The 57671-nt window shown below is 73.2% G+C and carries 55 protein-coding genes and 1 riboswitch (2 of these 56 cut by a window edge); of the genes, 6 read left to right on the forward strand and 49 right to left on the reverse strand.

Features of this window, described 5'->3' with window-relative positions:
* The 5 genes from pnuC to rpe all read right to left on the reverse strand — a co-directional run.
* Window positions 1-218, reverse strand: the 5' portion of a protein-coding gene (gene pnuC, locus ABTW87_RS20450; protein WP_350652421.1) for a nicotinamide riboside transporter PnuC. It extends 472 nt beyond the left edge of the window; only the first 218 of its 690 coding nucleotides appear in the window; it begins with the start codon at window positions 216-218; the stop codon falls past the left edge of the window.
* Window positions 218-844: a riboflavin synthase gene (locus ABTW87_RS20455; protein WP_350652422.1), complete on the reverse strand. Its 627-nt coding sequence runs from the start codon at window positions 842-844 to the stop codon at window positions 218-220. The genes pnuC and ABTW87_RS20455 overlap by 1 nt, the downstream gene beginning before the upstream one ends.
* A gap of 1 nt (window position 845) precedes the next feature.
* Window positions 846-1907 carry a bifunctional diaminohydroxyphosphoribosylaminopyrimidine deaminase/5-amino-6-(5-phosphoribosylamino)uracil reductase RibD gene (ribD, locus tag ABTW87_RS20460; RefSeq protein ID WP_350652472.1) on the reverse strand — a complete coding sequence of 354 codons (1062 nt, stop codon included), beginning with the start codon at window positions 1905-1907 and terminating at the stop codon, window positions 846-848.
* Between the two features lie 158 nt (window positions 1908-2065).
* A riboswitch (FMN riboswitch) is annotated at window positions 2066-2239 on the reverse strand.
* A 56-nt stretch (window positions 2240-2295) separates the two neighbouring features.
* Window positions 2296-3276, reverse strand: coding sequence for a GGDEF domain-containing response regulator (locus ABTW87_RS20465; RefSeq protein WP_350652423.1), 981 nt, complete (start codon window positions 3274-3276; stop codon window positions 2296-2298).
* Window position 3277: 1 nt separating this feature from the next.
* Window positions 3278-3958 carry a ribulose-phosphate 3-epimerase gene (gene rpe / locus ABTW87_RS20470; protein WP_350652424.1) on the reverse strand — a complete coding sequence of 227 codons (681 nt, stop codon included), beginning with the start codon at window positions 3956-3958 and terminating at the stop codon, window positions 3278-3280.
* Window positions 3959-4215: 257 nt separating this feature from the next.
* Between rpe and ABTW87_RS20475 the strand changes: the two genes are divergently transcribed.
* Together ABTW87_RS20475 and ABTW87_RS20480 are read left to right on the forward strand one after the other, a co-directional pair.
* Entirely contained in the window at window positions 4216-5112 is an 897-nt protein-coding gene (locus tag ABTW87_RS20475) for a septum formation family protein (RefSeq protein WP_350652474.1), read from the forward strand.
* Window positions 5113-5192: 80 nt separating this feature from the next.
* A complete protein-coding gene (locus tag ABTW87_RS20480; protein WP_350652425.1) occupies window positions 5193-6080 on the forward strand; it encodes a septum formation family protein in 888 nt (295 codons plus the stop codon).
* 63 nt (window positions 6081-6143) lie between these two features.
* On the opposite strand, the gene ABTW87_RS20485 is transcribed toward ABTW87_RS20480, so the two are convergent.
* The 19 genes from ABTW87_RS20485 to pyrR all read right to left on the reverse strand — a co-directional run bounded on the left by ABTW87_RS20485 (window position 6144) and on the right by pyrR (window position 28371).
* The gene (locus ABTW87_RS20485) at window positions 6144-7673 is read right to left on the reverse strand and encodes an RsmB/NOP family class I SAM-dependent RNA methyltransferase (protein WP_502891621.1); all 1530 of its coding nucleotides are present in this window, start codon (window positions 7671-7673) and stop codon (window positions 6144-6146) included.
* The gene (gene fmt, locus ABTW87_RS20490; RefSeq protein ID WP_350652427.1) at window positions 7628-8554 is read right to left on the reverse strand and encodes a methionyl-tRNA formyltransferase; all 927 of its coding nucleotides are present in this window, start codon (window positions 8552-8554) and stop codon (window positions 7628-7630) included. Before fmt ends, ABTW87_RS20485 begins: the two co-directional genes overlap by 46 nt.
* 7 nt (window positions 8555-8561) lie before the next feature.
* Window positions 8562-9122, reverse strand: coding sequence for a peptide deformylase (gene def, locus ABTW87_RS20495; protein WP_350652428.1), 561 nt, complete (start codon window positions 9120-9122; stop codon window positions 8562-8564).
* Window positions 9123-9169: 47 nt separating this feature from the next.
* Window positions 9170-10435, reverse strand: coding sequence for a cytochrome P450 (locus tag ABTW87_RS20500; protein WP_350652429.1), 1266 nt, complete (start codon window positions 10433-10435; stop codon window positions 9170-9172).
* A gap of 124 nt (window positions 10436-10559) precedes the next feature.
* Window positions 10560-11543 carry an AAA family ATPase gene (locus tag ABTW87_RS20505; RefSeq protein ID WP_350652430.1) on the reverse strand — a complete coding sequence of 328 codons (984 nt, stop codon included), beginning with the start codon at window positions 11541-11543 and terminating at the stop codon, window positions 10560-10562.
* A 179-nt stretch (window positions 11544-11722) separates the two neighbouring features.
* Window positions 11723-13705 carry a primosomal protein N' gene (locus tag ABTW87_RS20510; RefSeq protein WP_350652475.1) on the reverse strand — a complete coding sequence of 661 codons (1983 nt, stop codon included), beginning with the start codon at window positions 13703-13705 and terminating at the stop codon, window positions 11723-11725.
* The gene (metK, locus tag ABTW87_RS20515) at window positions 13702-14895 is read right to left on the reverse strand and encodes a methionine adenosyltransferase (RefSeq protein WP_350652431.1); all 1194 of its coding nucleotides are present in this window, start codon (window positions 14893-14895) and stop codon (window positions 13702-13704) included. The genes ABTW87_RS20510 and metK overlap by 4 nt, the downstream gene beginning before the upstream one ends.
* 89 nt (window positions 14896-14984) lie before the next feature.
* Window positions 14985-16193: a bifunctional phosphopantothenoylcysteine decarboxylase/phosphopantothenate--cysteine ligase CoaBC gene (coaBC, locus tag ABTW87_RS20520; protein WP_350652432.1), complete on the reverse strand. Its 1209-nt coding sequence runs from the start codon at window positions 16191-16193 to the stop codon at window positions 14985-14987.
* A gap of 13 nt (window positions 16194-16206) precedes the next feature.
* Entirely contained in the window at window positions 16207-16473 is a 267-nt protein-coding gene (gene rpoZ, locus ABTW87_RS20525; protein WP_013285517.1) for a DNA-directed RNA polymerase subunit omega, read from the reverse strand.
* A 44-nt stretch (window positions 16474-16517) separates the two neighbouring features.
* Window positions 16518-17051, reverse strand: coding sequence for a nucleoside/nucleotide kinase family protein (locus ABTW87_RS20530; protein ID WP_350652433.1), 534 nt, complete (start codon window positions 17049-17051; stop codon window positions 16518-16520).
* A gap of 26 nt (window positions 17052-17077) precedes the next feature.
* Window positions 17078-17395, reverse strand: coding sequence for an integration host factor, actinobacterial type (mihF, locus tag ABTW87_RS20535; RefSeq protein ID WP_007458370.1), 318 nt, complete (start codon window positions 17393-17395; stop codon window positions 17078-17080).
* Between the two features lie 173 nt (window positions 17396-17568).
* Entirely contained in the window at window positions 17569-18408 is an 840-nt protein-coding gene (gene pyrF / locus ABTW87_RS20540; RefSeq protein WP_350652434.1) for an orotidine-5'-phosphate decarboxylase, read from the reverse strand.
* Between the two features lie 128 nt (window positions 18409-18536).
* On the reverse strand, window positions 18537-19811 hold the full coding sequence (locus tag ABTW87_RS20545) for an adenosylmethionine--8-amino-7-oxononanoate transaminase (RefSeq protein WP_350652435.1): 1275 nt from the start codon (window positions 19809-19811) through the stop codon (window positions 18537-18539).
* Window positions 19812-19841: 30 nt separating this feature from the next.
* Window positions 19842-20885: a quinone-dependent dihydroorotate dehydrogenase gene (locus ABTW87_RS20550; RefSeq protein ID WP_350652436.1), complete on the reverse strand. Its 1044-nt coding sequence runs from the start codon at window positions 20883-20885 to the stop codon at window positions 19842-19844.
* 112 nt (window positions 20886-20997) lie between these two features.
* Window positions 20998-24345, reverse strand: coding sequence for a carbamoyl-phosphate synthase large subunit (carB, locus tag ABTW87_RS20555; RefSeq protein WP_350652437.1), 3348 nt, complete (start codon window positions 24343-24345; stop codon window positions 20998-21000).
* Complete coding sequence (gene carA / locus ABTW87_RS20560) at window positions 24338-25483, reverse strand: glutamine-hydrolyzing carbamoyl-phosphate synthase small subunit (RefSeq protein ID WP_350652438.1); 1146 nt, start codon at window positions 25481-25483, stop codon at window positions 24338-24340. The genes carB and carA overlap by 8 nt, the downstream gene beginning before the upstream one ends.
* 55 nt (window positions 25484-25538) lie before the next feature.
* On the reverse strand, window positions 25539-26870 hold the full coding sequence (locus ABTW87_RS20565; protein WP_350652439.1) for a dihydroorotase: 1332 nt from the start codon (window positions 26868-26870) through the stop codon (window positions 25539-25541).
* Window positions 26867-27793: an aspartate carbamoyltransferase catalytic subunit gene (locus ABTW87_RS20570; protein WP_350652440.1), complete on the reverse strand. Its 927-nt coding sequence runs from the start codon at window positions 27791-27793 to the stop codon at window positions 26867-26869. The genes ABTW87_RS20565 and ABTW87_RS20570 overlap by 4 nt, the downstream gene beginning before the upstream one ends.
* The gene (pyrR, locus tag ABTW87_RS20575) at window positions 27790-28371 is read right to left on the reverse strand and encodes a bifunctional pyr operon transcriptional regulator/uracil phosphoribosyltransferase PyrR (RefSeq protein ID WP_350652441.1); all 582 of its coding nucleotides are present in this window, start codon (window positions 28369-28371) and stop codon (window positions 27790-27792) included. Before pyrR ends, ABTW87_RS20570 begins: the two co-directional genes overlap by 4 nt.
* Before the next feature lie 284 nt (window positions 28372-28655).
* On the opposite strand from pyrR, the gene bldD reads away from it, so the two are divergent.
* On the forward strand, window positions 28656-29144 hold the full coding sequence (gene bldD / locus ABTW87_RS20580) for a transcriptional regulator BldD (RefSeq protein WP_013285505.1): 489 nt from the start codon (window positions 28656-28658) through the stop codon (window positions 29142-29144).
* Window positions 29145-29231: 87 nt separating this feature from the next.
* Here bldD and nusB read toward each other — a convergent pair whose 3' ends face one another.
* From nusB to aroB, 4 genes are all read right to left on the reverse strand, one after another.
* Entirely contained in the window at window positions 29232-29642 is a 411-nt protein-coding gene (gene nusB / locus ABTW87_RS20585) for a transcription antitermination factor NusB (RefSeq protein ID WP_350652476.1), read from the reverse strand.
* A 23-nt stretch (window positions 29643-29665) separates the two neighbouring features.
* Complete coding sequence (gene efp / locus ABTW87_RS20590) at window positions 29666-30223, reverse strand: elongation factor P (protein ID WP_350652442.1); 558 nt, start codon at window positions 30221-30223, stop codon at window positions 29666-29668.
* Window positions 30224-30530: 307 nt separating this feature from the next.
* A complete protein-coding gene (gene aroQ, locus ABTW87_RS20595; protein ID WP_350652443.1) occupies window positions 30531-30965 on the reverse strand; it encodes a type II 3-dehydroquinate dehydratase in 435 nt (144 codons plus the stop codon).
* The gene (gene aroB / locus ABTW87_RS20600; RefSeq protein ID WP_350652444.1) at window positions 30962-32038 is read right to left on the reverse strand and encodes a 3-dehydroquinate synthase; all 1077 of its coding nucleotides are present in this window, start codon (window positions 32036-32038) and stop codon (window positions 30962-30964) included. Before aroB ends, aroQ begins: the two co-directional genes overlap by 4 nt.
* A 131-nt stretch (window positions 32039-32169) precedes the next feature.
* On the opposite strand from aroB, the gene ABTW87_RS20605 reads away from it, so the two are divergent.
* Window positions 32170-32688: a DUF2243 domain-containing protein gene (locus ABTW87_RS20605; protein ID WP_350652445.1), complete on the forward strand. Its 519-nt coding sequence runs from the start codon at window positions 32170-32172 to the stop codon at window positions 32686-32688.
* Window positions 32685-33473, forward strand: a complete 789-nt coding sequence (locus ABTW87_RS20610) for a cytochrome c oxidase assembly protein (protein ID WP_350652446.1) — start codon at window positions 32685-32687, stop codon at window positions 33471-33473. Before ABTW87_RS20605 ends, ABTW87_RS20610 begins: the two co-directional genes overlap by 4 nt.
* Here the strand turns inward: ABTW87_RS20610 and ABTW87_RS20615 are convergent.
* Together ABTW87_RS20615 and aroC are read right to left on the reverse strand one after the other, a co-directional pair.
* Window positions 33463-33978, reverse strand: a complete 516-nt coding sequence (locus ABTW87_RS20615; RefSeq protein ID WP_350652447.1) for a shikimate kinase — start codon at window positions 33976-33978, stop codon at window positions 33463-33465. The two genes, ABTW87_RS20610 and ABTW87_RS20615, sit on opposite strands and share 11 nt — an antisense overlap.
* Window positions 33975-35153, reverse strand: a complete 1179-nt coding sequence (gene aroC / locus ABTW87_RS20620; RefSeq protein ID WP_350652448.1) for a chorismate synthase — start codon at window positions 35151-35153, stop codon at window positions 33975-33977. The genes ABTW87_RS20615 and aroC overlap by 4 nt, the downstream gene beginning before the upstream one ends.
* A gap of 176 nt (window positions 35154-35329) precedes the next feature.
* Between aroC and ABTW87_RS20625 the strand changes: the two genes are divergently transcribed.
* Window positions 35330-36568, forward strand: a complete 1239-nt coding sequence (locus ABTW87_RS20625; RefSeq protein WP_350652449.1) for a cation:proton antiporter — start codon at window positions 35330-35332, stop codon at window positions 36566-36568.
* Window positions 36569-36584: 16 nt separating this feature from the next.
* Here ABTW87_RS20625 and ABTW87_RS20630 read toward each other — a convergent pair whose 3' ends face one another.
* The 19 genes from ABTW87_RS20630 to ABTW87_RS20720 form a co-directional block, all read right to left on the reverse strand.
* Window positions 36585-37241 carry a class I SAM-dependent methyltransferase gene (locus ABTW87_RS20630; protein ID WP_350652450.1) on the reverse strand — a complete coding sequence of 219 codons (657 nt, stop codon included), beginning with the start codon at window positions 37239-37241 and terminating at the stop codon, window positions 36585-36587.
* Window positions 37242-37365: 124 nt separating this feature from the next.
* Window positions 37366-38286 (reverse strand): glycosyltransferase, encoded by a 921-nt coding sequence (locus ABTW87_RS20635; RefSeq protein ID WP_350652451.1) that lies wholly within the window; start codon window positions 38284-38286, stop codon window positions 37366-37368.
* Window positions 38283-38849 carry a glycosyltransferase gene (locus ABTW87_RS20640; protein WP_350652477.1) on the reverse strand — a complete coding sequence of 189 codons (567 nt, stop codon included), beginning with the start codon at window positions 38847-38849 and terminating at the stop codon, window positions 38283-38285. The genes ABTW87_RS20635 and ABTW87_RS20640 overlap by 4 nt, the downstream gene beginning before the upstream one ends.
* 154 nt (window positions 38850-39003) lie before the next feature.
* Window positions 39004-39486 carry a UDP-N-acetylglucosamine--LPS N-acetylglucosamine transferase gene (locus ABTW87_RS20645; RefSeq protein WP_350652452.1) on the reverse strand — a complete coding sequence of 161 codons (483 nt, stop codon included), beginning with the start codon at window positions 39484-39486 and terminating at the stop codon, window positions 39004-39006.
* Between the two features lie 90 nt (window positions 39487-39576).
* Entirely contained in the window at window positions 39577-40839 is a 1263-nt protein-coding gene (locus ABTW87_RS20650) for a hypothetical protein (RefSeq protein ID WP_350652454.1), read from the reverse strand.
* Entirely contained in the window at window positions 40836-41738 is a 903-nt protein-coding gene (locus ABTW87_RS20655) for a sulfotransferase domain-containing protein (RefSeq protein WP_350652479.1), read from the reverse strand. Before ABTW87_RS20655 ends, ABTW87_RS20650 begins: the two co-directional genes overlap by 4 nt.
* A gap of 8 nt (window positions 41739-41746) precedes the next feature.
* Window positions 41747-43330: a lipopolysaccharide biosynthesis protein gene (locus ABTW87_RS20660; protein ID WP_350652455.1), complete on the reverse strand. Its 1584-nt coding sequence runs from the start codon at window positions 43328-43330 to the stop codon at window positions 41747-41749.
* Entirely contained in the window at window positions 43327-44685 is a 1359-nt protein-coding gene (locus ABTW87_RS20665; RefSeq protein ID WP_350652456.1) for an O-antigen ligase family protein, read from the reverse strand. Before ABTW87_RS20665 ends, ABTW87_RS20660 begins: the two co-directional genes overlap by 4 nt.
* 2 nt (window positions 44686-44687) lie before the next feature.
* Window positions 44688-46304, reverse strand: coding sequence for a lipopolysaccharide biosynthesis protein (locus tag ABTW87_RS20670; RefSeq protein WP_350652457.1), 1617 nt, complete (start codon window positions 46302-46304; stop codon window positions 44688-44690).
* A complete protein-coding gene (locus ABTW87_RS20675; RefSeq protein WP_350652459.1) occupies window positions 46297-46839 on the reverse strand; it encodes an acyltransferase in 543 nt (180 codons plus the stop codon). Before ABTW87_RS20675 ends, ABTW87_RS20670 begins: the two co-directional genes overlap by 8 nt.
* Window positions 46840-46932: 93 nt before the next feature.
* Entirely contained in the window at window positions 46933-48816 is a 1884-nt protein-coding gene (locus tag ABTW87_RS20680) for a hypothetical protein (RefSeq protein ID WP_502891622.1), read from the reverse strand.
* 269 nt (window positions 48817-49085) lie between these two features.
* Window positions 49086-50777, reverse strand: coding sequence for a glycoside hydrolase (locus ABTW87_RS20685; RefSeq protein ID WP_350652460.1), 1692 nt, complete (start codon window positions 50775-50777; stop codon window positions 49086-49088).
* 141 nt (window positions 50778-50918) lie between these two features.
* Window positions 50919-51743 (reverse strand): shikimate dehydrogenase, encoded by an 825-nt coding sequence (locus ABTW87_RS20690; RefSeq protein ID WP_350652461.1) that lies wholly within the window; start codon window positions 51741-51743, stop codon window positions 50919-50921.
* The gene (gene mltG / locus ABTW87_RS20695) at window positions 51743-52945 is read right to left on the reverse strand and encodes an endolytic transglycosylase MltG (RefSeq protein WP_350652462.1); all 1203 of its coding nucleotides are present in this window, start codon (window positions 52943-52945) and stop codon (window positions 51743-51745) included. Before mltG ends, ABTW87_RS20690 begins: the two co-directional genes overlap by 1 nt.
* On the reverse strand, window positions 52942-53403 hold the full coding sequence (gene ruvX, locus ABTW87_RS20700) for a Holliday junction resolvase RuvX (protein WP_350652463.1): 462 nt from the start codon (window positions 53401-53403) through the stop codon (window positions 52942-52944). The genes mltG and ruvX overlap by 4 nt, the downstream gene beginning before the upstream one ends.
* A 72-nt stretch (window positions 53404-53475) precedes the next feature.
* Entirely contained in the window at window positions 53476-56154 is a 2679-nt protein-coding gene (gene alaS, locus ABTW87_RS20705; RefSeq protein WP_350652464.1) for an alanine--tRNA ligase, read from the reverse strand.
* Window positions 56151-56456: a hypothetical protein gene (locus tag ABTW87_RS20710; protein WP_350652465.1), complete on the reverse strand. Its 306-nt coding sequence runs from the start codon at window positions 56454-56456 to the stop codon at window positions 56151-56153. The genes alaS and ABTW87_RS20710 overlap by 4 nt, the downstream gene beginning before the upstream one ends.
* A 28-nt stretch (window positions 56457-56484) precedes the next feature.
* On the reverse strand, window positions 56485-56946 hold the full coding sequence (locus ABTW87_RS20715; RefSeq protein ID WP_350652467.1) for a DUF948 domain-containing protein: 462 nt from the start codon (window positions 56944-56946) through the stop codon (window positions 56485-56487).
* 151 nt (window positions 56947-57097) lie between these two features.
* Window positions 57098-57671, reverse strand: partial view of a hypothetical protein gene (locus ABTW87_RS20720; RefSeq protein WP_350652482.1) — the 3' portion only. 122 nt of this gene lie beyond the right edge of the window; only the last 574 of its 696 coding nucleotides appear in the window; its start codon lies beyond the right edge, outside the window; its stop codon occupies window positions 57098-57100.

The following is a 57671-nucleotide window of genomic DNA, read 5'->3' on the forward strand; positions in this document are numbered from 1 at the left end:
TACAGGTCGTGCGCCTGCGGGGTGGCGAACGCGCCGCCGAGGAAGACGGTGAACAGCAGCGCGTTGCCGACCATGCCGACCGGCCAGGCCCACACGACGCGGCGCAGGCCGAGCAGCGCGGAGGCGAGCCCGAACACGTTGCCGACGATCTCGCGCACCAGCACGGGCGAGCCGGCGACGCTCACCTGGGCGTCCAGCAGCCAGCCGAGGGGACCCATCACGCCACCCCGCGCGGGGTGGCGCCGCCGGGCAGGTGCCCGCCGAGCAGACGCTCGACGTACTTGGCCAGGACGTCGACCTCGAGGTTGACCGGGTCACCGACCCGGCGGGACCCGAGCGTGGTGAGCTTCAGCGTGGTCGGGATCAGACCGACCGAGAACCAGTCGGCCCCGACTTCCGCGACGGTCAGCGACACCCCGTCGACGGTGATCGAGCCCTTCTCCACCACGTACCGGGTCAGGGCTTCGGGCAGGCGGAACCGGACGGTCTCCCACTGTGCGGCCGGTTCCCGGGCGACGACCTCGCCGACGCCGTCGACGTGGCCCTGCACCAGGTGGCCGCCGAGGCGGCTGCCGAGGGTGGCGGCCCGTTCGAGGTTGACCGGGTCGCCGGGCCGCAGCGCGCCGAGCGCGGAGCGGCGCAGCGTCTCCCCCATCACGTCGGCGGTGAAGCTCCCGTCGGCGGCGTCCACCACGGTCAGGCAGACGCCGTTGACCGCGATCGAGTCCCCGTGGCGGGCGTCGGAGGTGACCAGGGGACCGCGGATCGCGACCAGCGCGGAGTCGCCCGCGGTCTCGGTGACGCGGACGACCTCGCCCAACTCCTCGACGATGCCGGTGAACATGTCAGCCCTCCCTCTTCCGGGGCAGCGCGGTGATCCGCAGATCGGGACCGACCTGCGTAACGTCGACGATCTCGGCGTCGATGGCCTCGGCGATCGTGGTCACACCCGCGTCGACGAGCGCGGTCGGGCCGGCGCCGAGCAGCCGCGGCGCGACGTAGCCGACGATCTTGTCGACCAGCCCGGCGGCGAGGAACGCGCCGGCCAGCCGGGGCCCGCCCTCCAGCAGGGCGGCGCGCACCCCGCGGCCGTGCAGCGCGGCGAGCAGCGCGTGCAGGTCGACCCGGCCGTCCGGGCCGGCGCCGACCTCGGCCGCGGTGGCGATCCAGGTGGTGGCGGCGGCGTCGCGGACCCGCGCCCCGGCGGGGGTACGGCCCGCCGAGTCCACCACCACCCGCAGCGGCTGCCGGATCGCGAGGCTGCCGTCGCGCAGGTTCCGGGCGGTCAGGCGCGGGTCGTCGGCGAGCACCGTGCCCACCCCCGCGATCACGGCGTCGACGGTGCCGCGAAGCGCGTGCACGTCCATCCGGGCCGCCTCGGAGGTGATCCACATGCTGGTGCCGTCGGCGGCCGCCGACCGCCCGTCCAGCGTCGCCGCGTACTTCCAGATCACGTACGGCCAGCCCCGGCGCATCGAGATGAGCCAGGCGATGTTGCCCGCCTCCGCCTCGGCGGCGCGTACCCCGAGGTCGACCTGGACCCCGGCGGCGCGCAACGTGGCGGCACCGCCGGCCGCGACCGGGTTCGGGTCGGGCACCGCGATGACCACCCGGGCGACCCCGGCCTGGACCAGGGCGGTGCTGCAGGGGCCGGTGCGGCCCGTGTGGTCGCAGGGCTCCAGGGTGACGACGGCGGTCCCGCCCCGGGCCCGCTCGCCAGCCTGGGCGAGCGCCACGATCTCGGCGTGCGGCCCACCGGCGTACGCGTGGAAACCCTCGCCGACGACCCGCCCGCCCGGGTCGAGAAGCACGCAGCCGACGACCGGGTTGGGGCTGGTGGTGCCGAGACCTCGCGCGGCGAGCTCGATCGCGCGACGCATCGCCTCGTCGACGGAGACGCCGGCCATGCCCCTGCCCTTTCGCTCGCCGGTCGGCGCGCGGGCGGCGACGGGAGCGACGGCATCGGGCCGCGGGCGTGCGGCGGCGGAGATCCGGGGACGGCAGAGCCGACCCGGGTGGCCGTACGGCACGCCGAGGTGGCGGCCGGGCACGGCCCATCCGTCCCGCGCGCTGTCTCCCATCCGGACTGTCTGGGGGCGGGCGTGCCCGCACCCAACCGTCGGCCCCGGATTCTCACCAGGTCCACCGGGCGGACGAACCGCTCCCGGGTCGCGGGCTTACCACGGTCGGACCGTGGATCACCGCCGGTTCGGAATTACACCGAGTCCCGCCAGCGCGTGGTGGGTACTACCGGCAGTCTTGCACGCGTCGGGGCGTCTGTGGCACCCACGCGAGCTACTTCACATGACGATGGCTCGGGTCCGCGACGCCCCGACGCCGGTCCACCGCCACGTACGACCCCGGCTGGCTCTTCGCCACCGACTTCATCTCGGAGGCGATCGTCATCGCCTCCAGCGGGTTGGTGAGGCGCTTGTTGGCGTCCGAGACCGACACGCCGATGGAGAGCGTGACCAGTGCGGCGCGGCGCAGGTTGCCCCGCCGGTCCTTCACCTCCACGTAGCCGCGGGCGGCGTCCGGCGGGTCGTACAACGCGTCGGCGGCCGTCTCGAAGTCGGCCGAGACCCGCGAGGTGAGCGGCACGACCTGGTCCGGCGTGCAGACGAAGACGAAGTCGTCGCCGCCGACGTGACCGAGGAACGCCGGCGGAAGGCCCACCGAGACCACGGCCCGGTGCAGGCTGCGGGCCAGTGCCGAGATGAAGTCGTCGCCCCGGACGAAGCCGTAGACGTCGTTGACGCTCTTGAACCGGTCGATGTCGATGTAGCCGACCGCGTAGTCCGACCCGACCCGGATCCGGTCGGCGATCTCCCGGCGGATCCGGCTGTTGCCGGGCAGCCCGGTCAGCGGCGAGACCTCCCGGAACTCCTTGTTGCGGCGGAGCGTGGAGCTGACCCGGGCCACCAGCTCGGCGGTGTCGAAGGGCTTGACCAGGTAGTCGTCGGCCCCGGCGCTGAGGCCGTGCACCTTGTCCACGGTCAACCCCTTGGCGGTCAACATGATCACCGGCAACGCGGCGGTCATCGGGTCGGCCCGCAGCCGCCGGGTCAGCTCCAGGCCGTCGATGCGCGGCATCATCAGGTCGACCACGGCGAGGTCGGGACGCTCCCGCTCGATCACCTCGAGGGCCTCCTGACCGTCGCCGGCGTGGATCACCTGGTACCCGTGCAGCCGCAGGTTGAACTCGACGAACCGCGCGATGTCCTCATCGTCGTCGACGACGAGGATCACGTCCGGGCGGTCGCCGGCGGGCTCCACGTCAGGCCCCGGCCGCCGCGCGTTCCGCCATGGCCCGCAGCTTCCGGACCGCCTCGGCCGGGTCGTCCGCGCCGTAGACGGCGGTGCCGGCGACGAACGCGTCCGCGCCGGCCTCGGCCGCCTGGGCGATGGTGTCCGCCGCGATGCCGCCGTCGACCTCGATGCGTACCTCCAGGTGGCCGGCGTCGACGTGCCGGCGGGCCGTGCGCACCTTGTCCAGCAACTGGGGGATGAACCGCTGCCCGCCGAAGCCGGCCTTGATCGTCATGATCAGCAGCGTGTCGAAGCTGGGCAGCAGTTCCAGGTACGGCTCGACGGGCGTGTCCCGGTCGATCGCCAGCCCGGCCTTGGCGCCGGCCGAGCGCAGGTCCTTGGCGAGCGCGACCGGGTCGTCGCAGGCCTCCGCGTGGAACGTCACGTTGTACGCGCCGGCGTCGGCGTACCCGGGGGCCCACCGCCGCGGGTCCTCGATCATCAGGTGCACGTCGAACGGGATCTCCGTGGCCGCCCGCAGGCTCTGCACGACCGGCAACCCGATCGTCAGGTTCGGCACGAAGTGGTTGTCCATGACGTCCACGTGCAGCCAGTCGGCGGCACCTTCGACGGCACGGACCTCGTCGGCGAGGTGGGCGAAATCGGCGGCCAGGATGCTCGGCGCGACGATCGGCGGCGGTACGGTCACTGGGCAAGTGTACGAACGCGGCCACCAGCCGCCGGCGGCACGGCACCAACCGGGACACCCCGTGACCCAGCGGTGACCTCTGGTGCAGAATTGGCCGTTCCGGACGGTGAAACCGGACGGAGAGCCATTCGCGACTGGCCGGAAGACCGAAACGCGGCAACACTCCAACAGGGACGGTGACGTGGGCTGCACGACCGCCGGCGGGCGCGCCGGCCCGGTCCGCGGCACCGGCCGTCAGCTCCCGGGAAGGGCGGATGATGCGACGGTGGCTTCCTCTCCGAGCACTGGCGCTGGCAGGCGCGGCCGCGCTCCTGCTGAGCGGCTGTGTCCGGCCGGGCGGTTCCGACGGCGACCTCACCGACGACTGGCCCGCGCTGTCCGAGGCGCGGCTGTTCACCCCGGCCGCCGGGGTCTGCCTGCCACGGATCACCGCGGTGGTGCAGGCCAGCACGTACGAGACGGTGGACTGCGCCCGCAACCACCTGGCCGAGACCGTACACGTGGGCAGGTTCACCGGTCCCGTCGCCGAGCGTGACCGCCGGCCGAACCCGGGCTCGCCGGACCTGCGCGGCGCGCGGGCCGAGTGCGACCAGCGGGTCCGTGACGTGCTCGGCGGCGACTGGCACGCGGCCCGCCTCACGCTGAACATCGCCCTGCCGTCGGTGTCCGCGTGGGCCGGCGGCGCCCGGTGGTTCCGCTGCGACCTCAGCGAGACCGACAGCATCGACAACACCCGGCCGGTCAACCGGACCGGCAGCCTGCGCGGCGCGATGCTCGGTGACTCCCCGCTCGTGCACGGGTGCTTCGACCCGAAGCTGATCGGCGACAACCTGAACTACATGGCCCCGGTGCTGTGCACCGAGCCGCACCGCGCCGAGTTCGTCGGCGTGTACCTGGAACGCGACATGAGCTGGGCGGAGTTCACCCGCAACGAGCAGCGGGCACACCAGCGTTGCATGGCACTGATCGCCGCCTTCGCCGACGTGCCCAACAACAGCGACCTGCCGTACCGGGCGGGCTCGATCTTCTACCCGCCGTCGCAGCGGGAGTGGGAGGAGGGCGACCGTGGCGTGCGCTGTTTCCTGTGGAGCGACGACCGTAAGTTGACCCGCTCGATGCGCGGCGTCGGCCCGCAGGGGCTGCCGGCCATCTGACGTCCGCCGTGTGCCGTATGCTCCCGCAGCGTGGCGGGCACCGGCGGTGCCGGTCCGCCGGACGACGGGGAGGCCGGACGATGAAGCGACGCTGGCTCGCGCTGTGCGGCACGGTGGCCGCCCTGATGCTCGGCGGCTGCGTCACGCCGCCGGCCGGCACCGACGGCGACCTGGTCGACGACTGGGCCCCGATCAGCGCACCGACGGTCTTCACGCCCGAGCCGGCCGTCTGCCACCCGTTCGTGGCCCGGGTCGGCTACCTCGACGGGTACGCGCCGGTCCCCTGCGACCAGCCGCACAAGGTGGAGACACTGCACGTGGGGACGCTGACCGGCGCCGCCGCCGCGGGTACCGAGCCACCGGCCGCCGGCTCCGCCGGGACGCGCGCCGCGCACACCACCTGCCACCGGGAGGCGACCCGGGCGTTGGGCGGCGACTGGCGCAGCGGCCGCATCGGGCTCTCCGTGGTGTTCCCCTCGCCCGCGGCCTGGACCGGCGGGGCCCGCTGGTTCCGGTGCGACGCGGCGGAGATCCGCAGCATGGACGACCCGAGCGTGGTCTCCCGCGACACCGGCCTCGCCGGTGCGCTGCGGAGCACGTCACCGCTGCGACACACCTGCTTCAACCCCACCGTCGACGACGACCAGGTGACCGCGATGGGGCCGGTCGCCTGCACCCGCCCGCACCACGCCGAGTTCGTCGGCGTCTGGACCGCGCCCGACACCACCTTCGCGGCGTTCCGCAGCGGCCAGCGCCGGGTCCGCGACGGGTGCGGCGCGCTGATCGCCGCGTACGCGAAGGTGCCGCGCGGCGAGGTGCGGTTCCGGACCGGCTCGATCTGGTACCACCCGCAGGAGTCGGAGTGGCGCAACGGCAACCGGGGTGTCCAGTGCTTCCTCTGGATCAGCGACCGGAAGCTGACCCGGTCGATGAAGGGCGCCGGCCGTAGCGGCCTGCCGATGGGCTGAGCCACCCGCGGACCGTCCACCCGGGACGGTACGGCCGGTTGGCCGCCCTCGTCGACCGGGCGGTCAGCTCCGGCGCAGCACCGCGAGGAACATGGCGTCGGTGCCGTGGCGGTGGGGCCACAGCTGCACCGTCGGACCGTCGCCGAGACCGGGCATGCCCTCGGGCAGCAGCGACCGGGCGTCGACGAAGTCGACCGCCACGTCGGCCCGCCGGGCCGACTCGGTGACCGTCACGTGCGTCTCGACGGTGTGCGGCGAGCAGGTCACGTAGGCGACCAGGCCGCCCGGGCGGACCGCCCGCAGCGCCGCACCGAGCAGTTCCCGCTGCAACCGGGTCAGTGCCGGCAGGTCCGACGGCTGCCGCCGCCAGCGCGACTCCGGCCGGCGGCGCAACGAGCCCAGGCCGGTGCAGGGCGCGTCGACCAGCACCCGGTCGAAGTCCGCCTCGGCGAGCTCCGGGTCGGCGCCGACGGTGCGGCCGTCGGTGTTCAGCACGGTCACCGGCAGGTCGCGGGTGGCCTGGGCGACCAGACGGGCGCGGTGCTCGGACACCTCGACGGCGGTGAGCCGGGCGCCGCGCCCGGCGGCGATCGCGCCGAGCAGGCCGGACTTGCCGCCGGGGCCGGCGCACAGGTCGAGCCACCGGGCGTCCGAACCGTCGAGCGGGGCTACCGCGAGCGCGTTTGCCACCAGTTGGGAGCCCTCGTCCTGCACGTGGGCCCGGCCCTCGGCGAGCGCCGGCAGGTCCCCCGGCGCCCCGCCGCCGGAGTAGACCGCGTACGGGGAGAAGGCGCCGGGGGCGCCACCGACCTCGTCGGCCAGCTCCACCGGGTCGGCGAGCCCGGGGCGCGCGCACAGGTGCACCGGCGGACGCTCGTTGTCCTCGATGAGCAGGCGGGTGGTCTCGCCGAGGTCGCCACCCAGCGCCTCGGCGAACGCCCGCACGATCCACTGCGGGTGGCTGTACGCCAGAGCCAGGTGCCCGATCGGGTCGGTGTCCATCGGCGGGGCGAGCCGGGCCACCCAGGCGTCCGCGTCCCGGCCGGCGACCTCGCGCAGCACCGCGTTGGCGAACCCGGTCGCGCCCGGCCCGACCGTCCGGACCAGGTCGACGGTCGACGAGACCGCCGCGTGGGCGGGCACCCGGGTGTGCAGCAGCTGGTACGCGCCGAGCCGCAGCGCGTCGCGGACCGGCGGGTCGATGCGCGCCACGTCCCGTCCGGCGGCGTCGGTCAGGATCGCGTCGAGGGTGCCCAGGTGACGCAGCGTCCCGTAGGTCAGCTCGGTGGCGAAGGCGGCGTCCCGGCCGGCCAGTCCCAGGTCACGGAGGATCGACGGGAGCGCCAGGTTGGCGTACGCGTCGTCCCGGTTGACCGCGGCGACCGCCTGGTACGCGGCGTGCCGGGGCAGGTCCACGGCGGGGCGGGCCGCTCGCCGGTCCGGGCGGCCGGCGCCGCCGCCGCGGCTGGGGCGGCCCGGATCCCGCCGGTCTGCGCGGCCGGCGCGGGTGTCGGAGCGGTCGGGTCGCGGGCGGTCGGTGGGGCCCGTCACTCGAAGGCCTCCCCGGCGGCGACCCGGGCGCCGCGCGCCCAGTCGCTCGCCGGCATGGCTCGCTTGCCGGCCGCCCGCACGTCGCCGAGCCGCACGGGCGTGGTGGCGGTGCCGGCGAGCACCCGGGACTTCTCCACCAGCAGCTCGCCCGGCTTCAGCTCGGCACCGTCGGCGACGGGCGTGACCGGGCCCAGCTTGACCCGCTCGTTCCGGAAGGTCGTCCACGGGCCGGGGGCCGGGGTGCAGGCGCGGATCCGCCGGTCCACGGCGAACGCCGGGTCACCCCAGCGCACCCGGGCGTCCTCCGCGGTGAGCTTCGGCGCCAGGGACACCCCTTCGGCCGGCTGCGGCTCGGCCCGCGCGGTGCCGTCCTCGATCGCGTCGAGGACGGCGACCAGCAGCCCGGCGCCGGAGTGGGCGAGCCGCTCCAGCAGGTCGCCCGAGGTGTCGGTGGGCCGGATCTCGTCGGTGAGGGTGCCGTACACCGGGCCGGTGTCCAGGCCCTCCTCCAACTGGAAGACGCTGGCGCCGGTCAGCTCGTCGCCGTGCAGGACGGCGTGCTGCACGGGAGCGGCGCCCCGCCAGGCCGGCAGGAGCGAGAAGTGCAGGTTGATCCAGCCGTGCCGGGGGATCTCCAGCGCGGCCGGCGGCACCAGCGCACCGTACGCGACCACGGGCACGCAGTCCGGTGCCAGCCCGCGCAGCCGGTCGAGGAACTGCGGCTCGCGCGGCCGGGCGGGGGTGAGCACCTCCACGCCGTGCTCGTCGGCCCAGGCGCCGACGGGCGAGCGGGACAGGCCACGGCCGCGACCCGCCGGGGCGTCCGGACGGGTCACCACGGCCACCAGGTCGTGGCGGGAGGCGGCCACCGCCGCGAGGGCGGGGACGGCGACGGCCGGCGTGCCGGCGAAGATCACGCGCACCGGCCGGTCACCGCCCCAGGCCGAAGGGGCTGCCGGCGGCGTGCGGGCTGAGCTTTACCGTCGGCGGGGCCGCCGGGTCGTACCACTGCGCCTGGCGGATCGCCTTCATCGCCTCCTTGCGGCCGGCCGGGTCGAGCCGGTCGATGAACAGCACCCCGTCGAGGTGGTCGGTCTCGTGCTGCACGCAGCGGGCCATCAGGCCGGTGCCGACGATCTGGACCGGGTCGCCGTAGCCGTTGAAGCCCTTGGCGACGACGTTCTGCCGGCGCTTCGTGTCGAAGTACAGCCCGGGGATGGACAGGCAGCCCTCGGGGCCGTCCTGCTCCTCGGAGTCGGGGAACTCCAGCACCGGGTTGACCAGGTGGCCGACCACGTCGTCCACGTCGAAGGCGAACACCCGCAGGCCCACGCCGAGCTGCGGCGCGGCGAGGCCGGCGCCGCTCTGCTCGCGCATCGTGTCGGTCAGGTCGGCGATGAGCTTGCGCAGCTCGACGTCGAAGTCGACCACCGGATCGGCCGGCGTGCGCAGCACCGGGTCGCCGAACAGACGGATGGGCTGGACGGTCACGCGGGGTGGCTCCTTCGTGGGCTCGGCGTCGGGCGTGCCGTACCAGTCTACGGAGTGCCCGGGCCGGTCCCGGCCGGCGTACCGCGATCGGTGACCGCGGCGCTGACGGCGACCGGAAGCGTGTCGTAGCCACGCAGCGTGAGCCGCGTCCGGCGCTGCGGCGTACCGGCCAGGGCCAGGTCGGGCAGCCGGCGCAGCAGCAGCGGGAAGGCGACCTGCGCCTCCAGCCGGGCCAGCCCGGCGCCCAGGCAGTAGTGCGGACCGGCACCGAAGGACAGCGGGTGCGGCTCGGCGCGCCACGGGTCGAACCGGGTCGGCTCGGGGAAGCGCCGGGGATCCCGGTTGGCGGCCCCGAGCAGGACCAGCGTCCAGGCGCCCGCCGGCAGCTCGACGCCGTCGAGGGTCACCGGCTCGCGGGCCGCGCGGGTGGTCAGCTGCACCGGGGAGTCGTGGCGCAGCAACTCCTCGACGTACCCGGGCGCGAGGTCGGGACGAGCGCGCAGCGCGGCGGCCTCGCGGGGGTGCTCCAGGAGCACCACCAGGCCGTTGCCGAGCAGGTTGGTGGTGGTCTCGAAGCCCGCGACCAGCAGCACCACGAGGTTGGCCAGCAGCTCGTCCCCGGACAGCCGGTCACCGTCGGCGTCGTGCGCCTGCACGAGCGCGGTGGTCAGGTCGTCGCCCGGAGCCCGGCGCCGCTGGGCGATCAGCCCGGTGAAGTAGTCGCGCAGCTCGCTCGCGCCGGCGTCGGCGACCGCCAGCTCGTCCGGCGTGAACTCCGGCTCCAGGACGCCGGTCAGGTCGCCGGCCCACCGCCGGAACCGGGGCCAGTCGGCCGCGGGCACCCCGAGCAGGGCGCAGATCACCGCCACCGGCAGCGGGTACGCGAAACCGGCCATGAAGTCGACCGGAGCGCCGTCGCGGCCGGCTGCGACCATCCCGTCGATCAGCTCGTCGGCCTGGTCGGCCACCACGTCACGCATGGCGGCGACCCGGCGCGGGGTGAACGCCCCGGCCGCGAGGCGGCGCATCCGGCTGTGGTCGGGCGGGTTCGTGCGCAGCATGGACCGGGAGATCGACATCAGGGCCGGGCTGGTGCGCCACTGCGGGAAGAGGTCGTCGCGCATCGCGCCGTCGAGCACCACGAACCGGGGATCGCGCAGCACCGCGTCGGCCTCGGCGTACCCGGTGACCACGAAGAAGCCGGGCGCGGCCTGGACCACCGGACCGTGCGCGCGCAGCCGCTCGTAGGTCGGGTACGGGTCGAGCCGGCCCGGCCGTGACATGAGCAGCGCGAGCGCCTCGGATGCGTCCATGAGCCGCCTCCCCGTGCCGAGGTACCGGAGGCTCCATGATGCGCGCCGCGCGGGTCCGCCCGCAGCCCCGGACGCTGCGGACGCGGACGCCGACCGTGCGCCGCGCCGCGCCGGGTCCCCGGCGTCAGACGCCGGCGCCCGGCTCCCCGGCCAGCACCGCGTCCCCGCCCAGCAGCGTGTGCTCGGGCAGCGGCAGCTCGATCTTGTGGGCGGCCTCCCAGTCGTGGATCAGGCCGGGCCGCACCTGGGCGGTGAAGTAGTCGATCGCGCTCATACCGCCGACGACGGGCTCGTCGACCTCGGCGACCAGCCGGGCAGGCACCAACCGGAACCCGTTCTGCAGCGCGGCGCTGAGCCGCCGGTGCCCGTCGACGACGAAGAAGTGCTCGCCGGTGTAGCCGATCCGCAGCGGGTCGAGCGCCTCGTCGCCGGCCGCGGCGACGTCGCCGACGAACTCGGAGTCCCACAGGTCGCGCAGGCTGGCGATGTCCTCGGTGGGATAGATCCGCGCCGGGTCCAGCAGCAGCAGCGGCGGGCTGTCACGCAGCACCTCGGGGCCGAGCCGTCCCTCGTACGCGTCGATGATGTGCTCGATCACCTCCTCGGCGGCGGCCCGGGTGGTGTCGCAGATCAGGTCGTAGTTGCGCAGCCGGGCCTTGTCGACGCCGTAGCGGACGATGAACCGGCCCCGCTCGCTCTCGCTGCGCTCCTTGAGCCGGGCCTTCGCCTCCTCGAGCGAGGTGTAGCTCTCGGCCGGGCCGGACGGGCGCAGCAGCACCCGCCGGGCGGCCTCGCCCGGCTCGGTGATCATGTGCACCTTCAGCGCGTCGGTGAAGAAGTGCCAGGCCAGCCGCGAGTCCATGACCAGGCGCTCCCCGGAGGCGGCGATGTCCCGCTGGAGCTGGTCGACGTAGCCGTCGACGGCCTGGTCCAGCTCGGCGTGCAGGTTGAGCTGGAGGGCGGTCATCTGCCGCTCCTGGGCCATCTGCCGGTAGAGGTCGCCGACGCTGACCCGGCGCATGCCGAGCCGCTTGGCGATCTCCACGGAGACGGTGCTCTTGCCGCTGCCGAGGTCACCGTTGAAGACGATCGACTGAGGAAGGGTCACGACTGGTCCACCCCTGATCACCGGCTGTTCGAGCTCGTCGACACCGCGCCGCTCCGACGCGCTCCCGCCATAGTCGGGCATGACGGGCGATGCTATCACCCGGGAACTCCCGGGTTCCCACACAGCGTGTCCGTCACGCCTGTTCCGGTGACGGATCGTCACGACGGATCTCCGCTGGGTCAGAACAGGGTCAGCGGGTCGACCTGGAGCCGGACCGGGTCGGCGGCCTTGCGGGCGGCGCGGACGCCGGCCGCGGCGTGCAGCGCCGCGGCGAGGGCGGCGGCCCGGGCCCGGGGCACCCGGACCAGCATCCGTTCCCGCTCCCCGTCGGCGGGGACGGGACCCAGCACCTCGGCGCCCGCCGGCAGCCGGGACTCGGCGAGCAGGTCCGCGACGGCGGCCGGCGGCCCGGTGACGCTTGCCATCCGCACCGCCGGCGGGAAGCCGAGTTCCCGGCGTTCGGCGAGTTCCCGGGCGGCGAACCAGCCGGCGTCCCAGCGCAGGAGCGCCTGCACCGGGGCCAGCGCGCCGTCGGCGACCACCACGACCCGGCCACCGGCCGCGGCCGGCCGGGCCAGCGCGGCGGCGGCGAGCCAGCGCCGCAGCGCCTCCTCCCCGGCGCGCAGGTCGGCCCGGGTCAGCAGGGCCCACGAGTCGAGCAGCAGCACCGCGCCGTAGCCGCCGTCGGCGACGGGTTCGGCGCCGGGGGTGGCGATGACCAGGCCGGCGCCGGCGGGCACGCTCTCGAGGACCTCCTCCCGCCCGGAGGTCCGCACCGGCACTCCCGGGAAGGCCCGACCCAGTTCCTCGGCCGTCCGGCGGGCGCCGGTGACCGAGGCGCGCAGGCGCCGTCCTCCGCACTCCGGGCAGGCGTACGCGGCGGCGACGCGCCCGCACCACCGGCAGGCGGGGGCGCCCTCGGCGGACGGCAGGGCGAGCGGGCCGGCGCAGTGCGGGCAGCGGGCGGGCGTCCGGCACGTGGCGCAGGCCACCGAGGGCAGGTAGCCGCGCCGCGGCACCTGGACCAGCACCGGCGCGCCGGCCTGCAGGGCGTCCCGGGCGGCGGTCCAGGCGAGGCTGGGCAGCCGGGCGGTGGACGCGCCGGGGTCCCGGGCGAGCTGCGGGTCGTCGCCGGTGGGGGCGATCGCCGGCATCCGGGTCCGGACGGTGGCCCGGTCGGCCACGACCTCGCGTGCCCAGCCGGTCTCGACGAGCAGTTGGGCCTCGGCGGTACGGGCGTACCCGCCCACGAGGGCGGCGGCGTCGGCGAGCTGGGCGCGGGTCAGCAGCACCTCGCGGGCGTGCGGGTAGGGGGCCCGGGGCTCGGCGTGCAGGTCGTCACCGTCGTCCCAGACGGCGACCAGGCCGAGCCGGGGCACCGGGGCGAACATGGCGGCCCGGGTGCCGATCACCACGGGCACGTCGCCGCGGCGGGCGGCGAGGAACGCCCGGTACCGGCGGGCCGGGCCGAGCGCGGCGGTGAGCTGGACGTGCCGGTCGGGGCCGAGCGCGGCGGTCAGTGCCCGGTCGAGCCGGTCCAGGTCGCGGGCGTCGCCGACCACCACCACGGCGCCCCGGCCGCCGGCGACGGTCGCGGCGACCGCGTCGGCGTAGCGGGCGGGCCAGTCCTCGCCGGGCAGGGCGGACCAGACGGCGCGTGGCGCGCGGCCTTCGGTGAGGGCGCGCAGCAGGGCCGGGCCGGCGGGATAGTCCGGCCAGCCGGGGGCGACCGGTGGGCCGGGCTGCGGCGCCGGGAGGTCGGCGGGCCCGGCGGGCTGGTGCGGTTCCTTCTCGACCCGGGCGTGCCGGGGCGGGACGGCGAGCCGGAGCACGTCGGCGAGGCTGCCGGCGTAGCGGTCGGCGACCGCGCGGGCCAGGCGGGCGATCTCCGGCGCGAGCACCGGTTCCGGCGAGACGACCTTCTCCAGGTACGCGAGCCGTGGGTGTTCGGAGGCGTCGACCCGCTCCAGCAGCCAGCCGTCGACGAGTTGACCGGCGAAGCGGACCTTCACCCGGGTGCCGGGTACGGCGTCGGCGTCGAGCGCCTCGGGCACCAGGTAGTCGAAGGGGCGGTCGAGGTGGGCCAGCGGCACGTCGACGCAGACGCGAGCGACCGGCGACCCCTCGGCGGGTCGCCGGTCGCTGCGCGCGGTGCCGCTCAGGCTCCCGCTACCGACTTGAGGTCGGCGGCGCGGTCGGTGCTCTCCCACGTGAAGTCGGGCAACTCCCGACCGAAGTGCCCGTACGCCGCGGTCTGCGCGTAGATCGGCCGCAACAGGTGCAGATCCCGGATGATCGCCGCCGGCCGCAGATCGAACACCTCCGTGACCGCCTTCTCGATCCGCTCCACCGGCACCGTCTCCGTCCCGAACGTCTCGATGAACAGGCTCACCGGATGCGCCTTACCAATCGCGTACGCCACCTGCGCCTCACACCGCTCCGCCAAGCCGGCGGCGACCACGTTCTTCGCCACCCACCGCATCGCGTACGCCGCCGACCGGTCCACCTTCGACGGATCCTTACCCGAAAACGCCCCACCACCATGACGCGCGTACCCGCCATACGTGTCCACGATGATCTTCCGGCCGGTCAGACCCGCATCACCCATCGGACCACCGATCTCAAACCGGCCCGTCGGATTCACCAACAACCGGTACCCCTCGGTGTCCAACCCCAGCGACTCCACCTCCGGCGTGATCACATGATCCCGCACGTCCGGAGTCAACAACGACTCCAACGAGATGTCCGCCGCGTGCTGGCTGGAGACGACCACCGTGTTCAACCGCACCGGCCGCAGACCCTCATACTCGATCGTCACCTGCGTCTTACCGTCCGGCCGCAGATACGGCACCGTCCCGTCCTTACGCACCTGCGCCAACCGCCGCGACAGGCGATGCGCCAACGCGATCGGCAACGGCATCAACTCCGGCGTCTCCGAACACGCAAAACCGAACATCATCCCCTGATCACCGGCGCCCTGCGCGTCCAACGCGCTCTCCGACTCACCGGTCCGCAACTCGAAGGCGTTGTCCACCCCCTGCGCGATGTCCGCCGACTGCGCCCCGATCGACACGCTGACGCCGCAGGACGCACCGTCGAAACCCTTCTTCGACGAGTCGTAACCGATATCCAAGATCGTCCGGCGCACGATCGTCGGGATATCGGCATACGCCTTCGTGGTCACCTCACCCGCGATATGCACCTGACCAGTCGTGATCAACGTCTCCACCGCGACCCGCGACCGCGGATCCTCCGCGAGCAACGCGTCGAGGATGCCATCACTGATCTGATCGGCGATCTTGTCAGGGTGACCTTCCGTGACCGATTCGGAAGTGAAGAGGCGGCGTGTCACGGCACTCCTAAGTTGTGGAAACGTCGTTCCGCGGCAGTGTAGTCACCCGCGTCCGGAGTCGGCCCGTTCGGTCGCGCCCGGCCCAGCTGTCAGGAACGGCTGGGAAGCCGGGCGACGACGAGATCCCAGACGCCGTCGGCGAGGTCTTCCTTGGACTGCTCGGGCATCCGGCTGACCGAGCCGTCCGCGCCGATGACGGTCGCCGCGTTGGTCTCGGCGCCGAAGACCTTGTCCGGGCCGACCTCGTTGATGACGATGAGGTCCGCCCGCTTGCGGGCGAGCTTGGCCCGGCCGTTGGCCTCGGCGTCGCCGGTCTCCGCGGCGAACACCACCAGCACCTGCTCCGGACGGCGGCGCTGGCCGAGCTCGGCGGCGATGTCGGGATTCGTCACGAGCTCGATGGTGGGTGCGCTGCCGTCGTCCGATTTCTTGATTTTGCCAGTCGCGTACGTCGCCGGGCGGAAATCGGCGGGAGCTGCCGCCATGACCACCGCGTCCGCTTCGGCGGCGGCCTTCAGCGTCGCCTCCCGCAACTCGGCGGTCGTGCCGACCCGCACCACATCCGCGCCGGCCGGGTCGGGAAGCGAGACGTTGGCGGAGATCAGGGTCACCCGGGCGCCCCGGGCCACGGCGGCGCGGGCGAACGCGTACCCCTGCTTGCCGGAGGAGCGGTTGCCGAGGAAGCGCACCGGGTCGAGCGGTTCACGGGTGCCGCCGGCGGTCACCACCACGTGCCGTTCCGCGAGGTCCGCCGGAGCGGCGACGCCACGGGCGAGGGCACGCCGGGCCACCGCGAAGATCTCCGCCGGGTCGGGCAGCCGTCCCTTGCCGGTGTCGACGCCGGTGAGCCGGCCGACCGCCGGCTCGATCACCCGGACCCCGCGGGCCCGCAGGGTCGCGACGTTGGCAACGGTCGCGGGGTGCTCCCACATCTCGGTGTGCATGGCGGGCGCCAGCACGACCGGGCAGCGGGCCGTGAGCAGGGTGTTGGTCAGCAGGTCGTCGGCGAGCCCGTGGGCGGCCTTCGCGAGCAGGTCGGCGGTGGCCGGCGCCACCACCACCAGGTCGGCCTGCTGGCCGAGCCGCACGTGCGGCACCTCGTGGACGTCGGACCAGACGTCGTCGGCCACCGGCTGCCCGGACAGGGCCGCCCAGGTCGGCGCCCCGACGAAGCGGAGCGCCGACGCGGTCGGCACGACCCGGACCCGGTGACCCGACTCGGTGAACAGTCGCAGCAGCTCGCAGGCCTTGTACGCGGCGATGCCGCCGCCGACCCCGAGGACGATCCGGGGGGACATCCGAGGGTTCGTGTTACGGCTGGTCGGTGGGCTCAGCGGTGAGCAGGCCCGCGTTGATCTCGCGCATGGCGATGGAGAGCGGCTTCTCCTGCGGGGTGGTCTCGACCAGCGGGCCGACGTACTCCAGCAGGCCCTCGCCGAGCTGGCTGTAGTAGGCGTTCACCTGCCGCGCCCGCTTGGCGGCGAAGATGACAAGCGCGTACTTCGACGTGGTCTTCTCGAGAAGCTCGTCGATCGGCGGGTTGGTGATGCCTTCGGGGTTGGTGGCGATGGATCCCACTGTGTTGACCTCTGTGTCTGTCGCACCGCTCGCGGTGCTGGCGGTCAACCGCGCACGCGCGGCCGCGCCGGAGCCAGGAAGGAAGAACCGAACAATCCTACCAGCTTGTCCACGACCCGCTCGGTCAGGTCGTGCGCCACGGTGTGTTCGAAGTGCGCCGCGGTGACCGGATCGGGAATGTACCCGGGCGGGTGCAGCAGGACCAGCCGGGCCTCCGGCAGCGCCCCGCGGACCAGCAGCGCGCCGGCCAGGTCCAGCGGCAGCAGGACCGGATCGCCGGCGGCCAGCCGCGACCGCAGCGGCTCGGACGGCGTGCCGCGGCGGTGCGGGCCCATCCGGCTCCACTCCAGCAGACCGCCGGCGGCGAGGAGACGGTCGAACTCGACCGGGTCGACGAACAACCGGTCGACGCCGTCCACCTCGTGCTCGCGCCGGGGCCGGGTGGTCACCGGCACCGGCGTCCAGACGGCGGGAGAGCGCGCCCGGACCAGCTCGACCACACCGTCCCGGCCGGAACCCGAGGGCCCGGCCAGGACAGTGAGCCGAGCCGGCGGACGCGCCTCGCCATCCGTGCTCACTGCTTGTTTCTACACGGCTGCCGACGTCAGTTGGCGGCGAACTCTCCAAGCAGGGCCTTGCGCTGCTGCTCGCCGAGGCCACGCAGGCGCCGACTGTCGGCGATCTTGAGCTTCTCCATGATCTGGGTCGCCCGGATCTTGCCGATGCCCGGCATCGCCTGCAGGACGGCGGACACCTTCAGCTTGCCGACGACATCGTCGGACTCGGCCCGCTCGAGAACGGCTCCGAGGGTGGTCTTGCCCTGCTTGAGCTGCTCCTTCAGCTCAGCACGGGCCTTGCGGATCTCCGCGGCCTTCTCCAGCGCGGCTGCGCGCTGCTCGGGGGTCAGTGACGGGAGCGGCACCAGTTCTCCTCAGGTCCCTATCGCGACGGGCGGGTCGCACCGCCGCACTGTGAAACGTGGTGTCGCTGTGAACCAAGGGGCTCTTGGTTCCCAGCGCGGGGAAAACTAGCGGTCAGCGGAGCTTTCGGCAACGTGGACGCGCGATGATCAACGGAAAGTGACCGAGCCGTCAGTCAGTCAGAGCCGGCGAGGGCGGACCGGCAGTCGGCCAGCGCCCGGTCCGCCGCGGCCCGCAGCGCGGCCACGTCGGGGCCCGCGCCCAGCACCTCCCGGGAGTACGAGGGGAGCACGGCGGGCAGGCTGGATCCGAAGACGACCCGCAGGTCGGAGGCCGTCGCGCCCTGCGCTCCGAGCCCCGGGGCGAGCAGCGGACCGTTGACCGAGGACAGGTCGTGGCCGGTCGCGCCGATGGTCGCCCCGACCACCAGACCGAAGCTGCCCATCGGCTCCGCACCGGCGTTGAGCTGGGAAATCTCGTCGATGACGGTCTGCGCGACGGTCCGCCCGTCGGCCGCGCGCGCCCGCTGCACGGCCGCCCCCTCGGGGTTGGAGGTGAGGGCGAGCACGAAGACCCCGCCGCCGTGCGCGGCGGCCAGCTCGAACATCGGAGCGAGCGAGCCGACCCCGAGATACGGGCTCGCCGTCACCGCGTCGACATACATTGGGCTCGATGGATCGAGGTACGCGGAGGCGTACGCCGCGACCGTCGAGCCGATGTCGCCACGCTTGACGTCGAGCAGAACGAGCGAGCCACAATTTCGTAACTGTCGGATAGTTGACTCAAGGATTGCCGCGCCACGTGCGCCGAAACGTTCGAAAAAGGCCGACTGGGGCTTGACCACCGCGACCCGGTCGCCCAAGGCGTCGACGACGGTGCCGGCGAACCGTTCGAGGCCGCGTACGTCGTCGTCGAGGCCCCACCGGGCGAGCAGACCCGGGTGCGGGTCGATGCCCACGCAGAGCGGACCCCGCTCGCTGACGGCCCGGTGCAGCCGGGCGCCGAAGCTCTCCATGGCCGATCCCTCTTTCCCGCGCCCGGAACCCGGGCGCCTCGGTCGGGCGGGCGGCGGGCGCCGTCCGCGTCCTCGTGCTCCGCCCGAACCCCGGGTCGGGCGTACTCCAGGAGGGCCGAACCGGTGGCTCAGCCCGCCTTCACCGCGGCGGCGACCCCGGCGGCGATCCGGGCCAGGTCGGCGTCGTCGGTGACGTACGGGGGCATGGTGTAGACCAGGTCCCGGAACGGCCGCAGCCAGACGCCCTCCGCGACAGCGGCGGCGGTGGCCGCCGGCAGGTCCACCTCGCGGTCGAGTTGCACGACGCCGATCGCGCCGAGCACCCGGACGTCCGCGACGCCGGTCGCGCCGCGCAGCGGCTCCAGACCCGCCCGCAGGCCCGCCTCGACGCGGGCCACCTGCGCCCGCCAGTCGCCGCCGCGCAGCAGGCCCAGGGAGGCGTTGGCGACCGCGCAGGCGAGCGGGTTGCCCATGAACGTGGGACCGTGGGCGAGCACGCCGGCGGCGGAGATGCCCCGGGCGACCTCCGCCGTGCACAGCGCCGCGGCCAGGGTCAGGTACCCCCCGGTGAGAGCCTTGCCCACGCAGAGCACGTCGGGCGCGATTCCGGCGTGCTCGGCGGCGAACATCGCGCCGGTGCGGCCGAAGCCGGTGGCGATCTCGTCGAAGATCAGCAGGATGCCGTGCGCGCGGGTGGCCTCCCGCAGCACCCGCAGGTACCGCGGGTGGTGGAACCGCATGCCGCCGGCGCCCTGGACCACCGGCTCGACGATGACCGCGGCGAGCTCGTGCGCGTGCTCGGCGACGGCGTCGGCGAGGGCCGCCTCGTACGCCGGGTCGGGCGGCGTGTCGAACCCGCCGGGCGGCACCGGGGCGAACACCTGGCGGGGCAGCACGTCCCCCCAGAGGTGGTGCATGCCGCCCTCGGGGTCGCAGACACTCATCGGGTGGAACGTGTCGCCGTGGTAGCCGCCCCGCCAGGTGCCCAGCCGGCGGCGCTCCGGCCGGCCGGTGGCCCGCTGGTACTGCAGGCACATCTTGACGGCCACCTCGACGCTCACCGAACCGGAGTCGGCCAGGAAGACGTGCTCCAAACCGTCGGGGGCGAGCTCGACGAGGTTACGGGCCAGCGTGACGGCCGGCTCGTGGGTCAGCCCGCCGAACATCACGTGGCTCATCCGCCCGAGCTGGTCGGTCACCGCCGCGTCCAGCACCGGGTGCCGGTAGCCGTGGATCGCCGCCCACCACGACGACATCCCGTCGACCAGTTCCCGCCCGTCGGCGAGCCGTAGCCGGACCCCCGAGGCGCTCTCCACGACGTACGGCGCGCTGCGGGGCGGCACGGCGGAGTACGGGTGCCACACGTGCGCCGCGTCGAGAGCGGAAATCTCCTCAGCCCTCACAGCACTCCTTCGCTCCCCCCGCCGGGTGGGTCACCGCGGGGCGGTGGGGGTTGGGGTCGGGGTCCGGGTTGTGGCGTGGACGGCGGCGCGGACCAGGGCCGGGCCACGGTAGATGAAGCCGGTGTAGAGCTGGATCAGGGAAGCCCCGGCGTCGAACATCCGAGTGGCGTCGTCAGGGTCGACGATCCCGCCGACGCCGACGATCGGCAGCCGGCCGCCGGTCTCCCGGTGCACGAACGCGACCACCTCGCGGGCTCGCGCCGCCAAGGGGCGACCCGACAGGCCGCCCACCTCCGCGCCCCGCACCCGATCCGCCGGGGCGAGCCCGTCGCGGGCGAGGGTGGTGTTGGTGGCGATCACCCCGGCCGCGCCCCGGGCCAGGCACACCTCCAGCAGCTCCGCGATCGCCGGCTCGGTGAGATCCGGTGCGATCTTGACCAGCACCGGCTTCTCCCCCACCAGCGCCGCGAGCAGTGCGTCCAGGTGAGCCTTGTCCTGCAGCGACCGCAGGCCGGGGGTGTTCGGCGACGAGACGTTGACCGCGAAGTAGTCACCGTGCTCGCGCAGGGCGAGGTACGACGCCCGGTAGTCCTCGACCGCCTCCTCGAGCGGGGTGACCTTGGACTTGCCCAGCGAGATGCCCAGCGGCACCCCGATCGGGCGGGGCAGCGCCGCGAGCCGCGCCGCGAGCGCCTCGGCGCCGGCGTTGTTGAAGCCCATCCGGTTGACCACGGCCTCGCTGTCGCGCAGCCGGAACAGCCGGGGCCGCGGGTTGCCCGGCTGCGGGTGGGCGGTGACCGTGCCGATCTCGACGAAACCGAAGCCCAGGGCCGGCCACGCCGGCAGGGCCACGCCGTCCTTGTCCATCCCGGCGGCCAGCCCCACCGGGTTCGGGAACCGTACGCCGAACACCGTCCGGGGCGCCGCGACGGCGTACCGCGCCCGCAGCGCGGCCAGCGCGAAGGGTGACCGGCCGAGCCGGCCGAGCCGGCGCAGGGTGAACTCGTGCGCCGCCTCCGCGTCCCCCCGGCCCACCCGGAACAGCACCGGCCGGACCGCCCGCTCGAAGATCACCGCCCACCCCCAAACCCACGTCCACGTCCACTTCCGCTGATCATGAAGTTGTAGCGCGAGTCACCGGCGTGTCGCGACAACAACTTCATGATCAACGCGGGGTGGTGGGGGATCACCGGTCAGCTCGCAGGGACGCGTGCAGGGACTGCAGGGGGCGGACCTGCATGTCGCCGCGGATGCGTGCCTCGATGCCCATCACCGCTGCCGCCGCGCCGGGAACCGTCGTGATGCAGGGGATGTCGGCGGTCACCGCGGCGCTGCGGATCTCGTACCCGTCCGAGCGGGCGCTCGCGCCGGAGCCCTGCGGGGTGTTCACCACCAGCGCCACGTCACCGGAGAGGATCAGCGAGACCGCGTCCTCGCCCGCACCGGACTCGTAGTGCTTGCGGATCTGCTCGCAGGCGATGCCGTGCCGGCGCAGCACCTCGGCGGTGCCGGTGGTCGCGACGATCTCGAAGCCCAGGTCCGCGAGGCGCTTGATCGGGAAGATCATGCCGCGCTTGTCCCGGTTGGCCACCGACACGAAGATCCGCCCCGCCGTGGGCAGCGAGCCGTACGCGGCGGACTGCGACTTGGCGAACGCGTGCCCGAAGGACGTGTCGATGCCCATCACCTCGCCGGTGGACTTCATCTCCGGCCCGAGCAGCGAGTCGATGCCCTTGCCGGTCGGGGTGCGGAACCGCTTGAACGGCAGCACCGCCTCCTTCACCGCGATCGGCGCGTCCGGCGGCAGCGAGCCGCCGTCCCCGCTGGGCGGCAGCAGACCCTCCGCGCGCAGCTCGGCGATGGTGGCGCCGAGCGCGATGCGGGCCGCCGCCTTCGCCAGGGGCACCGCCGTGGCCTTCGATACGAACGGCACGGTACGCGAGGCCCGCGGGTTGGCCTCCAACACCCACAGCTGGTCGTCCTTGAGCGCGTACTGCACGTTGAGCAGGCCGCGCACGCCGATGCCCCGGGCGATCGCCTCGGTGTAACGGCGTACCTGGGTCACGTGCGAGCCGGCGAGCGTGATCGGCGGCAGGGCGCAGGACGAGTCGCCGGAGTGGATACCGGCCTCCTCGATGTGCTCCATCACGCCACCGAGGTAGACCTCGCCGTCGGCGTCGCAGAGCGCGTCCACGTCGATCTCGATCGCGTCATCGAGGAAGCTGTCCACCAGCACCGGGTGGTCCGGCGAGATGTCGGTGGCCCGGCCGATGTAGCCGCGCAGCGTGGCGTCGTCGTAGACGATCTCCATGCCCCGCCCGCCGAGCACGTACGACGGGCGCACCAGCACCGGGTAGCCGATCTCGTCGGCGATCGCCTTCGCCTCGTCGTACGAGGTGGCGGTGCCGTGCGCCGGGGCACGCAGCCCGGCACGGGCCAGCAGGGAGCCGAACGCGCCCCGCTCCTCGGCCAGGTGGATCGACTCCGGCGAGGTGCCGACCACCGGCACCCCCGCGTCCTTGAGACGCTGCGCCAGACCCAGCGGGGTCTGACCGCCCAGCTGCACGACCACCCCGACCACGCCCGGGCCGCCGACCGCCCGGCCGGAGGAGTCCTCGGCGTGCCACACCTCGAGCACGTCCTCGAACGTCAGCGGCTCGAAGTAGAGGCGGTCGGCGGTGTCGTAGTCGGTGGAGACGGTCTCCGGGTTGCAGTTGACCATCACGGTCTCGAAGCCGACGTCCCGCAGCGCCATCACCGCGTGCACGCAGGAGTAGTCGAACTCGATGCCCTGCCCGATCCGGTTCGGCCCGGAGCCGAGGATGAGCACCTTCGGCCGGGCCGAGCCGACCACCTCGGTCTCCGAGTCGTACGACGAGTAGTGGTACGGAGTGGTCGCCTCGAACTCCGCCGCGCAGGTGTCCACGGTCTTGTAGACCGGCCGGACACCGAGGCGGTGCCGCAAGGTGCGTACGCCGTCCTCGGCGGCCAGCTCGGGCCGCAGCGCCGCGAGCTGCCGGTCGGACAGGCCCGCCCGCTTCGCCCGGCGCAGCAGGTCGGCGTCGAGCACCGGGGCGTCGACGATCTCCGCGCGCAGCTCGACGAGGGCGGCGATCTGGTCGAGGAACCACGGGTCCATCCCGCCGGACGCCGCGGCGACCTCGGCGATCGACGCGCCGAGGCGCAGCGCCCGCTCGACGGTGTAGAGCCGCCCGTCGTGCGGCATGCGCAACGCGGCGAGCGTGTTCTCCTTGGTGGCGCCGGCCGGGTCGGGCAACGTCCAAAAGCCGGCCGCCTTCGTCTCCATCGAGCGCATCGCCTTGTTCAGCGCCTCGGTGAAGTTGCGGCCCAGGCTCATCGCCTCGCCCACCGACTTCATCGTCGTGGTGAGCTCGGGGTCGGCGCCGGGGAACTTCTCGAACGCGAACCGGGGGATCTTCACCACCACGTAGTCCAGCGTCGGCTCGAACGCCGCCGGGGTCTTCAGGGTGATGTCGTTGGGGATCTCGTCGAGGGTGTAGCCGATGGCGAGCTTCGCGGCGATCTTCGCGATCGGGAAGCCGGTCGCCTTCGAGGCGAGCGCCGACGAGCGCGACACCCGGGGGTTCATCTCGATCACGACGATCCGGCCGTCGGCCGGGTTGACCGCGAACTGGATGTTGCAGCCGCCGGTGTCCACGCCGACCTCGCGCAGCACCGCGATGCCCAGGTCCCGCAGGCGCTGGTACTCCCGGTCGGTGAGCGTCATGGCCGGGGCCACGGTCACGCTGTCACCGGTGTGCACGCCCATCGGGTCGACGTTCTCGATCGAGCACACGACCACCACGTTGTCGTGGCGGTCGCGCATGAGCTCGAGCTCGTACTCCTTCCAGCCGAGCACGCTCTCCTCGATGAGCACCTCGTGCACCGGGCTGGCGGCCAGGCCGGCGCCGGCGATGCGCTCCAGGTCCTCGTCGCTGTGCGCCATGCCGGAGCCGAGACCGCCCATCGTGAACGACGGCCGGATCACCACCGGCAGGCCCAGCTCACCGACGGTCTCGCGGACCTCGTCCATCGAGTGGCAGACCCGGGAGCGCGGCACCAGCGCCGCCGGGTCCTCGACGCCGATCCGGACGCCCGCCTTGGCGACGATGTCCTTGAACAGCTGCCGGTCCTCGCCGCGGCGGATCGCGTCGATGTTCGCGCCGATCAGCTCGACGCCGTACTTCTCCAGGACGCCGGCCTCGTGCAGCGCGACGGCCGTGTTCAGCGCGGTCTGGCCGCCCAGGGTGGGCAGCACCGCGTCCGGCCGCTCCTTCGCGATCACCAGCTCGACGAACTCCGGGGTGATCGGCTCGACGTACGTGGCGTCGGCGAACTCCGGGTCGGTCATGATCGTCGCCGGGTTCGAGTTGACCAGGCTGACCCGGATCCCCTCGCTGCGCAGCACCCGGCACGCCTGGGTGCCCGAGTAGTCGAACTCGCAGGCCTGCCCGATGACGATCGGCCCGGAGCCGATCACCAGGACGTGCTTGAGGTCGGTCCGCTTAGGCATGGGTACGCCCCTCGATGAGCTCGGCGAAGCGGTCGAAGAGGTAGTCCGCGTCGTGCGGGCCGGCCGCCGCCTCCGGGTGGTACTGGACGGTGAAGGCGGGCACGTCCTTCGCCCGCAGCCCCTCGACCACGTTGTCATTGAGGCACACGTGCGAGACCTCGACCCCGCCGAACTCGGTGTCGATCACCTGGTTCGGTACGACCGCCCCCGGCTCGGCGCCGGGGAACGCGACGGCGAACCCGTGGTTGTGGCTGGTCACCTCGACCTTGCCGGTGGCCCGGTCGAGCACCGGCTGGTTGATTCCGCGGTGGCCGTAGCCCAGCTTGTACGTGCCGAAGCCGAGCGCCCGGCCGAGGATCTGGCTGCCGAAGCAGATGCCGAACAGCGGCACCTTGCGCGTCAGCACCTCCCGGGCCAGCGTGACCGGCCCGTCGGCGGTCGCCGGGTCGCCCGGACCGGGCGAGAGGAACACCGCGTCCGCGCCGGTGGCCAGCAGGTCCTCGACGGTCGAGTGCGCCGGCAGCACGTGGGTGGTCACGCCCCGGGCGGCGAGCCGCCGCGGCACGTTGCGCTTGATGCCGAGGTCGAGGGCGGCGACGGTGAAGCGGTGTTCCCCCTCCGCCTCGACGACGTACGGCTTCGGGGTGGTCACCTCGGCGGAGAGGTCCGCGCCGACCATCTGCGGCGACCGGCGGACCCGGGCCAGCAGCGCCCGCGGGTCGGTCTCGACGCTGGACACGCCGACCCGCATCGCGCCGCGCTCACGCAGGTGCCGGGTCAGCGCCCGGGTGTCGACTCCGGAGATGCCGACCACGCCCTCGGCGGCGAGCCGGTCCTCCAGGCCCCCGGAGGAGCGCCAGTTCGAGCCGATCCGGGCGGGGTCGCGGACCACGTACCCGGCGACCCAGATCCGGCCGGACTCGTCGTCCTCGTCGTTGACCCCGGTGTTGCCGATGTGCGGGGCGGTCTGCACCACCACCTGCCGGTGGTAGGACGGGTCGGTGAGCGTTTCCTGGTAACCGGTCATGCCGGTGTTGAAGACCGCCTCGCCGAAGGTCTCCCCCACGCTGCCGTACGCCTCGCCGTGGAAGGTGCGCCCGTCCTCGAGGACGAGGATCGCGGATCGTCTGCGGGTCACTTGACCGCCCTTTCGTTCGCGACTGCGGGGCTCCGCCCCGCTGCATTCCTCGCGCTCACCGAACCGCCTTTCCGTCCAGGACCGTCGCCTCGCCGCGCAGGAAGGTCGCCACGATGCGACCCGGCAGCGTCATGCGGGCATACGGTGTGTTGCGACTGCGGCTGGCCAGCTCGGCCGGCTCGATGGTGCGGCGGGCGGCCGGGTCCACCAGGGTCAGGTTCGCCGGTACGCCCGGCGCCGGGTCGTGCCCGTGCTCGGCCAGGCCGGCGATCCGGGCCGGCGCCCGGGACATCCGCTCGGCGATGAGGTCCCACTGCGGGCCCAGCACGTCCAGCGCGATCGACAGCGCCGTCTCCAGGCCGAGCATGCCCGGCCGGGCGTACGCCCACTCGCACTCCTTGTCCTCCACGGCGTGCGGGGCGTGGTCGGTGGCGATGATGTCGATGACGCCCTCGGCCAGCGCGGCGCGCAGGGCCGCGACGTCGGTGGCGGTGCGCAGCGGCGGGTTGACCTTGAAGACGGGGTCGTAGGCGCCGGCTGGGCTCCAGTTGTTCGCGAGTGCGGGGCTCGCGAGCTCACTCCTCCCGCTCACGACCTCGTCGGTGAGCAGCAGGTGGTGCGGGGTGACCTCGGCGGTGACCCGGACGCCCCGGGCCTTGGCCTGGCGCAGCACCTCGACGCTGCCGGCGGTGGAGACGTGGCAGACGTGCAGCCGGCTGCCCACGTGCTCGGCGAGCAGCACGTCCCGGGCGATGATCGCCTCCTCGGCGACCGCCGGCCAGCCGGTCAGGCCGAGGCGGGTGGCGACCTCCCCCTCGTGCATCTGGGCGCCCTCGGTCAGCCGGGGCTCCTCCGCGTGCTGGGCGATGATGCCGTCGAACGCCTTCACGTACTCCAGGGCCCGGCGCATCAGCCGCGGGTCGGCGACGCAGTGCCCGTCGTCGGAGAAGATCCGCACCCGGGCGGCGGAGTCGGCCATCGCGCCCAGCTCCGCCAGGTGCTCGCCGGCCAGGCCGACGGTGACCGCCCCGACCGGCTGCACGTCGACCAGCCCGGCCTCCCGGCCGAGCCGCCACACCTGCTCGACCACGCCGGCGGTGTCGGCGACCGGCGAGGTGTTCGCCATCGCGCAGACCGCCGTGTAGCCGCCGAGCGCGGCCGCCCGGGACCCGGTCTCGACGGTCTCGGCGTCCTCCCGGCCGGGTTCGCGCAGGTGGGTGTGCAGGTCGACCAGGCCGGGCAGGGCTACCAGGCCGGTGCCGTCGACGACGGTGGCGTCCGGCGCGGAAAGGCCCGCGCCGGTCTCGGCCACGACGCCGTCGCGGATCAGCAGGTCGGTCGGCTCGCCGCCGACGACACTCACGTTGGTGATTAGGTACGCGGTCACCGGTTGTTCCCTCCGAGCAGCAGGTAGAGGACGGCCATCCGGACGGAGACGCCGTTGGCGACCTGTTCGACGATTGTGGAGCGGGGCGAGTCGGCCACCTCGGGTGTGATCTCCATGCCCCGGTTCATCGGGCCGGGGTGCATGACGATCGCGTGCTCGGGCAGCCGGCGCATGCGCGGGCCGTCCAGGCCGAAGCGGCGCGCGTACTCGCGGGCGGACGGGAAGTACGAGTCGTTCATGCGCTCGCGCTGCACCCGCAGCATCATCACCACGTCCGAGTGCGGCAGCACCGCGTCCAGGTCGTAGGAGACGTCGGTGCCGGGCGCGAGCGCCGCGGCGATGTCCACCGGGATCAGCGTGGGCGGGCCGACCAGGGTGACCTTGGCGCCGAGCGTGGACAGCAGCAGGACGTTGGAGCGCGCGACCCGGCTGTGCAGCACGTCACCGACCACCGCGACCGACAGGCCGGCGAGCCGGCCCAGCCGGGAGCGCATCGTGTACGCGTCCAGCAGCGCCTGGGTCGGGTGCTCGTGGGTGCCGTCGCCGGCGTTCACCACCGAGCCGTCCACCCAGTCGGCGAGCCGGTGCGGGGCGCCCGACGCGGGGTGCCGGACGACGACCGCGTCGGCGCCCATGGCCTGGAGGGTGAGCGCGGTGTCCTTCAGGCTCTCGCCCTTGGCGACGCTGGAGCCCTTCGCCGAGAAGTTGATCACGTCGGCGCTGAGTCGCTTGGCGGCCGCCTCGAACGAGATGCGGGTGCGGGTGGAGTCCTCGTAGAAGAGGTTCACCACGGTCCGGCCACGCAGCGCGGGCAGTTTCTTCACCTCGCGGCCGGCCACGGTGGCCATCTCGGCGGCGGTGTCCAGGATCTGGGTGGCGGTGTCGGCGTCCAGGTCGGCGCCGGAGAGCAGGTGCCGGATCATGAGTTGCCCCCGTAGAGCTTGACCTCGTCGGCGCCGTCGGTCTCCGCGAGGGTGACCTTCACGCTCTCGGCGAGCGAGGTCGGGATGTTCTTGCCGACGTAGTCGGCGCGGATGGGCAGCTCGCGGTGGCCGCGGTCGACCAGGACCGCGAGCTGGACCGACGCGGGGCGGCCGACGTCGTTCAAGGCGTCGAGCGCCGCGCGCACGGTGCGGCCGGAGAAGAGGACGTCGTCGACGAGCACGACCCGCTTGCCGTCGATGCCGCCGGCGGGCAGCTCGGTGGGGCCGATCGCGCGGGTCGCGTGCCGGCGCAGGTCGTCGCGGTAGAGGGTGATGTCGAGCACACCGACCGGGACGTCGACGCCCTCGAAGGCGCTGATCCGGGCGGCGAGCCGCCGGGCGAGCGGGGCGCCCCGGGTGGGGATGCCGAGCAGGACGGTCTGCTGGGCGCCCTGCGTCTTCTCCAGGATCTGGTGTGCGATGCGGTCGACCACGCGCTGCACGTCGGCGCTGGTGAGGATCACCTTCACCGAGGGTTGCCGGGCGGTCGACGGGCGGGCAGCCGGTGGGTAGGCCACGGCGGACCTCCTTCCCCGCCTCACGGGACGGGTCGTTAAAGGACGTCGGATGACCGGCGCGGGCCGCGGGCGGACCGGCCGGGGGCTCCCGGCCACGTTACCAGTGGTCACCGCACCGACCGTCGCCGGCCGCTGACCTCGCGGTCCGGGTGACGAAATGTGGACAACTCCCCCGACGGCGAAACGGGAAGGTCACGACCACTTGACCGGCTGTCGCAATCCCCGTACCGTCACGCTCCGTAGCGATCGACGGGAGAACCCCGAGCAGCACTGGGAGTGTCCGAATGCCCTCTGAGTACGCCAAGTCGCTTGGCGCCCGCCTGCGCTCCATCCGTCAGCAGCAGGGCCTGTCCCTGCAGGGCGTGGAGGAGAAGTCGAACGGGCGGTGGAAGGCCGTGGTGGTCGGCTCGTACGAGCGCGGCGACCGGGCGGTCACCGTGTCCCGTCTCGCCGAGCTGGCCGACTTCTACCGAGTTCCCGTCTCCGAGCTGCTGCCCGACGGCAGCGGCGTGCGCCACGAGCCCACCAGCAAGATCGTGCTGGATCTCGAGCGGCTCTACGACGAGGCTTCGGAGGATCTCGCCTACGTCGCCCGGTACGCCCGCGCGATCCAGCAGCAGCGCGGTGACTACAACGGCCGCGTCCTGTCGATCCGCGCCGACGACCTGCGGGCCCTGGCGATCGTCTACGACGCCTCGCCGTCGGGCCTGATCGAGCGGCTGACCGAGCACGGCGTGCTCGTCGCCGACCCCCGGGCGTTCTTCGCCTCCTGAGCGCTGTCGACCGAAAGGGCCCGTGCCGTCCGGCACGGGCCCTTTCGTCGTTCCTGTCGGATGCCGCGACCGCCCGGGGCAGGGCGATCAGCGCGTGGCGTACTCGGCGATGCGGCCGAGGATGCCGTTGAGGAAGCGCGGCGAGTCGTCGGTCGACATCTGCCGGGCCAGCTCCACCGCCTCGCTGATCGCCACCGCGTCGTCGATCTCGTCGACGTAGAGCAACTCGTACACCGCGATCCGGGCGAGGTTGCGGTCCACCGTCGGCATGCGGTCCAGCGTCCAGCCCTCGGCGTAGCTGGCGATCAGCTCGTCGATCCGGTCGAGGTGGCCGGCGACGCCCTCGACCAGGCTGACCGTGTAACCCAGGTGCTCGGGGTGTGGCTTCTCGATCCGCTCCACGTAGCCGGCGAGCACCTCGACCGGTGGGCGGTCCCGCAGGTCGGCCTCGAAGAGCACGTCCAGCGCCCGCTTGCGCGCCTTGCGGCGCGCCGGCATCTGCTGCTTCGGACCCTCGGCCATCAGGCGCGGCCGAGGTAACGGCCGTCGCGGGTGTCGACCTTGATCTTCTCGCCGGTGGTGATGAAGAGCGGCACCTGCACGGTGGCGCCGGTCTCGACGGTGGCCGGCTTGTTGCCGCCGGTCGAGCGGTCGCCCTGCAGGCCCGGCTCGGTGTACGTGATCTCGAGCACCACGCTGGTCGGCAGCTCGACGTACAGCGGCACGCTCTCGTGGGTGGCGACGATCGCCTCCGCCTCGGGCAGGAGGTAGTTGGCCGCCTCGCCGACGGTGCCACCGGGCACGGTGATCTGGTCGAACGTCTCCATGTCCATGAAGACGTAGTCCTCGCCGTCCGCGTACAAGTACTGCATCGTGCGCTTGTCGACGGTCGCGGTCTCGACCTTCGTGCCCGCGTTGAAGGTCTTGTCGACCACCTTGCCGGAGAGCACGTTCTTCAGCGTGGTACGCACGAACGCACCACCCTTGCCGGGCTTGACGTGCTGGAACTCGACGACGGACCACAGCTCGCCGTCAAGGTTGAGTACCAGGCCGTTCTTCAGGTCGTTGGTGGTGGCCATTTCCTGCCTTGATCGTCATTTGGCGGACAGACCTAGAAAGTCTACTAGCCGCGCCCGAACAAGCACCGGCCGCGCCCGGCCGCTCCCGCACCCGCCGCCGGCCAGCGGCGCGCAGCCAGCCGCCGCCGGCCGGCACGAGGTGCTACCCGGAGCCCTTTGCTCTGCTCAACTCCGCGCAAAGAATCCGCACCGAGTTCGAAGCGTCCGTTGAAGCAGAGCAAAGGGCGCCGTGCGATGTCGCCGGACCGGCAGGGCGACGGTCGAGGAACCTGGGAAAGGCCGCCCGCGTCGCAGGCGACCGCGCCGATCAGGTGGCGGGCAGGGCGGCGAGGTGGTGCAGGGCGAGCCGGTAGCCGTCCACACCCAGGCCGCAGATCACCCCGGTCGCCACCGCGGAGACCACCGAGTGGTGCCGGAACGGCTCCCGGCCGTGGATGTTGGAGATGTGCACCTCGACCAGCGGGGCACGCAGCATCGCGCACGCGTCCCGCACCGCGATCGAGTAGTGCGACCAGGCGGCGGGATTGAGCACCACGGCCGCGCCCTCGTCGGCCGCCTCGTGCAGCCAGCCGAGCAGCTCGTGCTCCGCGTCGGTCTGCCGGACCACCACGTCCAGCCCCAGCTCCCGCCCCGTCCGCTCGCAGAGCTGCACCAGATCGGCGTAGGTGGTGGCCCCGTACACCTCCGGCTGCCGGGTGCCGAGCCGACCGAGGTTCGGCCCGTTCAGCACGTACACCCTCACGACGCGATCTCCCGGTACGCCGCGTGCAGCAACTCGTCGGCGGGGCCCTCGAGGATCGCCGGGCGGGCCGGCCCGTCGAGCACCACGAAGCGCAGCGTGCTGCCCCGCGCCTTCTTGTCCACCCGCATCGTGGCGAGCAGCTCCGGCCAGGCGTCGGCCCGGTATCCGGTGGGCAGGCCGAGCCGGGCCACCACGGCGCGGTGCCGCTCGGCGGTCTCCTCGTCGAGGCGGCCGGCCAGGCGGGCCAGGGTCGCCGCGTAGACCAGCCCGACCGCCACGGCGTCGCCGTGCCGCCAGCGGTAGCCCTCCACCTTTTCGATCGCGTGCGCCAACGTGTGCCCGTAGTTGAGCACCTCCCGGAGCCCGGATTCGCGCAGGTCGCCGGAGACCACGTCGGCCTTTACCCGGATCGCCCGTTCGATCAGCTCCCGCGCGACCGGCCCGGTGGGGTCCAGCGCACCGGCCGGGTCCCGCTCGACCAGGTCGAGGATCACCGGGTCGGCGATGAATCCGCACTTGACCACCTCGGCCATGCCGGCGGCCAGGTCGGCCGGGGGCAGGCTGTCCAGGGTGGCCAGGTCGCAGACCACCCCGGCCGGGGGGTGGAACGCGCCGACCAGGTTCTTGCCCGCGGCCGTGTTGATCCCGGTCTTGCCGCCGACCGCCGCGTCCACCATGCCGAGCAGCGAGGTCGCCACCGGCACCCAACGCACGCCGCGCAGCCAGCAGGCCGCCACGAAGCCGGCCAGGTCGGTGACCGCGCCACCGCCCACCCCGACGACGCCGTCGGTGCGGGTGAAGCCCGCCTCGCCGAGCCGGTCCCAGCAGGCCGCCGCCACGTCGACGTGCTTGCCCGCCTCGGCGTCCGGCACCTCCATCAACAGCGGCGTGACGCCGGCCGCGCGGACCCGTTCGGCCAGGTCCCCGGCCAGCTCCTTCAGCGGGGGCGCGTGCAGGAAGGCCACCCGCTGCGCGCCGGGCAACAGTCGGGGCGGTGTGTCGAGCAGGTCGCGTCCCACCAGCACGTCGTACGGCCGCTCGCCGCCGACCGGGATCCGGGTCACCTCGTCCATCGCGCGCAGCCTAGTCGAGCCGGTGCCGCCCGCGCCGCGGCTGTCCAACCCGTGGCCACCGGACACCGACGTTTGAACGGGCGGAAACGGGTACTGAGGCGGTCGACCCGACGCGGCGGAGGTAGGGACCCATGAACCGATCGACCCTCGACGGAGCGGACATCCGGGTGCCCGCGACGATCCTCGGCGTGGGCCTGGGTGGCTTCGTCGACGGCATCCTGCTGCACCAGGTCCTCCAGTGGCACCACCTGCTGAGCAGCACCGACACCGACAACGTCGGGATCAGGGACTACCCGGTGACCACCGTGCCCGGCCTGGAGATGAACACCCTGTGGGACGGGCTGTTCCACGTGGTGACCTGGGTGGCCGTGCTGACCGGCCTGGCCCTGCTCTACTCCCGGGTGACCCGCTCGCGCGGGCGGCTGTGGCGCTCCCCCATGCTCTGGGGCTGGGCCCTGGTCGGCTGGGGCCTGTTCAACCTGGTCGAGGGGATCGTCGATCACCACCTGCTCGGCATCCACCACGTCCGCAGCGGGCCACACCAGCTCTGGTGGGACCTGGCCTTCCTCGCGCTCGGCGTGGTGCTCATCGTGGTCGGCTGGGTGATTCAGCGGCGGGCCCGCGTGGTCGACCTCTGCGCCTCGCGGTGAGTCCCGCCCACGCCGGGCACGCCGACGGCGGCTTCCCGCCGGTCGCGCTCGTACCCCTGGTGCTCTTCTGGGTCTACCTGGCCTTCGCGTTGCGCCAGCGCGAGCCCGGCCGGCCGGGGTGGAGCCGCCGACGGACGGCGAGCTTCGGCCTGGGCGCGGCCCTGCTGGTGGCCGGCCTGCTCTGGCCGGCCCGGAACCTGCCCGGCCACATGGCCCAGCACCTGCTGCTCGGCATGTTGGCGCCGCTCGCGCTGGTGCTCGGCGCGCCCGGCACGCTGGCCCTGCGGAGCCTGCGCCCGCGGACCGGGCGGGCGGCCGTCCGGCTGCTGCGGCACCCGGTCGTCGCGGTGCTCGCCCACCCGGTCACCGGCCTGCTGCTCACCGCCGGCGGCCTCTGGCTGCTCTATCTGACCCCGCTCTACCGGACCAGCCTCGACAGCCCCGTGGTGCACGGCCTGGTGCAGCTGCACTTCGTGCTGAGCGGCTACCTGTTCGCCTGGTCGATCGCCGGCCCGGACCCGGGACCGCACCGGCCCCGCGTACCGGTGCGCCTGGTGGTCCTCGGCGTCGGGGTGGGCGCGCACGCCGTCCTCGCCCAGCTCCTCTACGCCGGCCTGCTCGTCGACGTGCCAGCCGGTCCGGAGGAACTACGGGCCGGCGCGACCGTCATGTACTACGGCGGGGACCTGGCCGAGATCCTGCTCGCCCTCGCCCTGCTGGTGACCTGGCGGCCGGAGCGGACCACGCCGCGGCAAGGGCCAGGGCCGGCGGCGGTCAGGGCTTGAGCAGGCCGGCGATCTCGGCGGCCAGCTCCTCCGGAGCACGCCCGTCAGTGGCCACGGTGTGCGTCGCCACCTCCGCGTAGAGCGGGCGGCGCTGGTCCAGCAGGTGCTTGAGGGTGGCGCGTGGATTGATCGCCAGCAGTGGCCGCCCGGCGCCGAGACCGACCCGTTTCACCGCGTCGGGAAGCTCCACCGACAGGTGCACGACGGTGTGCCCGACCAGCGCGGCCCGGGTCTCCTCGGCGAGGACCGCGCCGCCGCCGAGGGCGAGCACGCCGGAGCAGGACGCCAGCGCCGCGGCCACCGCCGCCCGTTCGAGGGTACGGAAGTGCGCCTCGCCCTCGTCGACGAAGATCTCCGGGATCGGTTTGCCGGCCATCCGCTCGATGTCGAGGTCGGTGTCCCGGAACTCCAAGCCGAGCCGGGCGGCGAGCGCCTGCCCGACGGTCGTCTTGCCGGAGCCGGGCGCGCCGACCAGGACGCAGACCGGCCGGGTCGCCCCGGTCACCGGATCACCAGCGCGTCGAGGTAGCCGGCGAGGTTGCGGCGCATCTCGGCCACCGAGTCGCCGCCGAACTTCTCCACCGCCGCCTCGGCGAGCACCAGCGCCACCATCGCCTCGGCGACGACCGCGGCGGCCGGCACCGCGCACACGTCCGACCTCTGGTTGATCGCGGTGGCCGGCTCGCCGGTGGTGACGTCCACGGTCGACAGGGCGCGGTTCAGCGAGGAGATCGGCTTCATCGCGGCCTTCACCCGCAGCGGCTCGCCGGTGGTGATGCCGCCCTCCAACCCGCCGGCCCGGTCGGTGACCCGCCGCACCCCGGTGGCGCTGGGAATGATCTCGTCGTGCGCCTCGGAGCCCCGGGAGCGGGCCTGCTGCCAGCCGTCACCGATCTCCACGCCCTTGATCGCCTGGATGGACATCAGCGCCGTGGCCAGCCGGGCGTCGAGCTTGCGGTCCCACTGCACGTGGCTGCCGAGGCCCGGCGGCACCCCGTACGCGAGGACCTCCACCACGCCCCCGAGGGTGTCGGCGGCCCTCTTCGCGGCGTCGACCTCGGCGACCATCCGGGCGCTCGCCTCTGGGTCCAGGCAGCGCAGCGGATCGGCGTCGATCCGCTCGGCGTCGGCCGGGGTGGGCCGCAGGCCGGGCTTCACGGCGACCGGCCCCAACTCCACCACGTGTGAGACGATCTCGACACCGAGCGCCTGCTTGACCAGCGCCTTCGCCACGGTGCCGACGGCGACCCGGGCGGCGGTCTCGCGGGCGCTGGCCCGCTCCAGGATCGGGCGGGCGTCGGTGTGCCCGTACTTCTGCATGCCGGCCAGGTCGGCGTGGCCCGGGCGCGGCCGGGTCAGCGGCGCGTTGCGGGCCTGCCCGGCCAGCTCCTCCGGGTCGACCGGGTCGGCGGCCATGACGGTGCGCCACTTCGGCCACTCGGAGTTGCCGACGCGGACCGCCACCGGGCTGCCCAGGGTCACGCCGTGCCGCAGGCCGCCGACGATCTCGACCTCGTCCTGCTCGAACGACATCCGGGCGCCCCGGCCGTAGCCGAGCCGGCGCCGGGCCAGCTCACCGGCGATGTCCCCGGAGGTCACCTCGACACCGGCCGGTACGCCCTCCAGCAGCGCGACGAGGGCGGGACCGTGCGATTCCCCTGCAGTCAACCAGCGCAACACAGCGGTCAGTCTGTCACGGCCGGTGTCCACCGGCGTGCGGCGGCCGGCGCGTCCCGCCCTACGGACGCAGCCGTCCGCCGGCCGGTGTACCGCCGGATGACGGCGAATTCGTATGATCATGGCGGCGTGCCGGAAGTCTGGTCGCCGGAGACTCGTCGACCCGTCGGAGGCACCCGGTGTTGCTCTTCGCGTTCGCGGCCGTGCTGCTGCTGGCCGTCCTGCTGTCCAGCCTGGCGCACCGGAGCATCCTGTCCACGGCGGTGCTCTTCCTGGTCGCCGGCTTCGTGCTCGGTCCGGACACGACCGGCCTGCTGCAGATCACCGCCGACAGCGAGATCGTCGCCACGCTCGCCGAGCTGGCCCTGTTCACCGTGCTGTTCACCGACGGCATGCGGGTCGGCTTCGCCGACCTGCGCTCGGCGTGGCGGCTGCCCGGGCGGGCGCTCGGCTGGGGCCTGCCACTGACCCTGCTGATCACCGCGCTGCTGGCGCACTACGTGGCCGGGCTGGACTGGCCGGAGGCGCTGCTGATCGGGGCGGTCCTCGCCCCCACCGACCCGGTCTTCGCCGCCGCGCTGGTCGGCAACGAGCGGGTGCCCGCCCGGCTGCGGCACCTGCTCAACGTCGAGTCCGGTGTCAACGACGGTCTCGCGCTGCCGTTCGTCATCCTCTTCCTGGCGATCGCCGCCGGCTCCGACGACCTGCACATCGACGAGCTCGGCACCGAGCTGCTGCTCGGCGTGGTGATCGGCGTGGCGGTGCCGTGGCTGGCCCTGCGGCTGGAGAAGCTGCGCTTCTTCTCCGCCTCCACCCAGTACGAGCCGCTCAACGGGGTGGCGATCGGCCTGCTGGTGCTGGCGCTGGGCCAGGTCACCCACGCCAACCTGTTCCTCGCCGCGTTCGCCGCCGGCATCACGGTGGCCACCTTCGGCGAGCGGCAGCGGGAGAGCTTCGAGCACTTCGGCGAGCTGATCGCCGAGCTGTTCAAACTCGCCGCCCTGCTGGTCTTCGGCGCGCTGATCTCGGTGGAGTTCCTCGGCGAGATCCACTGGACCGGCTGGGTCTTCGCGGTGCTGGCCATCGTGGTGGCCCGCCCGGTCGCGCTCGCGGTGTCGTTCCTCGGGTCGCATCTGACCCGCACCGAGCAGTTCGCCGCCATGTGGTTCGGCCCGAAGGGCTTCGCCTCGGTCGTCTACGGCCTGATCGTCCTCCAGGCCGGCATCGACGCCAGCGACGAGGTGTTCCACCTGGTGGCGCTGACCGTGGTGCTGTCGATCCTGGCGCACTCGTCGACCGACGTGGCGCTCGCCCGGATCTTCGACCCGGCCACCACCCCACACTGGTACGAGCGGCTGCGGGCGGCCTCCGCGGAGCGACGGGAACGCCGCGCCGACGGGGAGCCGCCGGCGTCCTGACGACGGCGGCCCGCGGTCAGGCCGAACGGACCGCGATCAGCGACTTGGTGAGTCCCAGCAGGCGTTCACTGCGGATGGTCGCCTCCGGGAACAGGTAGCGCAGCTCCGCCCGGCCGATCAGCTCCGTGGTCAGCACCTGCCGCATCGCCGCCTCGTACGACTTGCCCGGCGTGTACGCCAGGGGCCACCTGCGGGCGACCACCACCCGTGCGGACACCGGCAGGAACTGCATGCCGGGCGCCACCCAGTGCGGCTCGATCGGGAAGTACCGGTACGGCGTCTGCACCCAGTACGCGGGCGCCAGCTCGCGGATCGCCTCCGCCATGCGCCGCCGGCGTTCGTGCCCGCCCACGTGTTCCAGGACGCTGTTGCTGAAGACGAGGTCGTACCGGCGGCTCAGGATGCTCCCCGGCAGCTCGCAGGCGTCGGCGTGGTCGGCCTCGGCCCACTCCGGCAGCTCCGCGGGCAGGGGCTCCAGGTTGACCACGTGTACGCGCGCCGGGCGGACCGGTACCCGCGCCCAGCTGTCCACCCGCCCGCCCAGGTCGAGCACGGACATGTCGGCCAGGTCGGGGAACGCGTCGGCCAGCCAGGCGGCGCGGCGCGCCCGGCGCTTCGCGCCGAGCGATGTCGGCGAGTCGACGAGACGGAACCTCAGCGAGTGGAGAGCCATGACGCCGAGTCTTCCATCGATCACGGTACGTATGTCAGTCGGAGAATCGACACCCGCACCGACGAACAAGGCGTCCCCGCCCGCACACGCAGCGGTTCCGGCCGGCGGGAACCGCCCGGTCGGCTCAGATGCCCCGGCCCCGCTTGTGCAGGGTGCGCAGCACCGCGTCGGCCCGGACCACCCGCCCCGCCACGGCGAGCGCCAGGTACGCCCGCGGCTCCCGCGGATTGCGTCGGATCGTGCGCCGCGCCCACCGCAGCGCGCCCGTCCGGTCGCCGGACGCGGCCCGGGCGAATGCGATCTGCCCGGCCACCCGCGCCTCGCCGGCCGGCTGGGTGCCGAACTCCGGGTAGCGCTCCAGCAGCCACTGCAACGCCTCGGAGATGGTGTCCCACCGCTGCGCGAAGTACGACCGCTTGTGCCAGCGGACCAGCACGTACGGGGTGCCCAGGTTGACCAGCGGGGCACTGCGCGCGGCCCGCAGCAGGAACTCGTAGTCCTCCGCGTAGCTGCCGGGGATCTCCTCGTCGACCAGCCCGAAACCCTCCCGCAGCGCGGCTGCGCGGATCACGAAGGTCGACGGGTGCAGCTCGGTCATCCGGTCGCGCAGCAGGTCGGCGAGGGTGATCCGGTCCCGCGACAGCGAACGGTCGACGGTGTGCCCGTCGTAGCTGACGCGGATGCCGCAGCAGACGAACTCGGCGCCCGGCACGGCGGCGAGCGCCTCGACCTGCGCCCGCAGCTTGCCGGGCAGCCACTCGTCGTCGTCGTCGCAGAACGCGACCAGCTCGCCGGTGGCGGCGAGGATGCCGGTGTTGCGGGTACCGGCCAGGCCGGGAGTGCGCTCGTTGCGGATCACCCGCACCGGGCGGCCCAGCCGGGACAGCTCGGCCAGCGTCAGGTCCGGCTCGGAGCGGTCGTACACGACGACCACCTCGATCTCGCCCGGATAGTCCTGGTCGAGGATCGCGCGGACCGCGGCCCGCAGCAGCTCCGGGCGGTCCCGGGTGGGCACCACGGCACTCACGCTGGGGTGTGCGGTCATCGTCGCGCTCCATTCCGGTGCGCCCGCTTCCACGGCCGCCACCACGTCCGCCGGCCGCCGGACGCGGCCACCAGGTCCTCCACGATCTCCCCGACCCGCGCCACGGCGGCCTCCTGCGCCCGGGCCGCGTCGGGATCGGCCCGGACGGTGAACCGGCCCGGATCGTCGAGGCCGGTCGCGAGCGCCGCCAGCAGCGCCTCGCGGGTCTCGCACAGCACCACCATGCCGGCGGCGCCGAGCCGCCGCGCGAACAGCAGCTGGTGGTCATCGACGTGCTCGCCGTGTGACGGGTTCCGGGGCACCACGATCGGCAGGCGGCCGTGCCGGCGGGCCTCCAGGATGGTGGCCGGACCGCCGTGGCACACCACGACGTCGGCGCCGGACATCGCCGCCTGGAGCTCGTCGTGCCCCAGGAAGGCGACCGCGCCGGGAACACCGGGCGCCCGGGTGTGTCCGTGCTGGACGGTCAGCACGACCCGGTCGGCGACCGCCGGCTGCCACCCCTCCAGCCAGTCGACCAGTCGGTCGAAGGGGTGCTTGTCGGTGCCGACCGCCACCAGCACCCGGGTCGGCGGCGTGCCCGAGCGGTCCCGCTGCCGGGGGACGCGACACGGCGCCTCCGACCGGGCCTGCGCGGCGTGCTCCGCGCTCACCGCGCCCGCCTTCCGTTCGCGACCGCGGGGCTCCGCTGCGCTGCGCTCACCGCGCTCACCGCGCTCACAGGAGCGTCCCCACCACGGTGGCCTCCGGGTACTGCCGGCGCTGCTCCTCCCACTGCACGAGCATCGCGGACAGGAACGGGCGGCAGAGGCGCGCGGTCAGGGTCGGGGTGTCGATCCGGTCGTACACCTCGATGTAGACGGTGGGGATCCGCCGCAGCCAGGCGAGCACCACGAACGGCACCGCGACACCGGCGCCGGTCGTCACCACCGCGGCCACCCGGCGCCGCCGCAGCACCCGCGCCGCCAGCACCGCGTTGCGCAGCAGGTTGCGTACGTTGCGGGTGGTCGGGTGATGGGCCGGGACGACGTCCTCGCCGTCGAGCAGCGAGATCGCCTCCGGGGTGTCGAAGGTGACCCAGCAGCGGTGCCAGCGCTCGTACCAGGAGCGCAGGGCGAGCAGTTGGGCGAGGTGCCCACCGCTGGACCCGACGAGCAGCAGGACAGGAGGATCGCCGCGATCCTCGTTGTTCGTACCCACGCGACCCCCACAGTTCGCTTGGATCTTCAACGGACGCCACGCGAGAGCAGATCACATTTCGCGCGGCCGCTGTATAGGGCGACCGGATGATCAGCCGCTATGTCGTTTCTCGACCACGTCCAGCAGGGCGGGATGCAGGGCCGGGTTCCATCCCGCACCGGCGTCGGCCAGGCGCCAGGTCCGCAACCACATCTCCAGCAGGTACGCGTCGGCCACCAGCCGTCGCCCGGCCGGGTCCAGACCCAGCGTCTCGCCGTACCGGGTGAGCTGGGCGTCAACCGCGTCGGCGGCGACGGCGGCCGGCTCGCCGCGCAGCACGAGGGCGCGCTGGAACGCGTCGTGTGCCAGGTCGAAGCCGACCGGGACGTCCGGGCCGCTGTGCTCCCAGTCCCAGGCCACCAGCCGGCCGGCGTGCCGGCCGAGGTTCCACGGCACCCAGTCGCCGTGCCAGTGGCCGAACTCCACAGCCGTGTCACCGTGCCGGTTGGCGAGGGCGGTCACCGCGGCGACCGCCCGCGCCCCGTCCGGCGCCGCGGCGGCGGCGCGCTCCGCCGTGGTGCTCAGGCGGGTCAGGAAGCTCGACCCGGCCAGCGTCCGGGGCGGTGCCGGCGGGCTGCCCCGGCGGGCCACCGCGAGAGTCGCGGCCGCGTCGGGCGGCTCGCTCGCGGGCACGCCCCGGACGGCCGGCGGCAGCGGCTCGACGAGCGCGACGGCCTGCCCGGCCCACGCGGTCTCGGCGAGCAGCCGGGGCGCGGCCGGGTGGTCCGGAACTCCGGCGAACGCGGGCAGCTCGCGCAGGGCCGCCGCCTCGGCGGTGACCAGCGCGCGGGTGGCGTCGTTCCACCCGATCTTCGCGTAGCCGAGCGGGCGGCCGTTCGCGTCGAACAGCTGCAGTGTCGGCTTGTGGTTCGGATCCGGTGGGCGCACGCCGCAGGCCGCGTACGCGGCACCGCCGCCGAGCAGGGCGGCGAGCCGGTGCCCCAGCAGCGCCTCCTCGGCGGCCACCCCGTCCGGCAACGACACGGTCAGGACCGGAAACCGGGCCAGCTCGATCCCGCGCAGCCGGGCCACCCCGCCGAGGACGGCCCGCACCGCCCGTACCCGGGGTGGCCGCAGCGCGTTGTACGCCAGCAGCGACGCGGCCGTGGCCCGCGGCGAGCCGAGGGGCAGCAGGAACCGGGCCCGCTGCGGCGACGGGACGATCGCGTACCGCGCCACCACGCGCTGGCCGGCCGGCGGCGGGCCGCCGACGGTCAGCCCCACCCGCTCGTCACCGAAGACCGCCCGGGTGACCCAGCCCAGCCCGTCGGTACGCGTACGCGGGTCGGCGGGCGCGGTCGCCGACGCCGTCACGCGGCCCGGTCCGGCCAGTCGAGGTCCATCCCGAGCCGCTGCCGCAGGGCGTCGTTGTGGGGCCGGTAGTAGTCGGTCAGCTCCGCCCGCAGCGCCGGGTCCAGCGGCGCGGACCGCCGGTCGTTGTAGACCTTGAAGTTCGCCAGGTCGTGCGGCGGCAGGCCGAGGAAGTCGAGCGTCCGCCGGTAGGTCGACCGGGCATCGCGGTAGAGGTCCTCGCTGGGCAGGAACAGGAACTGTTCGCGGTCGAAGCGCTCCAGCCACGGTTCCAGGTGCTCCAGGTAGCGACCCCGGGCCCGGTAGGTGTACCAGTCGTAGGCCTCGCTGAAGTACTCCGGTTCGGCGATCAGCCGCTCCCGCTCCCCTGCAGTGCGCTCCTCCTCGGCGGCGAGGGCGTCGGCGAAGTCCAGCGGCTCGATGCCGTGGGTGCGCCGCTCCTTCCAGTGCGAGTACGCCCGCTCCACCGGATCGCGCAGCAGCACGATGAGCTTGACCGACGGCATCAGCGCGGCCACCCGCTGCGCGGCGAGCGGGTGGAACATGTACAGCGGGGCCGCCTCGCCGACCCGGACCGGGCCGCCGTGGCGGCGGGCCAGCGCCTCCCGCTGCCGCACCGTCGGGAAGTGCGAGCGGTACCACGCCTCGCCGCGCCGCCAGTGCTCCTCGAAGTAGTGGGCGGACTTCGTGTTCCAGGCGGGAAAGAGCCGCGGCACCAGCGGATGCTGGATCAGGTAGTTCCACAGCGAGGTGGTGCCGCCCCGTTTGGTGCCGATGACGAGGAAGTCCGGCAGGGGTCGCCGGTCGCTGGTCCGTACGCCGTACTCGACGAGGGACTCTCTCACCCGCTCGGTCACCTGGGTCGGCACGAGTTGCTTCACCCGATCGCGCAAAGCCGGCACGACGGACCTCACCTGCCCTTCTGCTGCGGTGGGACGGACCCGGAAGCGGTCGGGGCCGCCTCCCCCCGCCCACGGATCTGCCTCATCGTCACCCGGATGCCGCGCCGCACCCGGGGCAACGTCAACAAGCCGACGCACGCGACGGCCAGCACGGCCACCGCCACCAGCAGGCCGGGGATCCCCCGGCCGCCGGCCAGCACGCCGATCGCGGCGGCACCGCCGACCCCGGCGACGGTCGCCGCCGCGACGCCGAGCATCGGCGCGTCCACCAGAGGGTGCCGCACCACCCACCACGCGCACGTCACGGCGACCAGGTTCTCCGTGACGATGCCGGCCGCCCAGGCCAGCGCCGCGCCGGTCGCGCCGTGGCCGGGGATCAGCACCAGGCCGAGGGAGACGGTGACCAGCAGGCCGGCCAGGGTGGCGACCAGGTGCAGTCCGCTGTGGCCGCCCATCAGCAGCAGGCTCTGCACGTTGCCGACGCCGGTGTTCACAAGCATGGCCAGGGCGAGCACGGTCATCGCGGTGGCGCCCGCGGTGAAGCCCGACCCGAACAGTTCCAGGAAGGCCGGCCCGAAGACGGCGAGCAGCAGGTAGACCGGCCAGGACAGCACCAGCCCCCAGGCGGTGAGCTGCCGGTGCACCGCGGCGGCGGCGTCCGGCCGCCCCTCCCCCAGCAGCCGGGACAGCTGCGGGGACACCGCCACCCGCAGGCCCTGCATGGCGAGCTGACCGGCGAGGATGTAGCGGCCCACGGCGCCGAACACGCCCGCCTCGCCCGCTCCCGCCAGGGACGACGTCAGCAGGACACCGACCCACATGTTGCCGGCGTCGATGGCCGCCGAGGCGGCACGGGGCAGTGCGAAACGCCAGAACGCGGACCAGTCCCGCCGCTCGGGCCGCAGGGCCGCGCCCCGCCCGACGCCCAGCGGTCCGGCGACCAGGGTCAGGCAGACAAGCAGGGCGAGCCCGGCCGGGACCAGCCACGCGGACACGCCGGCCACCAGGCCGCCGCCGACGAGGACCGCGCCGCCGACAAGCACCGGCCGGGCCACCGGCAGCAGGAAGAACTGGACCGACACGTAGGCCCGGATCGGCCGTACGCAGCGCAGGGCGGCCAGCAGCAGGGTCATCAGCACGACCACCGGCACGGCGGCGAAGGCGGCCACCAGCAGACCGCTCCCCGCCGCGCCACCGAGCACCCGCGGCGCCAGCGCCCCGGCCGTGGCCACCCCGACGGCCGCGACGACCACGGCGGCGACCAGCGGTGGGAGCAGGGCGACGGGCAGCACCCGGGCGGCGTCGCCGCCGGCCCCGGCGCGCCGCCGCGGCAGCGCCCACATCAGGCCGGTCTCGGCGCCCAGCGTGCAGACGGCGGTAGCCACCGTGACCACGCCGATCGCGGCGAAGAACGCGCCGGAGCCGGCGGTGCCGTAGCCCCGGGTGATCACGACGGCGAGCACGAAGCCGAACAGCCCGCTCGTCGCGGCGCCGATCAGCCCGGCGGCACCGCTGCGCGCGCTGCGCCGGGTCTCCGCGTCGGCCGCCGGCGGAACGGCTCCGGCGGTGGTGACGCGGGCGGCGGCGGTCACGTGCCCACCTTCCCGACGGTCGCGGGCAGCTGGGGGATGCGCCGCAGCGCCACCTCCCGCTCGGTGAGCGCCATGGCGAAAGCGACGGCGTAGAAGGCGACCGAGAGGTTCTGGTTGGCCATGCCGTAGAAGGGGATCTGCACCAGACACACCACCGGGACGATCGCGAGCCACTGCCCGGCCGGGGAGGTGGCCCGGGCGCAGATCAGGGCCGCCACCACGAACCAGGCCAGGAAGCACAGCATGGCGGGCACGCCGTGGCTGAACAGCACCATCCACAGCTGGCCCTGGGTGCCGATGGGCGCCTCGGCGGAGACCGTGTCGACATCGACCGGCGCGCCGTAGCCCAGCCAGGGCGAGTGACTGATCCGGCGCAGCACCTCGGTGTAGAGCGAGAGCCGGTCGGTGTTCGTGTCGCTGGACTCCACCCGGTTGCCGATCATGTCGGCGACGGGGATGAACAGAGCCGCGATGCCGCCCACCACCACGATGCCGACGATCGAGGCGGCGACCCGCATGTTGCCCCGCAGGCTGGCCCGTACGCCGAGCACCAGCAGACCGACACCGAGACTGAGGAACATCGCCCGGTTCAGCGTGAAGAACGCCGGCACCAGGGACAGCGGCAACGACCCGAGCAGGGCCCAGCGCAGCACGCCCCGACGGCACAGCATGGTGAACGCGACCACGCACGGCAACGTCATCGCGTACGCGCTGCCGAAGTTGTTGGTGTAGGCGTACGGCGCGGCGGGCCGGTAGATCGGGTTCAAGGACCGGGCACTGTACTCGGCGGTGGACAGGTGGACCATGTCGTTGATGAACGGGTTGGCGGCGATGCCGCCGGGCAGCAGGATCTCCACCGGAGTGGTCATCGCGAGCCGGGGCGCGAGCACGCCCAGCCAGCCCAGCACCACCAACCCGAACCAGAACGCGCACAGCGGGACGAGCACCGCGGTCTTGTCGGGGCGCTCCCGGGCCACCGCGTACACGTAGACGCCGACCACCAGCGCCGTGACGTAGAACCCCAGCCGCAACCCGAACGTCAGCACCGAGGCGAACGACGCCAGCTGGGTGGCGCTGACCAGCACGAGTGCCAGGAACATCAGCCAGATCCCGGCGGCCGGCGGCAGCGGCACCCGGCCCCGCACCAGCAGCAGGGCGAGCAGCAGCGCCCCCAGCAGCGGCCAGCCCAGATAGAACGCCCCGGTCAGCCACCAGAGCGGCACCAGGCCGAACATCAGGACCAGTGGCCACATCGGCAGCCGGGGCGGCGGTGGGGACGGCGGCGGCGGCGGGAGGATCGGGGTGGGCCCGTCCCCGGTCGGCTCGTTCGTCGCCGGCGCCCGGGTGACGGGCACCGTCATCCCCGTCCCGTGCGGGTGAGGACGAAACCGAGCGGGGTGACGCCGGCGGCGCGCAGCCGCTCCGCCAACCGGCGCAGGTCGCCCTGCCGCGTCCGGTCCTGCTCGACCACCACCACCGCGGTGCCCTGCCGGGCCGCCGCGACGCCGCGCTCGTCGGCCTCGGCCGGCGGTGCGTTGAACAGCACCAGCCCGTTGGCGGCGCGCTGCCGCCAGGTGCCGAAGCGGACGCTGCCGGCGCCCACCGGCACCTCGTCCGCGGTGGTCTTGACCTTGCTCTTGCCGCTGGCGGGCGGCGCCCCGGACGCGACCCGGGGCAGGGTCATCGTGGCGTCCGGGTCGGTCGAGGGGCGGGGGGTGGGGTGCGGGGACGGCCGGCGGACGGTGATCACCTCGGTGACGTCGTCGACGCTTGCCGCGCCGCCCTCGCGGGGCTTGGGCACGACCGGACCGGCCGGGTTGGCCGCGGCCGGCAGCCGGCCCAGGCCGGCCAGCACCTCGGCCCGCAGCCGCTCCAGCCGGCCGCTGTCGTCGGCGACGTACACCTCCCGGCCGGTCGCCGCGAGCGCCACCGCCAGCCCGGCGGTCATCACCGTCGGGTCCTCCCGGGTGCTGAGCAGCGCGACCCGGGCCGGTTCGCGGACCCGCTCGGCGATCGCCATCCCCACGTAGCGGATGTCGGCGTCCACCGCGTGCCGGGAGCCGCGCAGCCCCTTGCTCCGCACCGTGCCGAGCAGCGGCAGACCGGTGGCGTCCCGGCCGTCGTCGACGGAGCGGATCCGGCGGTCCACCGACTCCCACACGTAGGCCAGCACGATGCCGAGCAGCGTGCCGCCCAGCAACCCGGCGAGCAGGTAGAGCGGGCGATTGCCGCCGGCGGCGACCAGGGCCTTCTCGGCCTTGCGGGTGACCCAGCCCGGGTTGACGTCGACCGCCGCGATCTCGGTACGTGCCGAACTCAGCTGGGTGAGCTGGTTGTTGACGCCGGCCAGTTCGGCGACGGCCGCGTCCACCGCGCCCTCGCGGGCGCTGGCGATCCGCCGTTGCAGGGCCGTCTGCTGCGCCTGGACCTTGGTGATGCTCTCGTCGTACGAGCGCAGCATGTCCTCCCGCTGCCGCTCGTACATCCCGCGGCGCACGTCGAGGTACGCCTGAGCGGCGAGGTTGACCCCCGCGACCGCGTCCTCCGGGGAGTTGGCCGTGTAGAGGAAGCGCAGGATCTGACCGCCGGTCGGCACCTCGACCTCGAGGGCGTCCCGCACGTCGCGCTGGTCCTGGCCGGTGGCGTCCACCAGCCGTTGCACCACGTCGGTGCCGGTGGCGATGCCGCTCTCCACGTTCATGTTCACCGCGCGGTCGGCGGACGCCCCGCTGGGCGTGAACGCGTCGGTGACCACCGGGCGGACCGCGACCACCGCGTTGGCGGTCACCGCGCTCGGCACCAGCAGCACGTAGCCGAGCGCGGCGAGCAGCCCGACGGCGGCCACCCCCGCCACCAGACGGATCCGGTGCAGCGGCACGCGGAGCAGGTCGATCAGGGTGACCGTGCGGCCTGGTGCTCCCCCGCCACCGGGAGCGGCGTCGGCGGACCAGGAACCACCAGGAGCGTCAGTCATTGAACTTCTTCACCGTCTGTTGGGGGTTTCCGACGACGACGACGCGGGGCGGGACGTCAGTCCGCACCACGGTCGCGGCGCCCACGACACTGTCCCGGCCGATCCGCACGCCCTTCATCACCAGCGCGTGGGCGCCGATCCAGACGTTGTCCTCCACGACGATCGGCGCCCGTGAGGCCGGGGTGGGCGGATCGTGCCGCTGCTCGGGCGACAGGTTGTGGAAGTCGTTGTCGAGCAGCTCGCAGTCCGACAGCAGGCACCGGTCACCGATCGTGACCGACGTCCAGGTGCCGATCCACGTCGCGTTCAACAGGCAGTCGGCACCGACCCGGACCTCGCCCGGCCCGGCGAACCGGACCAGCTTGTTGATCCGGGTCCGGTCGCCGATGTGCACCCGGACGCCGCGACGCAGCCGGACCCGCCCCCGGATCTCCACGCCCCGACCGATGGTCAACCGGGGGTAGCGCAACCGGTACCAGCCGCGCTTCACCGCGAACACCGCCCGCACCGCGAGCCCACGGCGGATGCCGCTCAACGACCCCTCCCCACGTCGGGGGCCGGCGGCGGGGATTCCGCCGCCGGCCCAACGTGAACAATCTACCGACGCCCCGTTACGGACTGATGAGCGTCACTGTACGGCGAAGAACGTCCGCGGGGAGGACCAGCTCAGCTCGGGGCTCGCCGGCGCGAGGACGGTGATCGCCGCGCCGTCGACCGCCGGGGCGGCCGTCGGGTCGAACGGCACGCTGCGCAGCGTACCGTCGGTGCTCCCGTACACGATCTTGCCGCCGACCCAGGCCATGCCCCGCACCGAGGACCACGTCACGCCGGTGGTGGGCAGGGTGAACTCGGTGGCGCCCAGGTAGTTCCCGTCGGTCTCGAAGTAGCGGTAGTAGAGGGCGTTGGCTCCGGTGCGGGTGTAGTAGAGCCGACCGTTGAGGAAGAACGCACCGGTCATGTTCGCCGCGTTGAACCAGTCGTTGTAGCCGGACGCCTCCCACGGCGCGCCGACGGTGCCGTTGAACATCGAGATGTCGATCCGGCTGCCGGTCGGGGTGCCGGCGACCGTGTGCGCCCAGTAGATCCGGTCGCTCATGCCCCAGGTGGCGCCGGCGGCGGTGTAGTTCGGCTGGCTGACGGTGGTCGGTGCCCCGATGGCGGCGCCGTCGAACGGCACCTTCGCCAGCTCGCCGTCCCCGGTGCCCAGGTAGAGGTTGCCGGTGGTGGCGGTCGTCGGGTTCTTCGGGGTGACCTTCCGGCCGCCGGACACCGGGAACATGCCGAGCCGGCCGTGGTACTCGCCGCCCATGGCGTCCGAGTTCTGCCCAAAGTACAACCCGTCGCTGCCCCGCCAGAGCACCGGCACCGTGGAGCCCCACGTGCTGGTCCCCGGCGGCATCGACGAACCACCGCTGCGGCGCGGGTTCCAGTTGATCGGCATGCCGGTGGCCGGCGTGACGGCGGCGATACCGAGCCGGTCGACGGCGCCGGCGCCGGCGCGGTCGCTCGCGTTCGGGTTGTTCAGCCAGCGGAAGTGCCCGCCCAGGTAGATGACGTTGTCGGCGACCTCCACCGAGGTGATGGTGTCGTTGCCGGTGAAGTCGACCCAGGTGCCGAGCTGGCCGCTGCCGCGAGCGGCGGTCTCGAAGCGGACCAGCGCGTCGCAGTACGCGGCCGGCCAACCCCCGCCACCGTTGGTGCCGACGACGAACCAGCTGCCGTCCCCGCCGAACCGCACGTCCTGCACGTAGTGGACGAAGGTCGCCGGCGCCGCACACGGCGGGACGAACTTCTCCGTGCTCCAGTCGATGACGCTCGGCGTGCCGGTCAGGTCGACGAGCGCCATCTGGTTGCGGGACAGGCCGTTGACGAGCGTGAAGTTGCCGCCCACCACGAGGGTGTTCCCGTCCGGCGTCACGTCGATGGTCCACACGTACGAGTTGGTGCCGTGCCGCCCGACGGTCGCGTCGATGTTGAACGTCGGGTCGATCGCGCCCGTGGCGTAGTTGAGCCGCGCCAGGCCGTTGTGCGAGGTGCCGTTGATCCAGTTGAAGGCGCCCGCCAGGTACAGCCAGTTGTCGTGCCGCACCATGTCGCGGATCATGCCGCCGTCCGAGCGGCCCACCCAGTCGTCGACGATCGCACCGGTCGTCGGGTTGAGGGCCACCAGGTTCTTCCGGGACACCCCGTTGACGTTCTTGAACGTACCGCCGACGATCAGCGTGTTGTTCGGGCCGGCGACAAGCGCGTTCACCACGCCGTCGAGCACCGGCAGGAACGTCGTCGAGATCGTGCCGGTGCTCTTGTCGTACGCGAAGAGATAGTTCTGGGTGATCCACGGCGAGCTGGCCGTCTGCCGGATCTGCGTGAAGCTGCCCCCGACGTAGATGGTTGAGCCGACCTCGGCGAAGGCACGCGCCTCACCGTTGCGGGCGTGCGGGGTGTTGTCGGCGGGGTTGGCCGAAACCAGGGTCTGCGTCTCGGGTGCCGGCACCACGGCGGCGGACGCCATCGACGGTACGGCGACCGCGGCGGCGAGGGTCACCAGACCGATCGCTGCCGCGCGGATCCGGAATCCGGCAGAACGCCGAGAGTGCGAGACTTCGGGCACGCTACGCCTCCAAGGTGGATGAGAACCCGCGTAGCGTGCCCGACCGACCCCGGTCGGCGATATCCGCCGATTGGGCGGTCACTGGCCCCCACGCGACGACGGCGAGCGTACCGGGTCGGATGTCCGACTAACGACCGGCACCCCGCCGCCGCCGCGCGGGCCTGGCGGACTCAGCTTCCCGGCGTGGGTTGCCGCAGGTATGCGTCCTGGCCGGCCCTGGTGAACCCGGCCAGCGCGGACCCGTCGTGGTTCATCGTCATGTCGCAGGTGCTCGTCCGCGTGGTCATGCCGGCCGAGTTGAAGTAGATCGCCGCCTTGATCTTCGGGTGCGCCTTCAGCGCGGCGGGGAACTCCTCGAACCAGCGCCGCTTGGCCTGCGGGTCGGCGGCGTTGAAGTTGGTGCCGAACTCGGCGAGCATCCGGGGCTTGCCGGCGCCGATGCCGTTCTGGTCCAGCCAGCGGTAGAAGTTGCCGATGGTGGTCGCCGGGCTCTTCCAGACCGTGCTGCCGTTGCAGACGTGGAAGTTGTACGGATCCCACGCCACCCAGTCGACGTAACGGTCACCCGGGTACAGGCCCGCGTACCGGCTGTAGTGGCCGGACCAGCCCATCATCGTCCACACCCACACCGCGTTGTGCGCGCCGGCCGCGGCGAACCGGTCGTGCACGTAGCGCCAGGCGCGCACGAAGTCCGCGTCGCTGCCCTTGGCGGGCTCGTCCTCGGGCTCGTGGTCGAAGCCCATGAACACCGGCACGCCGGTGGCCCGGATCCGGCCGGCGACCGCGTCGATGGTCGCGTCGTGCCGGCCGCTGTAGACGTCCTTCCAGGTGAGCACCGTGCCGGAGGAGAAGACGCGGGACTCCCACGCGAAGAACATCAGCCGGCCCTCGCGCATCTGCTTCTGCTCGTACGCGTCCGGGAAGGCGCCGTTGTTGCCCTGGTTGGAGAAGTCGTGGTAGCGGTGCACGATGTCGAACTTGCGGCCGACCTGCGCCTCGACGTCGGTGATGGCGCGGCCGTGGTCCCACGTCGCGGGGTTCGTCGGCGAGTACATCCCCCACCAGGCGCCGCAGGAGGGCACCAGCTTCGCCGAGACCTGCCCGCAGCCGGCTGGCCGCGGTGACGGCGTCACGGTCGGGCTGGGCGCGGGTCTGGTCGGGCTGGCGCTCGGCGGCGGCGGGGTCGGGGCGGTCGTCCGGCTCGGCGAGGGCGCCGGCGCGGCGCTGCTCGGCGCGACGGTCGGACGGCTCGCGACGTCGTAGCGCAAAACCAGGCGGGGACGCAGGTCGGTGTTGCGATTCTCCGACGACGCCCAGTAGATGCGGGTCTCCAGCCCGGTCTGCGCCAGCGACACGGTGACCGAGCCGTTCCCCTTCACCAGGGCGGACACGTCCCACTCGTTGAAGCCGGGGCGCACCCCGGTGACCGTGTCGACGGCCGGGCCCACCGGCGCCGGCGCGGGCCGGGCCAGCCGGGCGTCCAACGTGGACGCGTGCGCGGTCACGGTGGCGTCGAACTTCTGCCAGGCGTGCACCCGCAGGGTGGCCCGGATGTTCACCGCGTTCGCGGGGAGGGTGGTGACCGCGAACTGGATGACCGCGTCCCGGGCCCCGCGCGGGTTGGCGTCGCAGCGGGCCGGGCAGGTGGCGAGGGTGGTCCTGGCGCCGTTGTCGCCGTCCTGCGACACGAAGGTGGCCGTGGTGTCGGCCACCGCCCGCACCGACATGTCATCGGCCGCCAGCAACGGCATCATGCCGGCCACCAGCCCGCCGGCCACCGTCGCCGCGGCGACGCCGAACAGCGCCGCCTTGCGTCGGGGACCACGGTGCCGGGTGAGTCGGTGAACTCCGCGCCTGCTCAACGAAACTCCCTGTGTCTGCTGCGTTGACTCTCGGCAGCGTAGCGGCGTACGCGACGCGGCGTGAGCACGATAGCCGGACCTAAGCGGGTCTTAACCGTCGCCTAAGGATTCCGCGTGCGACCACAGAGGACAGCCGGGTGGTCACGCGGATCGCGCCGCCGCGAGCGCCGCCGCCATCGCCGTGCGCGGCGCCGGTACCCCGGTGAACTGCTCGAACTGGCCGACCGCCTGAGCCAGCAGGAGGTCGAGACCGGAGACGATCCGGCAGCCCGCGGCCCCCGCGGCGGACGCCAGCGGGGTCGGCCACGGGTCGTAGAGGGCGTCGAAGAGCACGGTGGACGCTTGCCAGGCCACCGTCGCGGCGAGCGGGTCGGCGACACCCTTCGGCACGGTCGACACCACCACGTCGGCGGTGCAGTGCCCGGCCGCGGCATCCCACTGCGCGCCGGTCAGGGGCACACCCACCGCGGCGGCGACGGGTCGCAGCTCCTCGACCGCCTCGGCCCGGCGGGCCACCACCGTCACCGCTCGGGCGCGCAGCCGGGCCGCGGCCGCCACGGCCGCACGTGCGGTGCCGCCGGCACCGAGCACCGTCACCGCCGCCTGCGGGCCCACGCCGACGGCGGTCAGCACGTCCACCATGCCGGTGACGTCGGTGTTGTCCGCGTACCAGGTGCCGTCGGCACGGCGTACCAGCGTGTTGGCGGCGCCGACGGCGGCCGCGACCGGCGAGGCCGCCTCGGCCACCGCGAGGGCCGCCTCCTTGCCCGGCATCGTCACCGACAGGCCGGCCCACTCCGGGCCGAGACCGGCGACCAGGCCGGGCAGCTCCGACTCCGCGCACTCGAAGCGGGTGTACGACCAGCCGGTCAGCCCCGCCGCCGCGTAGCCCGCGTTGTGGATCACCGGGGAGAGCGAGTGGGCGATCGGTTTGCCGACCACCGCAGCGCGCCGCACGAGCGCCATCAGAGGACGCCGTTCTCCTTGGCCTTCTGGATGTTGCGGTTGTGGTCGGCGTCGGTCTCCGCGAAGGCCGAGCGCCCCTCCTTGTCGATCGCGACGAAGAAGACCCACTTGCCCTCCGGCGGGTCCATCGCGCCCTCCAACGCCTGCTTGCCCGGATTGTTGATCGGGGTCGGCGGGAGGCCCGGGTGGGCGTGCGTGCTGTACGGGTTCTTCTCGTCGTACAGCTCGGCCCGCGTCATGTCCTTCGAGGCCTTCGTCTTCTTTCCGGTCAGCTCCCAGTAGTAGTTGACCGAGACGTCGAACTGCAGGCAGTTGCAGGGGAAGGTGCCGCTGTAGACCCGGTTGTACGCGACCCGGGAAATCTTGCCGAGGTCCTCCGCGATGCCCGCCTCGGCCTGCGCCAGCGACGCGACGATCAGCGCCTCGTACGGGCTGATCTTGCGTTCCTTCTGCACCCGGTCGGCGAACTGCAGCTCACCGGTGACGGTGACGAAGTTGTCCACCATCATCTTGAGCACCGACTCGGCGGTCGGGTTCGGCGGGATCTCGTAGGTGTCCGGGAAGAGGAAGCCCTCGATCGACTTGGTCGACTTCTTGCCGTCGCCCCGGTTGAACCACCAGTCCGGTACGCCGAGCGCGATCGGGTCCTTCGCGGCCGCCTCGAACTCCTTGACCGGGATGTCGGTCTTTTCGGAGAGCAGCTTGTAGATGCTCTTCGCGGAGCGCCCCTCGGGGATGGTCACCCCGTTGACGATCCGGTTCTTCAGGTCCAGCATCGCGGCGACGGCGCTCTCGCCGCTCATCTGCTTACGCAGCTTGTACAGGCCCGGCTGGATGTTCTTGCTGCGGGAGTTGTCCTCGGCCGCCTCGATGAACGCCTTGCTGCTCTTGACGACCCCCGCGTCGCGGAGCGCCACCGCCATGTCGGCGATCAGGGCACCCTGCTTGATCTCGACGGTGACCTCACCGGTGCCGGTGCCGTCGTAGTCGGGCGTGACGAGGTAGCCCTGGATCCGGTCGAAGCCGTAGAAGGCGCCGCCACCGATGCCGCCGAGCAGGACGAGAGCGAGCAGCAGGGCCAGCACGGTCTTCCCGCGCCCGCCGCCCGAGCCGCTCTTGCGCTTGCGGACGTAGCCACGCCGATGCCGGCCCTTCTCCCCCCGCTCCTGCTCGTCGAACCCGAGGTCCAGATCGTCGATCATCCTGTCCGCCTCCGCTGCGCATCAAGCCAGCTCTGCAGAATCTCCACGGCGGCGGCCTGATCGACCACCGCGCGTTGCCGCCGCCCTCGGACGCCACGCTCGGCAAGCCTACGACTAGCCACGACCGTGGACATCCTCTCGTCGGTGAGCGTCACCGGCACGGGCGCTATTACATCGGCCAGACGGTCAGCGTACGCCTTCACGTGGACGGCGGCCGGTCCCTGCTTTCCGGCGAGATTAACCGGAAGGCCGACCACCACCTCCACCGCCTCGTGCTCCAGCACCAGCGCCGCCACCTCGGCGATGTCACTCGGCACCGCCTCCGGCGCCGCCGTCGAGTCACGGGCGAGGGTGACCAACGGGGTGGCCAGCACGCCGTGCGGATCGGACCGGGCGACCCCGACCCGGACCTGCCCGACATCCACACCGAGCCGCACCCCTCGGGACCACTCAGTCACCGACGGTCACTCCCCCTGGGAAACAGACCAGGGCGGACCGGTCGGTCCGCCCTGGTCGCGTACGTCGACACGTCACGCCTCGGCGACCGCCTTCTCGACGGTGAGCAGCAGGCCGGGAGCCTCCGCCGCCGGCAGGCCGCCGCCCTGGGCCAGGTCGGGGCTGCCCCCGCCCCGCCCGGAGAAGGCCACCTTGACCAGGTCGGCCGCCGACAGGCCCCGGCTGCGGGCGGCGGGGTTGACGGCCACCACGAGCGACGCCTTCCCGTTGGCCCGGGCGGCCACCGCCACCACCGCCGGCCGCGACGGGTCGATCTTGCCGCGGATCTCCTGGGCGAGCGTCCGCACGTCGTTGCCGGCCGCGCCCTCCGGGGCCTCGGTGCCGACGTACGCGACGCCGCGCACGTCCTTCGCCTGCGCCGCGAGCGCGGCCGCGCCGCCGAGCACCAACTGGGCGCGCAGCTTCTCCAGCTCCTTCTCCGCGTCCCGCAGCTGGGTGACGGTCTGCTCGACCCGGTCGGCGACCTGGTCGGACGGCACCCGGTACAGCTCGGCGAGCCGGGCGACAAGCAGGTGCTCGCGGGCCAGGAAGTTGAACGCGTCCATGCCGACAAGCGCCTCGACCCGGCGGACACCGGACCCGATGGACGACTCGGACAGGATCTTCACCAGGCCGAGCTGGCCGGAGCGGGCGACGTGCGTGCCACCGCACAGCTCCCGGGCGTACTCGCCGACCTCGACGACCCGCACCTGCTCGCCGTACTTCTCACCGAACAGCGCCATCGCCCCGATGCGCCGGGCCTCCTCCAGTGACGTGATGAAGGCATGCACCTCCAGGTCCGCGAGAAGCACCTCGTTGACCTGCTGCTCGACGTCGCGCAGCACGCTCGGCGCCACCCCGGTCGGAGTGTTGAAGTCGAACCGGAGCCGCCCCGGCGCGTTCAGCGAGCCGGCCTGGGTGGCGGACTCGCCGAGGAAGTTGCGCATGGTCTGGTGCACCAGGTGGGTCGCGGTGTGCGACCGGGAGATCGCCCGGCGCCGGCTCGTGTCGATCTCGGCGAAGCCGGTCTCGCCGGCCCGCACCTCGCCCCGGACCACCCGCGCGCGGTGCACGATCAGCCCCGGCACCGGCTGCTGCACGTCGAGCACCTCGACCTGGCCGCCACCCACCGTGATCATGCCGAGGTCGGGCTGCTGGCCGCCGCCCTCCGCGTAGAACGGGGTGGCGTCGAGCACCAGCTCGACCGTGTCACCCTCGACCGCCGCGAGGCGCGGCCCGTCGGCGCCGAGCACCGCCCGGACCGTCGCCTCCCGGGCGACCTCGTGGTAGCCGGTGAAGGTCACCGGGCCGCCCTGGTCGAGCACCCCCCGGTACGCCGACAGGTCGGTGTGCCCGGTCTTGCGGGCCTGCGCGTCGGCCTTCGCCCGGGCCCGCTGGTCGGCCATCAGCCGGCGGAAGCCCTCGGCGTCGACCTGCAGGCCGTGCTCGCCCGCGATCTCCAGCGTGAGGTCGATCGGGAAGCCGTACGTGTCGTGCAGCTGGAACGCCTTCTCCCCGGAGATCGACTTCCGGCCCTCGGTACGGGTCTCGGCGATGGCGGTGTCCAGGATCGTCGTGCCGGCACGAAGCGTGGCGAGGAACGCGTCCTCCTCCGCGTACGCGTAGTCGGCGATCCGGTCGAAGTCCGTGGCCAGCTCCGGGTACGACGGCGCCATGCAGTCACGGGCCACCGGCAGCAGCTCGGGCAGCGCCCGCTCCTGCCAGCCGAGCAGCCGGATCGCGCGGACCGCCCGACGCATGATGCGCCGCAGCACGTAGCCGCGCCCCTCGTTGCCCGGGGTCACGCCGTCCCCGATCAGCATCAGCGCGGTGCGGACGTGGTCGGCGACGACGCGCAGCCGCACGTCGTCCGGGTGCGACTCGGCGGCCACGTGGCCGGAGTGCGCGCCGTACCGCTTGCCGGTCAGCTCCGCGGCCCGGTCCAGGATCGGCCGCACCTCGTCGATCTCGTACAGGTTGTCCACACCCTGCAGGATCGACGCCATCCGCTCCAGGCCCATGCCGGTGTCGATGTTCTTCGCCGGCAGCTCACCGAGGATCGGGTAGTCCTCCTTGCCGGTGCCCGGCCCCCGCTCGAACTGCATGAAGACGAGGTTCCAGAACTCCAGGTACCGGTCCTCGTCGACCGCCGGGCCGCCCTCACGGCCGTACTCCGGGCCGCGGTCGTAGAACAGCTCCGAGCACGGGCCGCACGGGCCGGGGATGCCCATCGACCAGAAGTTGTCGGCCTTGCCGCGGCGGACGATCCGCTCCGCCGGCACGCCGACCGAACGCCAGATCTCGAACGCCTCGTCGTCATCGAGGTAGACCGTCGGCCAGATCCGCTGCGGGTCCAGCCCGAAACCACCGGCCCCGACCGACTTCGTGGCCAGCTCCCACGCGAGCGGGATGGCCCCGTCCTTGAAGTAGTCCCCGAAGGAGAAATTGCCGTTCATCTGGAAGAACGTGCCGTGCCGGCTGGTCTTGCCGACCTCGTCGATGTCCGGCGTACGGATGCACTTCTGCACGCTGACGGCCCGCCGGTACGGCGGGGTCTGCTGACCCAGGAAGTAGGGGACGAACTGCACCATGCCGGCGTTGACGAACAGCAGGTTCGGGTCGCTGATGGCGGGCAGCGGAGCGGACGGCACCACGGCGTGGCCGTTCGCCTCGAAATGCGCGAGGTACCGCCGCTTGATCTCCGCCGTCTTCATCGCTCGTGTTCCTCCGGGAAAATCTCTCGATCGCCGATGCGCGGGTCTTCCCGCAGGTCGGCGAACTGGTCGTCGAACGCCTCGCCGCGGGCGAAGGCCTCGTGGATCTCCTGCTCGCGCTCCGCCATCCCGATCCGGACGTCCTCCACGAAGCTACGCACCGACTCGACCAGGCTGCCAGCGGATTCCGACAGACCGCTCGCGATCCCGGCCGGCGTGTACGCCTGCGCCGTCCTGGTGGCCTTACGGACCACCAGCACGCCGACGGCCAGCCCGATGCCGAGCCAGAACAACCGCCTCATGCTCTCATCCTCCTGTTCGCCGCCCGGGTCAGCGGTTACCGCGCCGGGCGGCCCGCCGCTGCTGCTTGATGGTGTCGCGGACCTCGCGCTCGGTCTCGGCGTGCCGGCGGGCGGTGGCGGCCCGACGGACGCCGTAACCGAAGGCGGCGACCTTCACCAGGGGATTCGCGGCGGCGGCGGAGACGACGGTGGCGAGGTTGGCGATGTTGGCGGTGACGTTCTGCGCGTGGCTCGTCATGTTGTCGACCTTGGCGAGCTGGAGGTTCACCCCGTCCAGCGAGGTCTGCACCTGCTCCAACGCGGTGTTGACGTTCTTCACCGTGGTGTTGACGTCGCCGAGCAGCGGTGCGGTGCGGTCGTTGAGGTCGTTGATCATCCGGGTGGTGGCGTCCACCGTGTGCCGCAGCCGCAGGATGGGCAGTGTCAGGATCAACACAAGCATCGCGAACGCGATCGCCGCGATCAGGGCCGCGACCTCTCCAAAGTCCACGCCAGTCCTCCTCATGCCGAATCCGCGGGCGCCGGACGTCCCGGAACGCGCGACCGTCGTACCCACGACCACGCCGCGCCCCCGTGCCGGATCGAACGGGGACAGGCGGGCCTGCCAGCCCCAGACCCTACCGTCCGTGACGGAAACCGGCTCAGGACGGTGAGGGTGTCAATTCGCCGAGCGGATCCTCCGACAACGTCGGGAAGGGGTCCTCTCCGGTCAGTGACGGGTCGGTGCTCGGCTGCGGCCGCGTACGGTCGTCGTCGATGGCGTTGCGGACCTTCACCGACACCAACGAACCGGTGCACTCCTGCGCAGCGGTCGACGGATCGGGCGACGGCACGACCGCCGGTTCGCCGTCCACCGGCGGTGGCACGCAGGTCGGCGGACGCACCCACAAATCCAGCGTCAGTTCGTCCCGCCGCCAGCAGGTGTAGCTGCCCTTCTCCTCCTGCTCCGGGCATCGAGCCACCTGCCACCGTTGCCAGCCGTCCTCGGCCAGCGCCGCCTCGTACACCTGGGCGGTCTCCTCCGGGGAGCGCTCGGACTCGACGGTTCGCTCACGCAGCCGGCAGTCCAGCAGGCACCAGCGGCTGCCGCTGACGTCGTCGACGGTCTCGGTCGCCGCCCAACTCGGCACGTCCAACTGGTCGAGGGTGTCGAACACCGGGTCCCGACTCAGCGTCCGCATCCCGAAGAAGAGCGGGACGGCACCGAGCAGCAGG

Source organism: Micromonospora sp. NPDC126480, from assembly GCF_040302465.1.
Taxonomy (GTDB): Bacteria; Actinomycetota; Actinomycetes; order Mycobacteriales; family Micromonosporaceae; genus Micromonospora.

What these genes read in the sequence shown, in the direction of transcription:
- ABTW87_RS20670 (WP_350652457.1), bottom strand. Translation starts at nt 46,304, where the DNA reads ATGACTGACGCTCCTGGTGGTTCCTGGTCCGCCGACGCCGCTCCCGGT.
- aroB (WP_350652444.1), bottom strand. Translation starts at nt 32,038, where the DNA reads ATGGACGAGGTGACCCGGATCCCGGTCGGCGGCGAGCGGCCGTACGAC.
- ribD (WP_350652472.1), bottom strand. Translation starts at nt 1,907, where the DNA reads ATGGCCGGCGTCTCCGTCGACGAGGCGATGCGTCGCGCGATCGAGCTC.
- nusB (WP_350652476.1), bottom strand. Translation starts at nt 29,642, where the DNA reads ATGCCGGCGCGCCGCAAGGCGCGCAAGCGGGCGCTGGACGTGCTCTTC.
- ABTW87_RS20635 (WP_350652451.1), bottom strand. Translation starts at nt 38,286, where the DNA reads ATGACCGCACACCCCAGCGTGAGTGCCGTGGTGCCCACCCGGGACCGC.
- ABTW87_RS20690 (WP_350652461.1), bottom strand. Translation starts at nt 51,743, where the DNA reads ATGGCGCTCGTGCGGCGCGCTGCGGTGGTCGGCAAACCGATCGCCCAC.
- ABTW87_RS20680 (WP_502891622.1), bottom strand. Translation starts at nt 48,816, where the DNA reads ATGGCGTCCGCCGCCGTGGTGCCGGCACCCGAGACGCAGACCCTGGTT.
- ABTW87_RS20480 (WP_350652425.1), top strand. Translation starts at nt 5,193, where the DNA reads ATGAAGCGACGCTGGCTCGCGCTGTGCGGCACGGTGGCCGCCCTGATG.
- pyrF (WP_350652434.1), bottom strand. Translation starts at nt 18,408, where the DNA reads ATGGAGAGCTTCGGCGCCCGGCTGCACCGGGCCGTCAGCGAGCGGGGT.
- ABTW87_RS20455 (WP_350652422.1), bottom strand. Translation starts at nt 844, where the DNA reads ATGTTCACCGGCATCGTCGAGGAGTTGGGCGAGGTCGTCCGCGTCACC.
- ABTW87_RS20570 (WP_350652440.1), bottom strand. Translation starts at nt 27,793, where the DNA reads ATGATCCGGCACCTGCTCTCCGGCGCCGACCTGGACGCCGACACCGCC.
- ABTW87_RS20500 (WP_350652429.1), bottom strand. Translation starts at nt 10,435, where the DNA reads ATGGACGCATCCGAGGCGCTCGCGCTGCTCATGTCACGGCCGGGCCGG.
- ABTW87_RS20475 (WP_350652474.1), top strand. Translation starts at nt 4,216, where the DNA reads ATGCGACGGTGGCTTCCTCTCCGAGCACTGGCGCTGGCAGGCGCGGCC.
- coaBC (WP_350652432.1), bottom strand. Translation starts at nt 16,193, where the DNA reads ATGTCCCCCCGGATCGTCCTCGGGGTCGGCGGCGGCATCGCCGCGTAC.
- ABTW87_RS20605 (WP_350652445.1), top strand. Translation starts at nt 32,170, where the DNA reads ATGAACCGATCGACCCTCGACGGAGCGGACATCCGGGTGCCCGCGACG.
- carB (WP_350652437.1), bottom strand. Translation starts at nt 24,345, where the DNA reads ATGCCTAAGCGGACCGACCTCAAGCACGTCCTGGTGATCGGCTCCGGG.
- bldD (WP_013285505.1), top strand. Translation starts at nt 28,656, where the DNA reads ATGCCCTCTGAGTACGCCAAGTCGCTTGGCGCCCGCCTGCGCTCCATC.
- ABTW87_RS20630 (WP_350652450.1), bottom strand. Translation starts at nt 37,241, where the DNA reads ATGGCTCTCCACTCGCTGAGGTTCCGTCTCGTCGACTCGCCGACATCG.
- mltG (WP_350652462.1), bottom strand. Translation starts at nt 52,945, where the DNA reads ATGATCGACGATCTGGACCTCGGGTTCGACGAGCAGGAGCGGGGGGAG.
- efp (WP_350652442.1), bottom strand. Translation starts at nt 30,223, where the DNA reads ATGGCCACCACCAACGACCTGAAGAACGGCCTGGTACTCAACCTTGAC.
- alaS (WP_350652464.1), bottom strand. Translation starts at nt 56,154, where the DNA reads ATGAAGACGGCGGAGATCAAGCGGCGGTACCTCGCGCATTTCGAGGCG.
- ABTW87_RS20710 (WP_350652465.1), bottom strand. Translation starts at nt 56,456, where the DNA reads ATGAGGCGGTTGTTCTGGCTCGGCATCGGGCTGGCCGTCGGCGTGCTG.